The following is a 57655-nucleotide window of genomic DNA, read 5'->3' on the forward strand; positions in this document are numbered from 1 at the left end:
ATTTTTGATTAAATCAAAAATCATAGTTCGCATTTTCTTAGTTAGAAGCTAGAAAATAATAGTTAATTCCCAGCCTCATTCTATTTTTGTTTAATAAAATTATTCCACTATTAAATATATAAAAGAGCTCTATTTATCTTGCACCTTTTTAATTTTGTTCAAAATCGTTTAGATAACAAAAGACCGCAAGGGGATGCGATCTTCTACTCACATTAAGATTAAATCATTGGGTTAATTTAAGCCTTTTATAAACTTACTTACTTGTTCAAGGCCCTTTTTTAGGTTTTCTGCTTCAAAAGCATAGCCAATCCGCACTGAATGTTCAATGCCAAAGCAACTACCAGGAACTAATAAGGTATGGTATTCCTTCATTAACTGGTCACAGAATTCGGCACTCGGAATATCAAAGTCATAATGCAATAAGGTAGTTGTCCCTGCCTTAGGCTTTAACCATGAAATATGTGGTTCCTTCTTGACCCATTCCTCAAGAATTGCTAAGTTCTTCCGAATGATTATCCGATTACGCTTTAAGATGGCATCTTGATGTTCAAGGGCTAAAGTACCAACCATTTCATCAAGTTGGCCACAACTAATTGTTGCGTAGTCTCTGTGAGAAAGGAGATCACGCATCAATTGCTTATCGTGAGTTGCGATCCACCCGAGCCGAATTCCGGCTAGAGAGAAGACTTTCGAAAAGCTACTAGTTGAGATCCCTTTGTCATACAAATCAATAACCGATGGTGAATACTCATCATTTTGGACTAGGTGACGGTAAACTTCGTCACAAAGGATATAAGCATTGACACTTTTAGCAATATTAATAATTGTCATTAGTCCTTCCTTACTCATCAAGGAGCCAGTTGGGTTATCTGGATTATTGATCACGATCAACTTGGTCCTCGATGTAATGAGTGACCGTAATTGATCTGCATCAGGTAAGTAATTATTTTCCCGTTTGAGAGGAAGTAACTTGACCGTTGCTCCAATTGCCTCAGGAATTGATTGCAATTGTTGGTAGGTCGGGGTAACTGCAATTACTTCGTCCCCTGGTTCAATGACAGTATTCAAGACTAGGTTATTAGCCCCGATTGCACCGTGCTCCGTAACAATTTCACTGGATGTTAAATTTTGATAGAGGCGGGTGATTTGCTCCTTTAATGGTATTGATCCTTCAATTGCACCGTAAGTCAGGCGGCGGTTAACCAGCTTATCCGCAAATTTCTTTTCATCTACTCCAGCTGTTTTGCAAAGCGAGTTAATACTAAAGGATGATACACAAGTTTCACCTAAATTGTATTTAGCCTTAGTTTCATATTCGTTCATCCATTGCTCAACACCAAAATCTTTAATCTTCATTATTCTTTTTCCTTTCTAGATTAGAGGTCAACTACTACACCAGCATTGAATCTTTTAGCACGTTGAAGGGCTAAATTAGCAGCTTCAAGATCCTGAAGAGCAATCCCAGTACTATCAAAAATTGTGATCTCATTAGTATTCTGCCGACCAACAGACTTTTGGACGATAACGTCCCCAATTTCCGTAACATCACCTTTTTTAATAATGTTATCTTTAATTGGGTTCTGGGTTTCACCAACTCCACTTGCTTGGTCAAGGTCATCAGCGAAGGCTCGAGCATTTTGATAAAGCTGTGTATCTAATTCTTGCTTACCTTCCATGTCGGCCCCAATTGCATTAATGTGTGTTCCCGATTGAACCCATTGAGCCTTAATTAGTGGTTTGGTTGAAGGTGTGGCTGTCACAATCACCTGAGCATTCTTTGTTGCTTCGATAATGTTGCTTGCAGCAATAAACTTAATTTGCTTAATCCGTTCTTTAATTTTGGCGGCCACTGTTGGTCGGTTCATTTGAATATTATCAGCAAAAAGGATTGTTAATTTTTGCGGAAGTTCTTGGGCAAACTTACCCGCGTTTTCGCTACTCATTGGATCATAGATTAGAACTTGCTTTAGTTTAGGCAAAACGCAAATCTGTGCCATGATTTGGTATGCTGCTTGCCCTCCGGCACCAACTATTAACAGCGTTTCTGAATTCGGGTTAGCTAATTCCTTCGTTGCAACCGCACTAGCAGCACCGGTTCGGAAACCGGTTAAAGCTGGAGCATTAATAAACGCTTCAGGTACACCTGTCTCACTACTATATAGGGTCACTACCCCGTGTAATTCAGGCAAATTTTTCTTTGCGTTATCGCCAAACCACGTTAATTCCTTATTACCAAAAATTTTCTTTGGTTTCAAAAGACCGGAACGAATATCGGTATCAGCCATATCGCTAAAGGCATTGTAAACCATCGGCCAAATTTCACCATCTTTAGTGGTCTTTTCCGCATATGCGTCTTTAACTACTTGAATTACTGCTGGCATGTCCAACAATGTAGCAATATCATGTGAATTAAGTACTGTTACTTTATCCATTTAAATCCCTCCAGAATAAAAAGAAGGCACCCATTACAAGCCTTAAATGAAATTAATCATTATACTTACGGCTCGTAATAAATGCCTTCAATCTACCCAACCAGTGTCAGGTAAACTTGTTATTTAATTTACGCTTTTAAAATAGCACCAAGCGAAAACGCTGTCAAGATATTCTGAAACAGTTGATAATTAATCTTATTGCTTAGTGATTAAAATCCTATTGAACTGCCTTAATATTAATCACTGAATTATCACCATCAGTAGTCTTTAATCGAAGAAGATTTGCTGCAGAAGTATTTTGCTGAAGATCTTCTGAGCCATGCTCAACCCCGTCAAGTTTATTATCTCCATCGACAGTATGAAGGATAAAGCCATCCGCATGTGAAGCAATTACCTTATTATCACCATCGTCTGTCTTTACAGTGTAATGTCCCTTAAAGATTACTCCATGACTCGTAAAATCTCCTTGTCCCAGGGTCGTCTTTCCACCTTCAATTGCTAGTTTATTATAAGTAACGTCCCCATCTGCATCATTAATGTCCATGTTAGTTAAATCAACATTTGAAATATCTAAATCTCCATCAACCATTTCGATCTTTCCTGACAAAATTGTCCCCTTTGGAACAGTAATAATTAAGGTGTCCTCCCCATCATCACGGGTAAAAAACGTTCCATGGCCATAATCCTGATTAACCGTCAATGTCTGCCCAGTAAGCTTGACCTTCGGAATCCGACCATTACTCCCCTGGTAGTTAACCGCAAACTTCTTTCCCGTTTTAATCAAAACATTTGAGCATGGGACATTCAGATCAAGCTCCTTAAATTCTTTATTACCAGCTAAGTGCTTAGTAGTCCGATGTTCAACAGTTGGCATTGTCCCTTTAAAATAAATATTTTTCACGCCATGCCCGGCAAAGCCAACAATCATTAAAATAATACCGACAATTAAAACCCCAAGACTAATTTTGAACATCTTTTTCATGGTGGTTAGTCCTCCTTTGAAGTAGTTTTTGGTAAATATACTTAGACAAGTTCGCAATTGCTTGTGCCAACCAACGAATCACCCAATAACCAATTGGAATACAGATGAGTAAAAGCCCTAATAACGCTATCCCTGCACCACTGTAAAAGATTCCAGTCATTGGTGCTGTAGCGATAACTCCAATTCCTGTGTAAAGTAGGACTCCTGTTGCAAAAACTAAGCCAAGGAGGGTTCCCAGAATTCCCACACTAATACCAAACACGGCAGCTAAAGCAGCAACTAATACCCCTAATGCTCCTAAACTTAAAGCAAATGTAATTGGCGAAGTAATGATAGCAATAATTATTAACCAAAAAACGCGCCAACTAGACTTCGTTGAAGCGACATGGCCCTCTTGTGTTTCTTTATCATTAGCCTTGATTGAGTAGTCAGCAAGGATTTGATTGCTCAACTGCCTTGGAGTCCCCAACTCCTTAACAATTTCCTGGTAGTCATCATAACCAGCATCTTCAATGTACTCGTTATAAAAATCGAGTGCATTTGTCCTTTCAGTTACTGTCAACGATTTTAAGTATTTTTCTAATTCCGTAATGTATTTTTGCCGAGCATCCATTATTTTTCTTCCCCCTTTTGATAAAAGATTTGGTCTAAATTATCTTTATATTCTTCCCATAATCGTAAAATCTCATCTAATCGCTGCTTACCAGCAGTCGTTATTTGGTAATACCGCCTATTTCTCCCTTGAAATGGCTTATCGTAGGTGGTCAAGTCGCCATCCTTTTTTAAGCGTCGGAGAACCGGATACATTGTCGATTCTGAAATATCAATCACGTTCTTTACCTTTTGTGTTAAGGCGTATCCATAGTAATCATCCTGGTTCAAAAGCGCTAATACAAGACCATCAAGGAGTTCACCGGTTATTTGAATTTTCATTTTGAACATCCTCCTTAATTTATATGATATTATATCAGATATAATATAGTATTAAAATATAATAATGCTATCTTTTAAATTTGCTTAAATTTAATTAGCTTTTTCCCAAAGCAATAGCCCAATTTGATAAAATATTATTTACCTAAATTACTAGTAATATAAAGGAGACTCATATGATTAAAGAATTTAAAGACTTTATTTCACGAGGAAATGTTGTTGATATGGCAGTCGGGATTATCGTTGGGGCTGCATTTACATCAATCGTTAAGTCGTTGGTTAATAACCTTATCAACCCGTTAATTGGGATCTTCGTTGGTAAGATCGACCTTTCTAATCTCGTCTGGACAATTGGCGATGCCCAGTTCAAATACGGTAGTTTTCTTAACTCAGTAATTAACTTTTTGATCATCTCCTTTGTCGTCTTCCTGATGGTTAAAGCGATTAACCGCTTCAGAAAGAAAAAGGAGGAAGAGCCTGCAAAATTAAGTGAAGAGGCTCAATACCTCAAAGAAATTACTGAGCTGTTAAAGAAAAATGAAGGTAAATAACTAAATAGATTCCTGCTAATAGATTTATTATTTTTTAACAGGAATCTATTATTTTTATTATCTACTTATCATTGAATTTAAGCTATTTTTCCTGTTAATATAGTCCAAAGGGGGTAGCAGTAAGTGAGGTGATTACAGGCAGAATTATAAGTAATAATCTACCTATTTGCAGAGGAATCTTTTCTACCCACACTGACTTACTAATTAAATATTAGCAATTATTTTCTAAGCCTAGTTATTATAAAATATGAGCGTTTAATTAGTGTCTATTGTTCCCTTCACTAACCGGTATCGGCTAAAATTTTCTTGTTTAACATGTGCTTGCTAGTCTTGTTTCATTCGAATTGATTATAAGGAAAGATGCGTTATGTTTAACATTATTTTCTGGATTTTAGCTATTTGGTTTGTTGTTAACGTTATCTGGATGTGGTTCCAACTCGACAATCAAGTTCTGCAAAAGACTTTTGCCTGGATTAATGTTTGCGCAATCTTCATTGGATTCTGGGTTTACTACGGTGTAACCCATGACGTAAGCATGTTAAACGGCTGGTTCATTGCTTTGAATTGGATCAACATCGTTCTTGCTGCTATTCAATTCTACTTTGGTTACCGGGTCATTAATACTACAACTCACCACACTCACCCGGCAAACTAACCTAAATTGATAACACGAGAATTAGCGTATTCCATACACTAATAAAAAGGGCGCAACGAGAAATTAACTTTTCTCATTGCGTCCTCTTTCTATAAAAAAAGAGGCTGAACAAAATTGTTCAACCTCTTTTGGATATTATTTGAAGTTAGATTACTTAAGGGTAACAGTAGCACCAGCGGCTTCAAGCTTTTCCTTGATGTCGTTAGCTTCGTCTTCCTTAACGTCTTCCTTAATTGCTGAAGGAGCACCGTCAACAAGGTCCTTAGCATCCTTAAGGCCAACACCAGTGATGTCCTTAACAGCCTTGATAACCTTAACCTTAGCAGCACCTGGTTCAGTCAATTCAACAGTGAAGCTGTCCTTAGCAGCACCGTCGCCACCAGCAGCACCTGCAACTGCAACTGGAGCAGCAGCAGAAACGTCGAATTCGTCTTCGATAGCCTTAACAAGATCGTTAAGGTCAGAAATTGATGCTTCCTTTAATGAAGCAATGATAGCATCCTTATCAAAAGCCATGATTATATTCCTCCAATATTTAGGTAATTAAATTTGATTTGATAGTATATGGTAATACAACAATTATGCGGCTTCGTCTTCCTTGTCGGCAACGGCCTTGACTGCACGAGCAATCTTCCGCATTGGGTCTTGCAATGCAGATGCAAGCATTGACAACAGATCTTCACGACTAGGCATAGTAGCGTATTCGTTAATTTCATCGAGAGTCTTAACGCTCTTTTCGATGAAGCCACCCTTAATTTCAAGAGCGTCGTGGTCATCGGCGAACTTCTTCAAGATCTTTGCTGGGGCAATTGGATCTTCGTTAGAAAATGCAACTGCAGTTGGGCCAACAAAAGTGCTCTTAAGATCTTCGTAATCAGTACCTTCAACGGCACGTTCAAGAATCTTGTTCTTGATAACTGACATCTTAACACCAGCGTCACGAAGTTGCTTACGTAAATCAGTAACTTCGGCAACAGTTAAACCACGGTAGTCAACAACGATAGCTGATTCAGCATCGTTAATCAAATCAACAGTTTGCTTAACGATTTCAGCCTTCTTAGCAATAGCTGCTTCACTCATGAATTTTCACCTCCTGCAATGTAGTTTGATCGGATTTATAAAAAAATCCCTATGACCGCAGACATAGAGAAGGAACTTAATTTCTTCCTCGGCAGGCATACAAATTAAGGCTTTCGCCACCTGAGTCTTAGGCAGAGTCATATTTAATCAACTTCGATAGTATAACATCTTCTCGAATCCTTGTAAAGAATTATTCGGGGATTATTTATTTAGGACAGCTAGTCCCTTATTCTATTTGGTGTACAATTGATTTATTAACTTCATTTAAGGAGTACGAATCTATGAAAGAATACGGTCTCTTACTTGTTAATCTCGGTTCACCTGCAAAGCCAACAACTTCTGCCGTTAAGGAATACTTACGTCAATTCCTCGGTGACCATAATGTTGTGGAAGTACCGGCAATGGTTTGGAAACCAATATTAAACGGAATTATCCTCCCAATGCGTTCTTGGCGTTCAGCAACGTTTTATCGAGATTGTTGGCTACCAAATGGTTCACCTTTGATAGTCAATACGACCAACCTTACCAAAAAAGTTCAATCACTGCTTCCTCAATGGTCTGTCAAAATGGCAATGACTTATGGTAAACCAAGTATTGAAAAAACTTTGCTCCAAATGAAGCAGGAGTGCAAAAAGATCATCATTCTTTCATTATTTCCCCACTTCACCCAAAGTACTACTCAGTCAATAATTGACCAAGTAAAAGCAGTTGACCCAACCTTGCCAATTATTGATAGGTTTGCTGATGATCCACGCTATATTAGTATTCTTAGCCGTCATATTCAAACCGCATGGAATAAAGGAAACTACGATATGTTGATTATTTCCTATCACGGAATTCCTGTTTCAATGGTTAAACACGGTGATCCTTACCAAGATGAAACAGAACGAACAACTAGGAAATTACGAAAGCATCTAGCCATCCCTCAAAATAAGATTAAAATGGCATACCAATCAAAATTTGGCCCGATGCCGTGGCTAAAACCTTACCTAAAGAATACGCTCCTACAGCAAGTGCAACTCGGTAATCGAAATATTTTAATTGCTACACCATCATTTGTTACTGACTGCTTAGAAACCATTGAAGAAAATTCAATCCAAAATTATCAAGCATTTCGTGAAAGCGGCGGGAATAATCTTGAGATTGTCCCCGCACTAAATGATAGTTCCCAATTTGCTAACTTTATCGCTGATCTTGCTAAGGAGTACCTAAAATAATGGAGAAAAAAAGCTTAGATGATATTAACGGAAGTGTTAATGTTCCCACAGTTTATGAAACAGCATTCTGGCAAAAATTCCTTGCATATAGCGGTCCCGGAGCACTTGTAGCTGTTGGCTATATGGATCCGGGTAATTGGTTGACCTCTCTCGCTAGTGGTAGCCAATATGGTTATTCACTACTTGGTGTACTTTTCGTCTCTATTATCGTGGCAATGATTATGCAGTCACTTTCAATTAAATTGGGAGTTGTCACAAGAACCGATCTAGCGCAAGCAATTGCTAAACGAGTCCCTAAATCGATCAGAATCGGACTCTGGTTATTAAACGAACTTGCAATGATGGCAACCGATTTAACGGGAGTAGTTGGTACATCGATTGCGCTCTACTTTCTTTTTCATCTACCACTCATTATCGGAATCTTCCTCACTATTGCCGATGTTTTTATTGTCCTTGCCTTTCTTCGCTTTGGAATTCGGCGGGTTGAGTTTATTGTCCTTGCAACAATCTTAATAGTAGGGACAATCTTTGCGGTTGAGGTATGCCGAGCCCACCCAAGCTGGACCGCCATCTTAAATGGTCTTATCCCTCAATCACAAATCGTTATCAATCACTCAGAACTTCTTTTAAGCCTGGGAATTATTGGTGCAACAATCATGCCCCATAATATTTACCTCCACTCCGCATTAGCGCAAAGTAGGCGTTATGATGAACACGATCCAGCTCAGGTCGCTGAAACCATTAAATTTGCTAATTGGGATTCAATTATTCATCTCATCGCTGCATTAATTGTAAATGCCCTTTTGCTTATCCTGGGTGGAACTCTTTTCTTCCACACTACAAACTTAAACAGTTTAGCAGACGTTTTTTACGGACTTAAAGATCCGCAAATTGTCGGTTCATTATCTAGTTCAATCATGAGCTGGCTATTTGGTTTTGCACTTCTCATTACAGGATTGATATCATCCATAACAAGTACACTAGCTGGACAAATTGTTATGGAAGGCTATATCAATATCCGGCTTCCATTATGGAAACGCCGGTTATTAACCCGATTTGTAACATTAATTCCAATCATTATTATCGGAATTTTTATTCGCTTTAACGAGCAACAATTTGAGCAGTTAATTATCTACGCCCAAGTTATTCTAAGCATTGCCCTCCCGTTTACTCTTTTTCCGCTCGTTAAAATTACGAGTAATCAAAAATTAATGGGAAAATATGCTAATCATCGCTGGCAAGCAACCATTGAATATGCCATTGTAATCTTACTAACTGGGCTAAATCTTTCGGCATTATTCTAAGGAGATAATTATGAAGAAAAAATCACAACTGGCAACCGGTATAATTTGCTGGTTATTATTCGGTATTCTCTTAATCAACGTTAGTCATAACTCACCCTGGATTACCCGTCTTGACCAACTTGGTTATCAATTAACACAACCGACTTTTTCGTTGAAAACTCAGGTCATGATTATCCTGACTCATTTTGGGGATCCAATCATTATCCAAGCCCTTACAATCCTGATTGCACTCTACCTTTGGTGGCAAAGCAAGTTCAATCTTAGCCTCTGGTATGTTCTCCTTCAATTTGTCGGCTATTCACTGGTTATCCTTGTTAAGTATAACGTTCTCCGTATTCGACCAAGCAATAAACTCTTTCCGGCTAACGGTTATAGTTTCCCTAGCGGTCATACCTTTGCAACCGTCATCTTTGTGCTTACCATTCTCTCACTAATTCTTCCTTACCTTCATCACCAAAGTTGGAAAATTGCGTGGCAAGTAATTGGCGCACTTTGGATCATCATAATCATGATTACCCGAGTTTACCTCCGTGACCACTTTACCAGTGACGTTATCAGTGGTCTTCTTCTCGCTAGTGGCTGGTGGTTAATTACAGCTGCTTTTCGCCACCAGCTTTCTCAATGGTTAATTAAACCGATAACAAAGATAAGAATATGATTCATAAAAAAAGAATCCAAGAGGAATAACCTCTTGGATTCTTTTTTGGACAGGGCGGTATGTGGGATTCGAACCCACGCGTGCCGGACCCACAAACCGGTGTGTTAACCAAACTTCACCAATACCGCCATAATATAAGTCCAGAAATAATAATAACATATATTTGCTATGGAATACAATAAAAAGAGCCAAACAATTAAGTTTAGCTCTTTCGTATTTATGTTTAGATTTTCGTAATTACATAATAAGGTTAGAAGGAGATAGGAACATATTAGTATTAAAGGATCTCATTTAATTTTTCTTTCATGGATTTAGCAATCCCTTTTGTATAATCATTAAATAACTCTGTATTGTTTAAGAATGGAGTCATGATCGCAGCACGCAATAACGTAACTGCACCAACCTTTTCCCAATCATTCTTGGAAAAGCCCATCTTTTCAATAAATGGAACTGGCGAATCACCATAAGTATCCTTCTTAAAGATTGTGTGTGATGTTAAGAACCGGTTAGCGTAAACATGACTATCGTAGAATGATGATAGATCAAACATCTTTTCATTTAAGGCATTAGTCTTTTCTAAGCTAGTTTCACCTTCAACTTTAAGGACCCAATCAACCATATTAAAGTCTGGATTATCAAGTGGATATGCCTTAATAGTCTTTCCTTTAACATTAAATTCCAGTCCTTCGAGGAACTTGTGGAATCGTTGAGCCGTCTCAATTGAAGAACCAATCAACCGACCATAACCGGTAATATTAAGTGGTAATGTTCGGTGAGCAGCCCAAACTCCTGTAGCTGTAGCTCCGCCCTTAGAACCACCAATAATATAAGAACCAAGCATATCTGGAGCTGTTGCTGTCTTCTTTTCAAAGACATATGGTGCAAAGTAAGAAATTACGTTCCGCATACTCTGGTACTTAATAGCAATTCCACCAGCACAATATGGGACATATCCCATCTTATGGGGATCGATTGTAACTGATTCAGCATCCCTGATAGCTTTGTAACTATTATAAACATGCTTAGAAATTCGAACAGGATAGTGAAAGACATCGTGTTTCTTAAACATGTCTTCCAATTGATCATATTCTACAAAATGATCATTTTCATCTTTAAATAAAGCACGAGCATAACCACCATAAGCAGCATCAACGTGGAGGTAGAAGTAAACTCCCTGTTTTTCCATTTCTTTACGGAACTTAACGATCCGGTCAACTTCATCAACTTGACCTTCTTCAGTAGTACCGACAACAGCAACAACACCAAGGATTGGCGTCTTTTCTGCTGCCAACTTTTTAATAGTATCTTCCAGAATATCAATATTCATTCGGAAGTCGCTCATGACTGGGATTTGAACCATCTGATCTAATCCAATCCCTGAAATATCAAGAGCTTTCAACCATGAATAGTGTTTGGTGTAAGAAACAATAAATTTACCTAACTTCTGAATGTTTTTACCGCTCCGTGATGAATGTGCCTTAACAGCATCAATTTGCTCTGGCGTCAGCGTCTTTAAGATTTTGAGAACTTTTTCAACAGACATATTAAAAAGTTCCCATTCACTTAATCCCTTAACCTTATCAGGAACAACTTCCTTGAACGCTAATGGCATCGACTTAAATTGACGCATATACCAAATACCTTCAAGATTTTCAATCGAACCATCGTGAGTTAAGTGAGCCCAGCCATCTTTGAAACCAAGCAATTGCGAAAGATCTTCACCTACTTCAGCTTCCATTTTAGAATTTGCCATTGAACATTCAATAGTAACGTTGTTAGCATTCCAAAGCATTGCATCTGAATAGGCTAACATAGCTGGTGTTAATGTATCCGAGAGCATTTGCCCCCAGTAGCGACCAGCTGACATCCAAGGAACACTACCAGCACGTAGTCGATGATCAAGTTCATCTAAAACGTTATGTTGACGTTGTAATGATTGTTGATAGTCCTCTTTTTCCTTTTCTTTATCAGAAATAGCAGGGACATCTCCTGGAATATAATTTTTACGCCAGCCAAAGTGATTTGTAATTAATCGATCAAGCTCGTTCCCGTAAATGGAGCTATTCTCTGACTTGTCACCAATAAACAGTGACTTAAAATTCATATCTTCACTCATCAAATTGTCTCCTTCCACAATCATAATTTCTTAAAAGTACTTTTTAATTTCGTTTTTTGTTATAAAAATAATTATTTTATAATAAAGTACCTATTATCTTTTGCCAAGCAATATACAAATAGGCTCTAAAGCCCGGAAAAGTCCGAACTCTGGAGCCTATCTGCGCTTATGAGGAACATGAAAACGAACTTATATGCATGGGTGTTTTCTTGTTCTTTTTAATTATTAATTTTTACTTTACACGAGCAATTTCACTATTTACCTTAATATCTGAACTACCTAAGCCAGGTTCTTGACCGTGCAAATTGAATTCAAGTTGGGTTTCTGGTCTGAATAGCATAACATGAGTAGATCCACCAAAGTGGAAGAGTCCAAGTTGATCACCTTTCTTAACGTGTTGACCGACTTTAACGGTGATTTCGTCACTTGATACTTCAGACATACCAACGGCAACGAAGCACATAAGGCCAATCTTAGGATTATCTGACTTAATGTAAATAACAGCACGGGTAGCAGTTGACGTTAAGAAGCCTTGTGATGCAGTAGCTTGCGTGTCATCTGGTGTGGTACTAGTAAAGCCTTCATAGAAGTTTTCTGCATAGTATGAGCCAGGGAGATTATAAGCTTTAACGATAGTCCCATCAACTGGACTGTTCCAACGGTGGAAACTAAATACACTTAAGAATGCTTGGTAGAGAGTACCACCCTTAAATTTATCAGCCCACGGATCATTTTGAAGTAAGTCTAATAGGGAGTAAGGTTGCCCCTTCATCCAGAACTTAGCTTGCATTGGAAGGTTACGAGCAATCTTCAGCGGTGCTGATTCACAAGAAGCACAGATTGAATCTGGGTCATCAGGATTTTCTACTGGACGAATACCAGGATTGAATTCACGAGTAAAGTAATCATCCCATGATGTAAAGCCAAGGTGTTTATCCAAATCGTTAGAACGGCAATGGAAGGCCTTTTCAAAATCATCACCATAAGCCTTCTTAGCCATCCGTTCACGTGCATCATCACAAAGCCAACCACGTGAACTAGTATTAAGAACATATGTTGATTTTTCACTCTTTAAGAATTTACCCCAGTAATCCAGGATATCACGTAACTTAGCGTTAACCTTATCATTCATGAAAAATGCGTACCCTGCACGCGTTGCCATTGGGTAATTAAACAATGCAGCCATTGGGGTACCAACAAAACTAGTTAAATTATATTCAGGTGCCCGTTGAATAATCCGGTTAATCATTAATAACATTTGGTGGTAATCACTTACTTGTGGAAGATCAGCAGGAGCATCTACGTGATTTGCTGGAATTTCATCAAACATCATTTGTGCAAGGTTCCAAATATAATGATTATTTTCAATTAACTCTTTAAAAGCCTGAACAGGTGGTAAAAGCTTTTGGTTTTCTTCTGCCTTAGCTTCTTCTAACACCTTGTTTAGCCATTCATTATAAGCTTTTTGATCACTTGGTTGCCATTTAGTAACGTTATAGGGAATATCGTTTGTCATAAAAAAATCTCCTCTCGTTTATTTCCTAGTGATTACGATTCCAAGAGCACTCCGGTCATTTCTGAATTTTTAATAAAAATAATTATTAAATAAGCTCTTATTTAAATATAGAAAAAGCACTTCACAAAGTTGATTATTCCCAATTGTAATTAAAATAATTATGTAAAAATATAAATTATTTTATTTCAAGCTTTTTTTATTTACCTATTACTCCTCTGAGCTAATACAATGATTGTGTAGTGCTTCTATAACAAATATTTTCATACTATAAATACTGATATTTAGGTGTTTATGGTACGATGCTTTGACTTAATCCAAATTATTAATTATATTTTCTATATTTACTACAGTCATTTTAGAAAAACGAAAATTACGGGAGGTTGTATTTATATGTCGAAAAAAACTTGTCCACAGTTAGTTTAGGGACATTTATAGGTATGACCATTGCGTTAGCTGCAAGTATTCGTAATATCCCTGATGTTGCAGCTGCTGGATGGCCAATGTTTCTTTATATGGGAATAGCGACATTCCTATTTGCATTACCTATTTGTTTAATTGCCGGTGAATTTGGAAGTACATTTCCGGAAAAAGGTGGACCTGAACTTTGGGTACGTAATACCTTAGGAGATAATTTTGGGTTTGCAACCTCATGGCTTCTATGGACCATCTTATTTCCAAGTATGGTTGTAGTTGCTTCCGCTCTACCTCCACTTATAGCAACAGCTATTAACATTCCTAAGCTCGGAACAGATAACATTTTTACATTGATCGTAATTCTTGTTTCATTTTGGGGAATGACCTTTTTAAATCGTGTTCTGGATATGGCACAAATCACTGGTAAATGGGCTAACTGGATTGGAATTTATATTCCATTTATAATCATGACAATCCTTGGTGTTGCAGTCTTAATTAAAACAGGTATTCATCCCAATTCTATTTTGCATAGTTTCTCTCCAGAAAAGATTATCCCTTTAGGTAGCGGTGCAAAGTCATTAGCCTACTTCTCACCAATTGCACTTATCTTCGTTGGGATTGAACTATCATCCGTTTATATTACCCGTTTGAAGAAAACAAAGGAATATCCAATTGGTGTCCTAGCTACGTTACTATTCATGTTAGTGTTAAACCTTATAAACGGGTTTATGGAATCAGCTATGATCTCATCAGCTAAAATTAATCTTAACAATATTGTTCAACCAATCATAATTTACAATAAGATTTTAGGATTACCATCATGGTTCAATAACCTATTCAGTATTTTAGTTACCATTGGTGTATGTATCCAGCTATCAGCTTGGGTATCAGGACCTGATAAAACTATGCTAGCTTCTGCAAGAGACGGTTATATTTCACCAAAATTAAAATTCTGGAAGAAAGATAAATTTGGTGATTCACCATCCATTATGTATGTACAGGCAATTATTGTTTCTGTCTTTTCATGTGCTTACCTGTTAATTCCTGATATTAACAGCGCATTCCTAGACTTAGTCAATGCAACTAACGTAATTTACTGTACAGTTTATGTATTTATGGCAATTGGATTTATTAAGATGCGGGTTAAGGAACCTAACCTCAAGTCAGACTTCCAAGTCGGAAACCAATTTATGGCTTGGCTAATTGGTCTTGTCTTAATTGTCACTATTGGAGTAATTATGGTAGCCACCTTTATTGTTGGAACCCTATTTAACTTCCTTGTCGTTGCAGGTATTAGTGCGGTTATCATTATTCTGCCATTTATCTTCTTCCACTTTAAGAAACCACGTTGGGCTACCGAAGTGAAAGCTTTGATAAAAGACAACAGTAGAAAGTGATCATTAATATAAAAAGCGTCATTATCAATATAACTAAAAGGCCAGATAGAACAGCAATGTCCTACTTGGCCCTTTTTATACCACAATAAAAAAGCTTCGAGAAAATTCTCGAAGCTTTTCTTTCTAAATTAAATTTAACTTAGAAGCTTTCCAAATCAAGTGTAACACTTGGTCCAAAAGTAGATGCGATTGAAGCATGTTGTACATAAGTACCACGTACAGAAGCTGGACGTGCCTTAATAATAATGTCTTCAATAGTCTTTAAGTTTTCAACTAACTTGTCAGTGTCGAATGAAGACTTACCGAATGGAACAGCAACGTTACCATCACGGTCAGTCCGGTAGGTAACCTTACCAGCCTTAGATTCTTCAACTGCCTTAGCAACATCCATAGTAACAGTACCAGTCTTAGGGTTTGGCATTAAGCCCTTAGGTCCAAGAATACGACCTAAACGACCAACAACTGGCATCATGTCTGGAGTTGCGATTGCAACGTCAAAGTCTAACCAACCGTCTTGGATCTTGTCAGCCAAGTCAGCGTCACCAACAAAGTCAGCACCGGCTTCCTTAGCAGCCTTAGCATTTTCACCCTTAGCGAAAACAATAACAGTTTGATCCTTACCAGTACCGTTTGGTAATACAACGGCACCACGTAATTGTTGATCAGCTTGCTTAGTATCAACGTTTAACTTAAATGCAACTTCAACAGTTGAGTCAAAGTTAGCGAAATCAATATCTTTTACTAATTGGACAGCGTCGTTAACAGCGTATTTCTTCTTGCTGTCAACCTTTTTAAGCGCGTCTTGGTACTTCTTACCACGTTTTTTAGCCATCTTGTGTTTTCCTCCTTGCAAATGTGGTCTAGCGGAGTTCATACCTCCCACGGGGTCCACTACTTTAATAGCGTACCCGGTCTGCTACTTAGCAATTAGTCTTCAACAGTGAAGCCCATGCTCCGTGCAGTACCTTCGATCATGCGCATAGCTGCTTCAACGTCAGCGGCGTTTAGATCTTGCATCTTAGTTTCGGCGATTTCCTTAACTTGAGCCTTGGTTACAGAAGCAACCTTGTTAGTGTTAGGTTCACCGGAACCGTGTTCAACACCAGCGGCCTTCTTCAATAAGACAGCAGCAGGTGGCGTCTTGGTAATGAAGTCGAATGAACGGTCCTCATAAACGGTAATAACAACTGGGATCAACATACCCTTTTGGTCTGCAGTCCGAGCGTTAAATTCCTTAGTGAAGCCCATAATGTTAATACCTGCTTGCCCAAGTGCAGGACCTACTGGTGGAGCTGGTGTAGCAGCACCGGCAGGAATTTGCAACTTGACAACGTTAGCTACTTTCTTTGCCACGAGACAAAACCTCCTTAGTCCGTGTTGTGGTCATGATGAGGCAGTAAATTTACCTCTCCCACAGTATGTCGAATAGCATACTTAGGTAAAATACCACATTTATAATAAATTTTCAAGATTTATTAAGCGAAAAACAATCAACAATTATTCAGAAAATCATTTACCCGAAACTTATTAGTTCCGGCATCCCTTTCTTAAACTGATTATTTATTCCACTGTATCGATCTGATCAAAACCAAGTTCAGCTGAAGTTTCCCGGCCAAACATTTCTACGTTAACCTTCAACTTCATCTTTTCATGGTCAACTTCAGTCACCTTGCCAGTTAAGTCGGCAAATGGTCCGGCAATAACCTTAACACTATCACCAACACTAACGTCAATATCATGTTGAACGGTTTGGACACCCATCCGCTTCATGATCCGGTCAACTTCTTCTGGAAGCAATGGTGTTGGCTTTGAACCACCACCGTGTGAACCTAAGAAACCAGTAACGCCCGGCGTATTCCGTGCAATGTACCATGCTTGATCGGTCATTACCATTTCTACCAAAACGTAGCCTGGGAATGTCTTCTCAACAATTTCCTTAGCTTGACCATCCTTAACTTGACGAACTTCATCTTCAGGAACAACTACCCGAAAAATGTAGTCTTGCATTCCCATTGATTGGGCACGTGATTCCAAGTTACTCTTTACTCGGTTTTCGTAACCTGAGTATGTATGTAGGACGTACCAACGTTTTTCATTTGATTCCACGATGAATCCTCCTTAATAATTTTTAAATTCAAAATAAAAAACCCCGCGGATCCCCACGAAGCTCAATTGCACTTAGTATAACAAATCTTCGGTAAATTGACTACTACTTAGACGAATAACTTCATTAAGAGTTGGATTAACCAATCAAATAATGCAAAGAATAGGACGAAGAAAAGTGTCAAAGAAATAACAATGGTTGTATCACGCCGATTTTCACGGGCAGTTGGCCAAACAACCAGTTTCATTTCATGATTTACACTTTTAATAAAACGAAACAGATGCATAATTTCCTCCAGCTAATTAACGAGTTTCACGATGGAGAGTATACTCCCCACAATGTTTACAAAACTTTTTTAATTCTAATCGTTCTTGACGTTGAGGATTTGCGGTAATCGTATAGTTATGAGCACCGCACTTGGTACATTCCAGTGCAACTTTCTTTTGGGACATACTTTCACCTCCACACATGTTTAAGATTAGCATGTTCCAACCGCCAAAACAAGTCCTGACAACTAACCATAAGCAATAATACTAAGAATACATTAATAGGCTCCAAAGTTCGGACAAGCCGAACTCTAAAGCCTACTCTAAAATTATACTCTTGTCTGGTCACTCACCCGCCAAAAGCTTGACTAATTTTGTTCGTGTTCGTGAAAGGGCACTTTGAACTTGTCGTTTACTGCATTGCAGCTCCCGGCATACATGTTCAATTGATCTACCTGTTACAATCATTGATAAAACATCTCGTTCAAACGGTGAACTAATCCTGATAATCTCTTCAATACTTTTATGACAATAAACGATATCCTCAAGTGATGCACTTTTTTGCATCATCATTTCGTCATCATTTTCTCCAAGAGCATCGAGTTGTTCAATTGGAATTCGTTTATTTGCCTGTCGAGCTCGGTATAAATCAAGAAGACGATTAACCAAACTCTGCTTATAAAAACCGCTGAATTGGTGAATATCTTTTCCACTATAAGAATAGATAACTTTTAGTAAGACAAGCTGTGCCTCTTGACACCAATCTTCAAATTCAAGGTCAGAGATATGATATCTCTGCCATAATCGCTTAACCATTGAAGAATAACAATTGAATAAAGCCATAAATTTATCCTCATTGCCGACTTGTACTTGGATGAGTAATCCGAGATCAGCTGAATGATTTTCCATCATTATTTAACCTTAACTACTTCGTTAAGGATTACCTTTCTTGAATTTGGCTCCTCCACCCATTCCTTAGATTGCATTTGCATTCATGCTGTATAGTGGTTTCCTTTTTCGTCAAGAAGGAAGCCCCTTTACAGGTGATTGCCCGGTCGACAGGGTATCATCCCCATCGTCAGGAAGATTTCAGTTCTTAATACCGGTTCCTTATATTAATTCCTCAAATCTTGGTGACTAATGCCTGAAAATAATCTACCAAATTTTTATCAGTTTGAACAGCCCTTTCTTGTGATTTGATGAACAACCATTCAAATGATAGTTAGAAAAATATTTATTCAGATTAGAATTTATTTTTTTATAAAATCATCTTCGTAATTTAGTAACTAAAAAGAGACAACTGTCGTATATAGATGATCAAAGTTTATTATGGGATATTTTATATTTTGAAAAAATTTTGTTTTCAACTAATTCACTTAACCTAATAAGGTGAACCGCTTGCATTTCTTGTTCACAATTTAACATTACTAGAAAAAGAATACTGGTATATACCAGTATCCCTTTTCTCTTATAGTGGGTGACGAGAATTAAAGCCCTGATAAATCAATAGACTTGCAGCAACACTTGCATTCAAGCTTTGAACATGACCAACCATTGGAATTGTCAACATTTCGTCACAATTTTTCTTTAGTAACGACGAGATTCCCTTCCCTTCGTTACCAATTACTAGTGCAACTGCACCTTTGGCATTCCAACGTCGATAATCAGTCCCCTTCATATCAGTTCCAAATAACCATACTCCCCGATCTTTTAACTCTTTTGCAGTCTGAACAAGGTTGGTAACCCGGGCAACGGGAACGTGTTCAATTGCCCCCGTCGATGTTTTAGCAACTACTGAGGTTAATCCCACAGCCCGCCGACGAGGAATAATAATTCCATGAACTCCCGCTGCATCCGCGGTCCGGATAATTGAGCCAAGGTTATGTGGATCCTCAAGTTCATCTAGGATCAAAAAAAACGGGTCCTCACCATGCTTAGCCGCATTATCAAATAAGTCATCAATTGTGGCATAGTGGTACGCAGCAACTGCCAAAGCGACCCCCTGGTGATTTTGGTGATCACTCATCTGGTCTAGCTTAGTTTTTGGAACATTGGAGACAACTAACCGCTTTTCCTTTGCTAATTTAATAATTTGCGAAATTGCGTCAGATTTTAGTCCTGATTGAATAAAGACCTTATTAATCTCCTGATCGGACTTTAACGCCATTATCGCTGGGTGGCGTCCAATAATAAATTCACTGTTATCATTTTTCATGTTTTATTCTCCCTGCTTCAACTTGTTGAATGCACCATTCTGCCAACTCTTCAATCCGGTCCTGCTTTCCAGCTAATTGAAGATAGCCCATCATTGCCTCAAAGCCGGTAGAAATTCGATAAGTTAGCACAGAAGTATGTTTTGCATGAGTATGGCTATTAGCATTCCGGCCCCGCTTAAAGTAACCCCATTCATCTTCAGTTAAAATATCATCCTGCTTCATCAAGTCAATCAATGCTGCCTGTGCCTTTGCTGAAACATAGTGTGTTGCGAGATGCTGGAGCTTAGTGGGCTTTGCTAGTCCCTTACTCAAAAGGTGTTGGCGAATAAATACTTCATAAACTGCATCTCCCAAATAAGCGAGCGCAATTCCATTTAATTGTCGATAATCTGCTTGTTCCATTAATTTCCTTCCTGTCTACTTTTTTACTCGTTTAAAGCGTGTTCCCTGTGGCGTATCTTCAAGGATAATTCCTTGCTCCTTTAATTCATCACGAATCTGATCACTCCGAGCAAAATCCTTATTTTTCCGCGCTTCGTTTCGTTCCTCAATTAGTGCCTGAATGTGTTCATCATTCAATTCATTATTCGTTGAAGCTAATTTTACACCAAAAATACTAACCAACTCAGCAATCAAATTCTTCATCTCATTAAGTATATCCGCCTTAACTACTTCTTGTTGACTATAAACATTTACGTATTTAACTAGTTCATAAACAACGGTAATCCCGTTTTGGACGTTAATATCACCATCCATCGCTTCAATAAATTTCTGCTTAAAGTCAGCAAGTTTTTGACTGACTGCTGAATCAGTCCCTTTTTCGGCATCCTTTTGCCGGTAAGTCAAGTTATCAAAGGCTGTTTGAATGTGATCCAAATTATTTTTAGCATCAATTAGGTTATCCTTGCTGTACTGAATTGGCCGCCGGTACTGGGTAGTGGCCATAAAGAACCGTAATACCTGTGGATCAACTTCTTTAATAATGTCGTGAACCGTAATAAAGTTGTGCAAAGACTTACTCATCTTTTCGTTATCTTTGCCAATAGTCACAAAGCCATTATGCATCCAGTAACGAACAAATTTTTGTCCCGTTTCCGCTTCACTTTGAGCAATCTCATTTTCATGGTGTGGGAATTCAAGATCCTGGCCACCACCGTGAATATCAATCGTTTTGCCGAGGTACTTCGTCGACATTACTGAACATTCAATGTGCCAACCTGGTCGTCCCTTTCCCCACGGAGAATCCCAGCTGATCTCGCCAGGTTTAGCAGCTTTCCAAAGGGCAAAGTCCATTGGATCCTCTTTCTTATTAACTTCATCGGCACTAACATGTTCACTAGCACCTACTTCCAGATCGTCAATTGATTGGCCTGATAGCTGACCATAATTTTTAAATTTCCGTGCACGATAGTATACGTCACCATCTTTTTCGTAGGCGTACCCCTTTTCAATCAAGCCCTGAACAAATTCAATGATCTCAGGAATATTTTCGGTTGCCCGGGGATGCATGGTTGCTGGCTCAATATTAAGGGCATTCGTATCTTCCATAAATGCCTGAATATACTTTTCAGCTAATTGAGGAACGGTAATTCCCTGCTCGTGGGCAGCTTTGATCATCTTATCATCGACATCGGTGAAATTAGAAACATAGTTTACTTTATATCCCTTAAATTCAAGGTAGCGACGAACTGTATCAAATGCAATTGCTGACCGCGCATTCCCAATATGGATATAGTTGTATACCGTCGGACCACAGACATACATGTTAACAACTCCTGGGGTTTGCGGCTTAAATTCTTCTTGTTTACGAGTCAATGTATTATATATCGTTAGCATGACTGTCTGCTCCTTTCATTCCTATATTCATAATACTAACATATCTAGTTAATTGAACGTATTGTTGGATCTTTTTTGATGAAAAAAGTTTTTTAACTTTATGGTCACAATTTCTTCACATTCTCCTGCTAGTATATAAAGCGTAGTAAAGATACCAAACTTTACTACTAATGAAACCTATTATTTTTCAATTACTCCTCCCAATAGTAACCGAAAAAATAATCTATATGGGGATACCCCAAGTCCTCATAATACTCCTCAAGAGATAGCTTCCCAAGCTATCTCTTCTTTTTACATACTAAGGCTCCAAAGCACGGGAAACCGCACTTTGGAGCCTTTTTTTAAGTGAAATTATTTAATTTAGAATAATCCTGTTATTTTACCATTAGCATCAATCGTCATGTTAGCGGCGGCTGGTGTCTTAGAAAGTCCCGGCATAGTCATCATATTTCCAGAAAGGGCAACGATAAAACCAGCACCTAGCTTTGGTACGAATTCACGAATATGGAATGTAAAGTCCGTTGGTGCTCCTAGCTGACTTTGATCGTCAGTAAAGGAATACTGAGTCTTAGCAATGCAGACAGGTAAATCATTCCACCCATACTTAGCAAACTGCTTTAATTGCTTCTTGGCTTTCTTGCTAAATGAAACATCTTTTGCTCCATAAATTGATTTAGCAATCGTATTTACCTTTTCTTCAATTGAATCACTAGCCTTGTAAAGCGGCTTAAAATCACTCTTTTGTTCAGCTAAGCGAACAACTTCTTTGGCAAGGTCCTGGGTACCTTGACCACCCTTAGCCCAGCTGTCAGCAACCACAACATTAACTCCTAGACGCTTGCAATTATCTTCAATAAACTTAATTTCAGCATCAGTATCGTTAACAAAGTGGTTAATCGCAACAACAACCGGTAAACCGTAACGTTGCATATTCTTAATATGACGGTTTAAATTAACAATTCCCTTTTCGAGTGCAGGCAGTTGTTCTTCTTTAATTTCATCCAAACTAGCCCCACCGTTATATTCAAGGGCACGGACAGTTGCAACAATTACAACGGCATCTGGGTTCTTCCCCAAAACAGGACGCTTAATATCAAGGAACTTTTCAGCTCCAAGGTCAGCACCAAACCCGGCTTCCGTTACTGTATAATCAGCTAACTTGAGTGCAGTTTGGGTAGCCAAAATACTATTGCAGCCATGAGCAATATTAGCGAATGGTCCCCCATGAACAATTGCCGGGGTATGATCAAGGGTTTGCACTAAGTTAGGCTTAATTGCATCTTTCAGGAGGATCGTAATTGCATCTTCAAAACCAAGCTGGCCTACAGTTACAGGCTCACGATCGTAGGTATAGCCAACGACGATCTGACTAATCCGTTTCTTTAGATCCATTAAGTCAGTAGACAGGCACAAGATCGCCATTAATTCTGAAGCTGCTGTAATATCAAAGCCAGTTTGCCGCGGAATTCCTTGCATAATCCCACCAAGGCCAGTAATTACATTTCGTAATGCTCGATCGTTAACATCTTCTACCCGTTTCCAAATAATCCGCCGGGGATCAAGATTTAACTTATTATCCCGCATAACATAATTATCGATTAAGGCTGCTAAGGTATTGTTAGCACTAGTTAAAGCATGGAGATCTCCAGTAAAGTGCAGGTTAATGTCCTCCATCGGGATTACTTGACTGTAACCTCCACCAGTAGCACCACCCTTAATTCCAAAGACAGGTCCCATTGATGGTTCCCGCATGGCGATAATTGTTTGGTGGTGCAATTGGTTCAGGGCATCCCCTAGGCCAACTAAGACGGTTGATTTCCCCTCACCAGCTGGAGTGGGATTGATTGAGGTTACCAGAATTAGCTTATGCTTCTTTCCTGGCTTTTCGGCAACCGGTAATGAAATCTTTGCCTTATACTTCCCGTATTGTTCAATTTGATCGTCATTAAGTCCCATTTTCTCGGCAATCTTACTAATTGGTTTGAGCGTGGCTTGGTCAGCAATTTCTATATCTGTCATTTCAACTCTCTCCTATCTTTAATACGAACAATTTCTAAAAAAACACCGATAAAGTTAAGAAATAACTCTTACGGTGTCTAGAATATAAAACTATGTGACATTTGTAAACAACTATTTAGAATCTTTACCAGATTTTGTTGTCTTTTTTTCTCCCTTAGAGGATTCACTATTCTTTTCATTAATTTCCCGTCGAGAATGAAGTGGTCGAGCAAAGATCATCCGCCCAGCGTCGGTTTGTAAGGCACTAGTAACTTCGACTTCAATTCGTTCGTTCATGAAGTAACGACCATCTTCAACAACGACCATTGTTCCGTCATCCAAGTAAGCAACCCCTTGTTGGCGCTCAGTCCCGGTCTTTACAACGACAACGTTAAGCGTTTCTCCAGGAATTACCCGCGGCCGTAACGACTTTGCAAGGTTATTAATATTCAAGACCTGAACATTTTGGAACTGAATAACCTTATTTAAATTATAGTCATTAGTCACAATTACCCCATTAACCTTCTTGGCTAACGCTATTAGCTTGCTATCAACTTCAGGTATGTCTTCAAAATCGCCATCATACATCTCAATTGGAACAATCTTCTCTTTACGCAACTTATTCAAGATATCCAAACCACGCCGTCCCCGAACTCGTTTAATACTTTCGCCTGAATCGGCAATGTATTGCAATTCGTAAAGGACAAAGTTTGGAACCAATAACGTTCCTTCTAAGAACCCGGTCTTAACCAGATCATAAATCCGCCCATCAATTAAGATATTAGTATCCAGGATTTTATAATGGTGGTAATTTTCATCCTTTTGGTCAATAACCTCAGTATTGGGATTTTTTGGTCGAACTCGGTGCCCAGAGAGTAAAGTCTTCCAATCATCAAGTCGTGTTGTCCCAATCCGATATCCAAAATAACTAAAGGCGATCATTAATAAAATCGGTAAAACGTTATTAACAACTGGGAGCCCAGTTCGCCAAAGTGGAATTGAGACTAAAACTGCAAGGACCAACCCAACAATTGTTAATAGTGTCCCAAAAAATAAGTAGACCGGGCTTAACTTTGTCAGGCTCTTTTCAATTCGCACAACTAACTGTTCGGTTGGTTTAGCAAGTAGTAACGAAAGAATAAAGAAAATAAGAGCTCCCAGAATGATATCAATAAAAACTAAGAGTGCATTATTTAAGTGAACTTTAACTAAGTCCCAAAATAATGGCAGGTAATAAAAACCAATTGCGGCCCCAACAACAACGTATATTAATCGAATAATTCTTTTTCGCATAATCAACCCTCCTTTTCAAATTAGCCTAAAGCAAGACGCAACGCTTGACGCAGAGTTGTTACTCCAATAACTTCAATCCCGGTTGGTGCTTGCCAACCCTTTAAGTTATTTTTAGGAACAAAGATCCGCTTAAAACCAAGCTTCTGTGCTTCAGCGACCCGTTGTTCAATCCGGTTAACCCGCCGGATTTCGCCAGTCAAGCCGACTTCACCGACAAATGCGTCCGTGGCTTGGGTCCCCTTATCTCGATAACTTGATGCAATACTAATTGCAATTGCTAAGTCAATTGCGGGTTCATCTAATTTTACACCACCAGCCGCTTTAAGGTAGGCGTCCTGGTTTTGTAACATCAAACTTGCTCGTTTTTCAAGAACGGCCATTATCAATGATACTCGATTTCTGTTTAAACCTGTAGCAGTTCGTTGAGCATTTCCATAAACAGTTGGTGTGACCAAAGCCTGAATTTCAACTAAAATCGGTCGAGTCCCCTCTAATGAGACCACCACCGCCGATCCAGTAGCATCCTTCAATCGTTCTTCAAGAAAAATTTCTGAAGGATTCTTAACCTCAGATAGGCCATTGGTGTGCATTTCAAAGATTCCTAACTCATTAGTCGAGCCAAAACGATTCTTTACCGATCTCAGTATCCGGTAAGTATGGTGAAGATCACCTTCAAAATACAGAACGGTATCTACCATGTGCTCCAAAATCTTTGGACCGGCAATTGCACCGCCCTTAGTAACATGACCAACCACGAATATCGTAATGTTATTACTCTTGGCAATCTGCATTAACTGTGCTGTTACTTCTCGAATCTGAGAAACACTCCCGATAGCAGAAGTGACATCGGTAGCCTGCATCGTCTGTACAGAATCAATCACGACATATTCTGGCTTTAATTCTCGAATCGTGTCCTTAATGCTGTCCATATTTGTTTCTGGATAGATATAGAAATCATCTGCCGCCACATCAAGTCGTTCTGCCCGCATCTTGATCTGGGTAGCACTTTCTTCTCCAGAAACATATAAAACTCGGTGGTGTTCGCTAGACAGTTGACCGGAAACCTGAAGAAGAAGTGTTGACTTTCCAATTCCGGGATCACCACCAATTAAAATCAACGAACCCGGGACAATTCCTCCACCAAGAACCCGGTTGAGTTCATTTAGTTTTGTCTTTACCCGGGGTGTTTCGTGACTATTAATTTCACTAATTTTTTGTGGCTTGGCAACTAGACCAGTTAAGGTTGTGGTTGGTCGCCGAGTAGCTGCACTTGAACTTGAAGACTGAACTTGCTCTTCAACTAACGTATTCCATTCTCCACAGTTAGGACACCTTCCTAAATACCGCGGTGAACTATAGCCACAATTTTGACAAACATATTGCGTTTTAACTCTGGCCATTCATGCCATCCTTTCTTCTTTAAAGACTACTTACAAACAACGATCCTGAAATAAAAGTGCGCCCTACCAATTACTGTTAAAAATAGTATTGGACCGTTCCACCGGTAAAAATATGGGCAATTTCAGAAAAAATTGTCCGAAATTATTCCGATTTTATTCAAGATTTGCTATATTACTTTTTGGTTGAGCCAAAGCCACCAACCCGCTGAGCACGTGGTTGTTTCTCATCATCGGCAGTAAGGAATGGCATAAAAATTCCTTGGCCAATTCGCTCACCCTTCTTAATATGATAATCCGTTAAGCCGTAGTTAATGAGTTGGAAGAAGATTTCCCCTTCATTACTATCATTATCGTAATAGTCCGCGTCTACGATTCCGACCCCATTTGGGAGAATCAACCGGCGTTTAAATGGACCACTAGAGCGGTTTGCTAATAACAAGAATTCATCGTCTTGCATATAAGCTTTAATCCCAGTTGGTACGAGATACGGTTTAAGACATTGATCAGCATCCTTAAGCTCTTCATCAGTTAACTTTGTTTGCTGGTGGAGTTTCCACAAGGTTTTCAAAAAATTCCCCTTCCAAATAGATGGGAGAACAAAATCTTCTGCAGCTTCAAAGTCATACCCTGCTGCATTAGCAGTTTGCCGGCTTGGTAAATGAAGCCCCTGGTCTTGCTTACTAGAAACAATCTTAAATCCGCGTTTCATTTATATCACCTAATCCTTTTTATAAACTATCTACTTATTATAAAATAGATGTAGGATTTATGGTATGACTTTACCTTGAATTAAGATTGAATGGACGTGATCAAATGGATTACAGAATTGAAGAGGATCGAATTGTCGCTAGTGATGACCAACAGCCCTTTGTTGGCGAAATTAGTTTTCCAAAAGTAGCGGGGGTTCCTAATCGGGTCGTTGTTGAACGAGTTTTCGTTCATCCCGATTATCGTGGTCAAGGTATCGCGGCAGAATTGGTTAACCGATTCGTTAAATACGCCACCGCACACCAACTAACAGTAAAATTAATATGTCCTTATGCTGTCAAGCAATTTAAGGTGCATCCTGAATATCAGCAGTTATTGTTACCAGAAGATCGTTTCTAAAACCTAAGGAGGAAACTCATGAATCAAGATGAGCTAAAACAACAAGTTGGCCGTGAAGCAGTTAAGTATATTCGTCCAGGAATGGTTGTCGGTCTTGGTACCGGCTCTACCGTTCACTGCTTAGTTGAGGCCCTTGGTGAACACATTAAAAATGGTGATTTAACTGATATTGTTTGTGTTACAACCTCAAACAGAACTACTCGCCAAGCTGAAAGCTTAGGAATTAAGGTTGAAGAAATTGATGATGTAGATCACATCGACCTTACTATCGATGGAGCCGATGAAATTAGTGAAGACTTCCAAGGAATTAAAGGTGGCGGTGGCGCCCTTCTCTGGGAAAAGATCGTTTCTAATTACTCTGACCACGTAATGTGGATTGTTGATGAATCAAAGTTAGTTCACCACTTAGGAGCATTTCCACTACCAGTTGAAGTAACCCCCTACGGAAGCCAACACCTCTTTACTAAGTTGGCCCGTCGTGGTTACAATCCAACTTGGCGGATGCTCCCTGATAATAGTGACAAGTTCCGCACTCACCAACGAAACTTCATCATTGACTTACACCTTGAAGACATCAATGATCCATTTGCCCTTCATGAAGAATTAATTGGCATGGTTGGTTTAATTGAAGATGGTTTATTCTTGAACCAAGTTAATGATGTTCTTGTCGGAACTCAAAACGGGCCAAAGTTCCTTCACGCCCGTCCATAATATACAAGACGTTAAAAATAGCAAATGATCTTAATTTAAATTTAAAAATGAGGCTGGAATTTTATTTCCAGTCTCATTTTTTTATAAAGTTCAATCATGCTCTTTAACTTTTGCCCCATAATTAAGAACTGTCTTCCATAACTTTTCTTTAGCAGGAGAAAGGATTTCGTTATCTCGAGTGGCAAGAGAAAGATGAAATGACGGCTGTCGCAAATCGGCTAATGCTAAGTCGGCTAAGCGATCATTGGGAGTGATTGCTAATTCTGTTAGGAACGAAATCCCTAAATTTTCAGCAACCATGTTCTTAATAATGTGAATATCATTTGTCCGATAAATTACTTTAGGACGGATATGAGCAAGACGACAAATTTGGCGGAAAGCTTGTTGGTGAATAAAGTCTGCATCGGGTAATATAAAGGACTGTCCCTTAAGGTCACTAAATTGTACTTCCTTCTTCTGAGCCAAGCGGTGGTGGCGACTTACGATGATGTGAAAAGGATAGCAGGCAAATTCTTTTACTAATAACTCTGGCTGCTGGAGTGAACTTGCAGACCCGAGAAGTGCCATATCAAGTTCTCCCCTTAGTAACATTTGGAGCAAATTTTTTGATCCAGCTTCAGTAACTTCTAACTTATCAATTAGTCCCTCGCGAAGCAGTTGTGGACTAAGCGGTGGAAAGTAATAGTTACCAATAATTGGTGGTAAACCAAAGCGAATCTTGTTTAACTTAGCATGTTCGATCTCTTGGCGGGCAATTGCTAGTTCTCTCAATATTGTCTTAACGTGTTGGGCATACTGCTGACCAATTTTAGTAACTTTTATCTGGTGATGAACATGATCACGGATAAAAAAAGTGGCTCCGTATTCTTCTTCTAAGCGGTTAATTGCCATTGTGATAGTTGGCTGACTAACATGGAAACGATCGGCAACTACCGAAAAGTTTTTATCTTTGACAAGTTCAATAAAGTATTCTAAGTCTCTAATTTTCATTTTCATCCTCAAAAGTAGCTTTTCATTCGGGTATATCAAATTTATTTATAGGATAGCATAAATTTGACTATATACTAATGACCTTCCTATCATTAAGTTATACATAATCAATTAAAAGGAGAACTTTAATAATGTCAGATGCAATGTCAATCCTCAATAACCCTTTCAAGAATAAGGGAACCGCGTTTACAATGGACGAACGAAAGAAATTGGGATTGATTGGTACCCTACCACCACGAGTAAAAACCATTGAAGAACAAGAAGCTGATACTTACGCTCTTTATGAAAGTAAGACATCCCGGATTGAAAAGCGGCACTTCTTAATGGAAGTCTTCAACGCTAACCGGACACTTTTCTTCTACTTAATGGAAAAGCACATTACAGAAATGATGCCAATCGTTTACGATCCAGTGATCGCTGAAGCCATTGAAAAGTATAATGAACGTTACCTTCGTCCCCAAGACGCTGTTTACCTTTCCGTTAAGCATCCTGAAAACATCAAGGAGAGTCTTCAAAACGTTATTTGCGGTCGAGATATCCGCCTAATTGTTGTTACTGATTCTCAAGGAATCTTAGGAATCGGTGACTGGGGTGTCGATGGTGTTGACATTGCCGTTGGGAAGCTAATGGTTTACACTGCCGCTGCCGGAGTTAACCCTTCTCAAGTTCTGCCAATTTCTATCGATGCAGGAACAGATAATGAATTTCTCCTAAAAGATCCAAACTACCTTGGTGAACGACATCACCGGATCACTGGTCAAGAATACTTTGACTTTATCGACAAGTTCGTTGATACGGTTGAAGAACTATTTCCAAAGAGCCTTCTCCACTTTGAAGACTTTGGTCGGGGAACTGCTGCACGGATCCTTGATAAGTACCAAGATAAGATATTGACCTTTAATGATGATATTCAAGGAACCGGTATCATTGCCCTTGCCGGTGTCTTGGGCGCACTAAACATTTCTAAGGAAAAATTAGCTGATCAAAAGTTCTTAACCTTTGGTGCTGGAAGTGCCGGAATGGGAATTGCCAAGATGCTCTTTGACGAACTAGTTCGCCAAGGAATGGATCCTGCTGAAGCAAAGAAACACTTCTACTTAGTTGATAAGCAAGGATTGCTCTTTGACGATACTGAAGGCTTAACACCAAAGCAAAAGCCATTTACCCGGCAACGAAGTGAATTTGCAAATGCCGATGAATTGACTAACTTAGTGGCAGTAGTGAAGACGATTCACCCAACTGTCATGATCGGGACTTCTACCCAACCAGGAACCTTCACTGAAGAGATTGTTAAAGAAATGGCAGCCCACACTGAACGGCCAATCATCTTCCCACTTTCTAACCCAACTAAGCTTGCCGAAGCCCGCGCTGCAGACCTCTTAAAGTGGACTGACGGTCGGGCATTAGTTGCAACCGGGATCCCAGTTGATGACATTGAATATAATGGTGTTACCTACAACATCGGTCAAGCAAACAATGCGTTAATTTACCCAGGAGTTGGTTTTGGGGCAATTGCAACGGAAGCAAAGCATATTAATAATGCAATGCTCGCTGCCGCAGCTCATTCACTTGTTGGTTTAGTTGATCCAGACAAGCCTGGGGCTGCTGTCCTTCCTCCCGTTAAGGATATGGCAAAGTTCTCCAAGACGGTTGCAATTGCAGTCGCTCAATCCGCTATTGATCAGGGCCTTTCTTCAGCTAAAGATGCTAAAGAGGCTGTAGAAAAGATGACCTGGGAAGCAAAGTACTAAGATAAATAACAGTTATTCAAATAGACTCCAAGCTCGTTAAAACGGACTATGGAGTCATTTGTGTTTATAAGGGATTTTCTTTCCGCATGTAAATCACTATAATATTAAGTAATACTATTTAAGGAGTGTGAACTGTCGTGAGTTTTAATATTACTAATTCAGCAATTAACGATTTTCACCAGGACTATCACCAAAGGAAAGAAAGCAGCGTGCTTGAGAATGCCGTTACCAAAAATGGGGTAAACGCTGCTAGCTTTAACTGGCACTCAATTGCTGATAATGCTCCCCACTTTTCAATTGATCTAAAGACCGGGGATGTTGCCGACCAAAAGCAATCAGGTCGTTGCTGGATGTTTGCAGCATTAAACACGATGCGTCATGACATGCAACACCGGTTTAACTTGCCTGACAACTTTGAGCTTTCCCAATCTTACCAATTCTTCTGGGATAAGTTTGAAAAGGCAAACTACTTCTACGAAAACGTAATTAAAACTGCTAGTCTTCCTACTAGTGACCGGAAAATTGCCTGGTTAATGGAAGCACCACAATCTGATGGTGGCCAATGGGACATGCTCTGCGCTTTAATCGAAAAGTACGGGGTAATGCCAAAATCTGCAATGCCGGAATCATTTAACTCTAACCGCTCAAACGGGATTAATTCTCTGCTCAACAATAAATTACGCCACGATGCAGTAATTTTACGAAAGATGATTAATGAAGACCACGCAGATGAAGAAGCCGTCAATGCAAAGCGGAAGGAAATGTTGAATGATGTTTACCGGATGCTTGCATATGCCTTTGGTGAACCAGCTAGCCACTTTGATTTTGAATACCGGACAAAGAAAGATAATGAATTCCACCGTGAAGAAAACATTACTCCACAAGAATTCTTCAAAAAGTATGTTGGTTGGAACCTTGATGATTACATTTCAATTATTCAAGCGCCAACCGCGGATAAGGAGTATTACAAGACTTACACTATCGATATGTTAGGTAACGTTGTTGGTGGTCGTCAAATTAAACACTTAAACCTTCCAATGGCTGAATTCAAGCAACTGGCAATCGATCAATTGAAGGCCGGAGAAAGTGTTTGGTTTGGTTCCGACGTTGTTAAATATTCTGAGACTAAGCTCGGGATCATGGCATTAAACACCTATGATTACGCTCAATTATTTGATACGGATCTCGAAATGACTAAGGCGGATGCCCTTGACTATGGTCAAAGTATGATGGATCACGCAATGGTCCTTACTGGTGTTGACCTGGTAAATGACAAGCCAACCAAGTGGAAAGTAGAAAATTCTTGGGGAACAAAAGTTGGTACCAAGGGTTACTTCGTAATGAGCGATGCTTGGATGAACAAGTATTGCTACCAAATTGTTGTTAACAAGAAATATCTTAGTGACAAGCTAAAGAAGGCTCAGGCTCAAGAACCAATTGTTTTGAAGCCTTGGGATCCAATGGGAACATTAGCTTAAACTAGGCAATAATTAAAATAAATTCCCCTCAGCATGCTGAGGGGAATTTATTTTTGTGTTATGCAACTTATGTCCTACCGAATAGGCTTGCTTCGCTGCGGCTTCCTCGAGCTAACGACCTCCCCCTCTGACGACAAGATGTCATTCGGGGGGAGAAATCGTTAGCCACCGGAAGCTTTTAACGGACTCACACTCTTATTCCGTAATATCCGCTCCGAAGTATTTTTGGGAGAGTTTTTTAACGGTACCATCCTTTTGAAGTTTCTTTAGAGCTTGGTTATAAGAGGATTGAATGGCTTTATCTTTTTTATTGAAGAGAGCAGAGATGTTTGCTGGCTTTACTTCACTAGAAACATCAATCATCTTTAACCCCTTTGTGTTGTACTTCTTGCCATAAGCATACCAAGCTTCACGTGAGTTAACCGTTCCCTCAGCCCGGCCTTGCTTAATCATTGCTAGTGAATTACTAAAGTCACCACTTGGAACAAGCGTACCGTGATACTTTTTAACAACATCAGCATTATTTGTTCCGGTACCAGCAACAATCTTCTTCCCTTTAATCTGTTTAAGATTCTTAATCTTACTATCCTTAGGCACAATCAAAGCGTACCGTGACTTAATGTACGGGGTAGAGAAATTATACTTTTTTGCCCGTTCTGGAGTCTGAGTAATGTTATTCATTACTACATCATATTTTCCAGAACCTAATCCAGCTACTAAAGAATCCCACTTACTAGGAACAAATTTAGCTTTTAACCCCATCTCCTTGGCAACCGCTTTTCCAAGATCAACTTCAAAACCAGTTAACTTATTGTTTTTCCGGTATGAATAAGGAGAGTAAGTTCCCTCCAATCCAATTGTGAGCTCACCCTTTTGCTTTAATTCCGAATTAACCTTTGATGAGGCCGCATGAATACTACCAATCCCAGCACTTGTTCCGAGTGTAATTGCAGCTAATGTTACCAGTACTTTTTTCCACATTTTCATTTTAACTTTCTCCTTTTTACTTTAAGTTTTCCATTGTCATCGAAGCAATAAAATTCTTGATTCGTTCATTTGGATTATCCTGAGAAAAGAATTCTTCCGGGTTACCATCATAAATAATTTCACCATTTTCCACGAAAATGATCTTATCTGCAATCTGTTTAGCAAACGCCATATTGTGAGTTACCAGAACCATTGATTGCTTTTCACGGGCTAGTTGGAGGAGAACCTTCAAGACACTTAGCTCTAATTCTGGATCTAAAGCAGAAGTTGGTTCATCAAGGAGAACATATTGTGGCTTCATTGCCAGTGCCCGCGCGATTGCTACCCGCTGTGCTTGTCCACCTGACAATTCACTTGGATATACATCCCCATAGTCTGCTAGCCCCACCTTAGCCAATAACTCCCTAGCTACTTCAATTGCCTGCTTTTTTCCCATCTTCAAAACCTGAGTGGGCCCTTCGATGATATTTCCCAGAACCGTTTTATGCGGGAAAAGATTGTAATCCTGAAAGACCATCCCCGTTTCCCGACGAACTGCTAACTTTTCTTTATTGCTTATACTCTGACTAAAATCAATCTGGTGGTCATTGAATTCATACTGACCACTTTCCGGCGTTACCAGGAAATTCAGTGACCGAAGAATTGTTGACTTTCCAGAACCGGATGGACCAACGAGAACCGTCACCTTCCCCGCAGGAAAATCTAATGTTATATCTTTCAACACGTGCTTATTGCCATATGTTTTGTTAATCCGAGTTAACTTCATTGCATTTCACCTCTCTAACTTACCCTGAGCTGACTACCCAATCGTTTCTCTAAGTAATGTTGAATGATTGTAAGGGCCGTGGTAAACACTGCATAAATCAATGCCACCAATGTGTACATTAACAATGGCTGGTAATTTGCAGCCGCAATTTGCTGGCTAACTTCAAACATTTCCATAATCGTAATCGAGGCTGCCAACGAAGTATCTTTTACCAAGCTGATGAAGCTATTTGATAAGGGTGGTAATGCCACTTGAAGTGCTTGGGGAATTATAATGCGCCACAATATTTGGAGACGAGTCATCCCAATTGCTGCACCAGCTTCCCATTGCCCCTTAGCAACTGAACTAATTGCTGCCCGAATCGTTTCTGAAGCATACGCCCCTGTGTTTAATGAAAAGGTAACAACTCCAGCAGTAAATGGCTCTAATTTTATCCCGTGAGGAAAGATTCCTTTAATCCGTAAATATGGTAACCCGAAGAACACAATGAATAATTGAACTAAAAGTGGGGTTGACCGGAAAAGCCAGACATAAAATTGAGCAAACCATTTAAGTAGGGTAAACAGCCCGCGTTGGTGTGACAGCCTAATCAATGCAGTTACTAAGGCAATGATTAACCCAAAGAAAAATGAAATTAACGCTAAGGGAATCGTATATTTAAATCCCGCTGCTAAAAGCTGGGGTAATGATGTTCTGATTATTTCCCACATAATTAGATTATCCTTTCTCTTGCTTTAATTTACCTAGAGCTTGTTTCAGATCAGCGATAATATCTTCAGGATCTTCAATTCCGACTGATAAACGAATTAGCTCATCCTTAATCCCGTTTTCTAATCTTATTTCCCGGGGAATTGAACCATGAGTCATTACTGCTGGAACTTCAATCAGGCTTTCAATTCCACCAAGACTTTCTGCCAAGTCAATCAAGTGCAGACTTTCAACAAATTTCTTAGCATCTAATCCTGACTTCAACTCAAAACTAATCATTGCTCCAAAGTTACGCATCTGTTTTGCCGCAATCCTATGACCAGGGAAATCAGTTAATCCAGGGTAATAAATCTTGGCAATTCGTGGATCATCTTGCAAAAATTTAATCACCGCATCAGCATTTTCTTGGTGGACTCTTAACCGTGCCCCTAAAGTCTTAATTCCCCGTTGGAGCAACCAACTATCGTCTGGTCCAAGCGTACTTCCAATTGAATTCTGTAAGAAGGCTAACTCATCAGCAATTTGTTGGTCACTGGTTACCGCCAATCCGGCAACCACATCACTATGTCCACCAAGGTATTTTGTTGCGGAATGAACCACAATATCTGCTCCTAGGGTTAACGGCTGCTGGTTATAAGGTGTTGCAAATGTATTATCAACAATCGTTTTAATCCCATGTTTCTTTGCAATATTACTAATTGCTTCAATATCTGCAACCTGAAGAAGAGGATTAGTTGGTGTCTCAAAGTAAATTGCAACGGTCTCATCTTGGATTGCTTTTTCCACAGCCCCTAAATCTTGCATATTAACAACCGTAAATTTCAAGCTGAACCGTTTTAACACCTTATTGATCAGTCGAAACGTCCCACCGTACACATCACTTCCAACAACAAAGTGATCCCCCTGAGAATATAAGGAAAATACAGCGTGAATTGCGGCAGAGCCAGATGAAAAGGCAAAGCCGGCTAACCCATCCTCTAACTCGGCAATTAACTTCTCTAATGATGCTCGAGTTGGATTTCCTGTTCGTGAATATTCCCATTGGGGGTTAGCACCGAGTCGATATTGGTGAAAGGTTGAGGAACGATAAATTGGTGTTGAAACGGCACCCGTAATTTTGTCTTCACTGTTGCCGCCATGAATTAATTGAGTATTAAAACGCATAATATTTCTCCTTATGAATTAGCTGATTCCGAATAAAATGATATAAAGAAGGCGCAATTCCAAGAAAAACTTGAAATTGCGCCTTATGCACTTACCCCGACTGTATTAGCAGGCCAAATTAATTTTGGATACGCCAAAACGTGGGTCGCATAAGACGCGATCCACAGCAACAAACAACAGCGTTAACAAATTGAATGTTATTCATGACGTGTTCCTCCTAATAAAGTATGAATAAAATATAACTTATTTATAGTAAGGTGTCAACATATAAATTTTAAAAATAACGGAAGAACTACCGAAATTGCTTTATTTTCAGTAATTACTCCCGTTATTTTCCTTTAATGTAATATTAATGCTTTAACTTCTTATCCAAGAATTCAAGGACTGTATCATAAATTCGTTGGCTCCAAAAGTCACGTTCATGATTAGCATTAGTAACTCGATAAGCTTCAACACTTGCATCAACAGATTTCAACTTCTCGTACATTTCTTCCATTTGGTGGTAAGGGACAACCTTATCTGCATCTCCATGGAATAATTCAAATGGTGGGTACTGTTTCCCTACTTCTACCCGGTATAAGGGACTCATTTCACGCATAATTTCAGGCCACTTCTTCTTGTCAGTACCAAAAAGGCAATACTTTAGAATTTCATTTCCCGGAACATTCGTCGTATACTTAAACGTTTCGGCAACATCCATCGGAGCAAAGCACGATACAACCGCTGAAACGGCATCGGATTGATCATCATAGGCAGCGGTCTTGTACTTAGGGTCATCACCTGTAAGGCCAACCAACATTGCGGCATTCGCACCAGAAGATGTTCCCCAAATAGCAACCTGCTCAGGATCAATAGCGTACTTTTTCGCATTTGCCCGTAGAAAACGAATTGCGGTTTTGACATCCTGAAGAAATGCTGGGAAAGGATAACCATCTAATGAATTGCGATGTTGCACTGTGGCAACAATATAGCCATTCTTAACAAATTGTACTAGTTGAGGAACCTCTTCACCAAATGTTGGCAACCGCCAAGAGCTTCCTTGGACAAACACAATTAGCGGCCGTGGTTCAGTCTTGTATTGTTGAGGGTACCGTTGTGTCCATGGGGTTAAAAGTTCAAGTTTTAATGCTTGACCATCAGCCGCACCATATGTGACATTTTCGATTAAACGAATTTGTCCACTCAGGCTCGGGTTATTTTTAATCTCATGAATTGCCATTTTCTTCACCATCCATCGTAATAAAAGTCTTCTTAACGATATTTAATGCTGGATCAAATTCATACATAATCGGTTTACCGTTTGGAACTTCAACCTTATCAATTTGATCGTCAGGAATTTGATCAAGGTACTTAATTAATGCCCGTAAGGAACTCCCATGAGCAACTATCAACTGGTTCTTTCCGTCTAGCAGTCGTGGAGCAATCTGATCTTGCCAGTAAGGTAATAATCGCTTCTGGGTCATCGCAAGGCTTTCACTGTAAGGCATCTTTACACCAAGGCGATCATAGCGTCGCTCATGCTGACGATGCTTCAACTTTGGTGGAAGCTCACTATAGCCACGGCGCCAACGATGAAGTTGTTCTGCACCAACTTCTTCTTTAACCTTAGCTTTATTTAACCCACTAAGTGCTCCGTAGTGACGTTCATTCAACCGCCATGTCTTATGTACTGGGATATAAAGTTGATCTACCCTATCCAGAATAATATTCATTGTCTTAATTGCTCGTGACATATAGGAGGTGTGAGCATCGTCAAATTGGATCCCCATCTTGGCCAACTCTTCACCTACCATCTTTCCTTGTTCAATTCCCTTTTCAGTCAGTGGAACATCAGTCCATCCTGTGAAAATATTATCACGGTTTGCCTGACTCTGACCATGACGAACAATTACTAACTTTGCCATTCTCTCACTTCCCTAACACACTAATCATAGCGCATTTGTATATTTCATAACAAGAATAACTTTCCCAACATTTTAGCTGAAAGTAACTAATCTTTTCTTCATGATCACAATCATAGCGTATAATTAAACTATTACATTCATAATGAAAGGAATAAGCTAGCCTAAAGAAAATATTTTTCTCTACCTAACTAAGAAACCATGAAAGAAAAAACCATCAAGCTAATTGAGCAGGGCCTCCCTTATTACATCATCATTATAATGAGTTGCTTGATAATATTACCGCAAATAATACCCCATGGAGTTACCCTCGGGACAGATTCAATTTTTCATTTTAACCGTTTTTATGAAACAGCCCAGCAAATCCGGCACTGGAATTTTAGTTACTTCCAAAGTAATTATTCTTTTCAACAAAGTGGCCGAATTATTAATGCTACATACTGTCTCCTATTTGCCTACTTTAATGGGATAATCCTCTTGCTTGCTAGAAGTTGGTATCGGTACCAAATTATCACTAATCTTCTTATTTACTTCATCGGTGAAACCGGAATGTATAAACTATGCATTAAGCTCCACAGTAAGCAAAGTATCGCACTAATTATCGCTTTTATTTACATGAATCGGCTGGTTACCTCGCTGGGGATTAGCACAAAACATGAATGCATGGGGTGCCGCACTTTCTCCCTATATGGTCATCTGTGGTATCAGAATGATACAAAATAGAGAACAACCAATCAATGCTCTTCAGTTAATGACTCTCATGACCATCATCATGCAAATCCATCTTCTGAGTTCCGTATTTTTTGCGGTTGCCTTGATTCCATTTTTTTGCTGGACTCATTTATTCCAGCAACCCCCGATTAATGTGGGCGGAATTAATCGAGGCAGTAATTGGAACAATAATCTTAACTGCTAATGTCTGGGGAGCATTGCTCATGATTAATCTCAATAACCATATTGCCTATCCAGCAAACCTTAGCCTATTAGCCAATGCCCTCCGTCCAGCAATCTTTAGTAATAACCGAAGATTGCTTGCATTCCCCATTTGGTTCCTTTTTATTGCTCAATTGGTATTTGTTATTAGAAAGCCACGACGCTCGTTCCTCAATACATTTATCACAAGTTGGGGATCCTTAATCTTGATCCTAAGTTCTGTTATTACTCCCTGGAGGAAACTTCAGTAGTGGCTTCCTTTTCTTTCGCATACATTACAATTTCCCAGCCGTCTAACAATTATCGCTTACCCACTTCTCTTCGCTAGGATCGCTATGACCGTTACAGCAATCGTCAAATCAACTCCCAAATACTCACTTAGTCACATCTCCTCGATTGGCATTCTCATTGCAACCCTTCTCCTTGTATTTATCCCAACTAAAATAACGATATCAATGGAAAGCCAAAACTTCCATTCTGATGCACTCTTAGCTAACCTCAGTGCATTATCAAAAGCCAGCACTAATAAAGAGGCAATTCGTCATTCCACTCAATCTTCACACCCTGAGCAACTACTAAACTTAATTGAAAAACGTAGTCCTGACTACCTGCCTCTCCCTTCAAACTATGCAGGAGATAAGTCCAAACACTCCTATGATTACCAATCCTAGATCATTGAGGACGCCAAGAACTTCCATCATACTGTTCTTAAGGGTGGAAAATTAAAGCTTACTTGGACAGCTGATCATTCCGGAACACAGCGTCTCCCCCTAATCACTTATCACGAATCTGTCCTTACGGTAAATGGTAAAAAAGTTCCCCACTATCAACGCTCATCAATCGGTGCCCTTTACATTCATGAGCAGCAAGGTATTAATACCGCTACTTTGAAATTCAAGCCAGCTAGCTGATTTAACTACCTATTAGTAATCTGGCTAATTAGTTCAACCCTCTATTGGATATATGGTGGCTACTACCTTTATAAGCATAAATACTAAAATAAGCCTCTGAGGACAGTATATTACCGTGCCCAGAGGCTTATTTTTATTTACTATTTAGCTGGGTTAATTATAAATGAAAATTCAATATCTTGATCAGCTGGAATGTGGTATTGCTTTTCAACATCTGCACCCCAACTATCAATTCCCCCAACACCACGAACAGCACCAGCCATTACCAATACTGTTCGCCGTGCTAACGGTAATTCTTCAATATGGGTTGCTGACTCAAGTTCTTCAGCAGTGTATGGTAAACAGCTAAAGTTAAATGGCTGATCTGCTTGGCTGAACTTTAAGGAAAATGGTTTGGTAGAATGATCAGCATTATTTTCAGTTATTTCCCGGGTAATGCTGAGTTGTTCAGTTTCCATATGCATCCCATTTTCTTGAGGAACTAAGTATGGGGTAACCGGAAGACCGTCAACATGGTACTTACCGTGACGAGCTCCAGCCATCCGGTCAGGATATGTTTCGCCAGATAGCCCCTCGTAATCAAAGCCAGTTGCTAGTGTTGGCATGATAAAGCGTAGGCCAAAAACTGGTAAGCCGGGAAGATCTTCATGGCCAAAATAATGGGCACTAACATTAATTTGCCCAGTAGCGTCAACCACATAGGTTACAGTGACCTTGGTTGCAGGAACAGTTAATGTTTCATAGGTAAAAGTAATTTTTACTTTATTTGCCGTCTCATGATTAGTAAACTTATTTGTTTCTGGAGCAACTGGTAAGTGATCAAAGTGGCGATCATCAACTACTAAGTCAGTCTGATCATTAAGACATTTACTAAAAGTATCAGCTGCCACCCATTGAGCAGACTTAATATTAAAGCCACTTCCCCGATCATTATCAGTTGTGGCGCGCCAAAAGGTCGGTGTTGGAACCCGATAAAGCCATTCTTTGCCATTTAACTTTAACGATTCCAGGCCACCCTTTTCATAACTAAAGATATAGTGGAAATTATCCCCACCAAGTCCTAACGTTCCGTCACCGTAGATCACGTGCATTTTATTTGTGTAAGCCATAGTAATACCGTACCTCCTGCATAGCTGGTTTAGGTGTCCGATCGGCAAACATTAGACCATCGCCAGAAAATTCATAGTCTGAATGACGATCATCAAAGTCACCGCCATAACGCATAACCATTTGTCCACTGATTGGATCCTTTACTTGAAGTGCTTGATCAATAAAGTCCCAAATAAAGCCACCGAAATATTGTGGGTACTTATCAAGGAGTTTTATGTAAGATCCCATTCCACCAGCAGAATTGCCCATATCATGCATGTATTCACATTCCATAAATGGCTTATCCGGATTATTCTTCAAATATTCTTCAACCTGCTTTGGTGGTAAGTACATCCAACTTTCTACATCTGATAACTCATCACGATAATCATGGGTTTCTCCTTGTGGAAGGTAGTTTCCCTTATTCAAACTTGGAATTTGGTCGCTGTAATCATGCGTGTGACAAACACCTTCATAGTGAACCAAACGGCTATCATCATGTTCCTTATAGAATTGTTGCATAGCTACAAGGTTATCACCGGCAAATGATTCATTCCCAAGTGACCAGAAAAGAATTGCGGCATGGTTTTTGAAGAATTCATAGTTACTTCGTGCACGGTCAACAACAACTTTTCGCCATTGAGGAACAGAACCAGGAACGTTATATGATGGTTCAACTGCTCCCATCTTTTGCCAGGTAGCGTGTGATTCAAGGTTATTTTCGGCCATCATGTAAATTCCATTTTGATCACAAAGGTAATACCAAGGGATCTGATCTGGATAGTGACATGTCCGGACAGCATTAATATTATTTTCTCTGAAGGTATGGATATCACTCAGCATATCCTTCATTGTGACTGAACGACCACGGTGATCATCCCACTCGTGACGGTTAACCCCATTAATAATGAGGCGCTTCCCATTTAACAGGACAACGTGTTCTGGGCTAATTTCAATCCTCCGGAAACCAAATTGGTAAGGAACCAATTCAAGAAGGTTTCCTTTAGCATCCTTAACTTCGATCAAAAGTTGATAGAGGTATGGATCATGGTTATCCCAAAGGTGGACATCCTTAAATTCGTGCGGTTCAACTGTAACTTTTTTGGTAACTGGCTTTGTTTCATCAAGTAAGGCCTTGCCATCATGATCCTTTACCACAAGATGGACATTACCAGCTTGCTCGCCAGCAAAAGCAAGATCAATTGATAACTCACCATCACGGTAATTATCAGCTACCCGTGGCTTTAAGGTAAAGTCCTCCAGGTGAGTTACCGGTTGGGCAAGTAATTCAACGCTCCTAAAAATACCAGAGAAACGGAACATATCCTGATCTTCAATCCAGGAAGCGGTACTGTGCTTAAATACTTCTACTGCCATCACGTTATCTTTATCCTGGATGTATGGTGTCAAATCAAACTCAGACGGCGTAAAGCTATCCTCTGCATATCCAATAAAGTGACCATTAAGCCACAGGTACATTGACCGTTCAACGCCTTCGAAGCGAACCCGAATTTGCTTCCCCCGAAGTTCGTCATTTAAGTCAAAATGCTTCAGGTAAAGGCCAACGGTGTTATCCTTCCCTTCACTAAACGATCCTTCTTCAGGATCATCCTGGCTCAAAGCATAAGCAGGACGCCGGAAAATTTTTCCTTCCCACGGCATCAGCGTATTAATGTAATTATTTTGTGTATAGTTACTTAATTCAATTTCACTAGGAACTTCAATGTGCCCAAAGTTACTAGCGTCAAAGTCAACTTTATAAAAATCCTTAACCCTTTCTTGAGGCGTTTGGGCAAACTTAAACTGCCACTGTCCATCCAAGCTTTGTTCAAAACTACTTTTATGCTGTTGCCACTCTGCATAATTACGGTAGAAATGATGGTCACTATGTGCCGGTAACTGATTAACCCGGAAGGTCTCTGGGTCATCTAACCATTTTATCTCTGCTTCCATCGACGAAATTCCTCCTCAAAAATTATTACAATTTAAGTATAGCGCTTTCATAACTGTAAGGATAGGATTTTCTAGACAGGGTAAATTAATAATGGCTATTTTCTTTGTCAAAAGCTAAACTCAGTTTAATTTTTAAACGAAAAAAGCACTTAACTAAAAAAGTTAAGTGCTTTTTGTTAGTGCGGCCGAGAGGACTTGAACCTCCACGGTCATAATCGACCATAAGATCCTTAATCTTACGCGTCTGCCAGTTCCGCCACGGCCGCATATCAACCAACGAATATTATTATAGCAAGATACTTATTCGTTGGCAACAACTTTTTTCAATTTTTTTGAATAAAATGGTGACCACACCGACGACACACGTACCGATTAGTATTAAACCGGCGTTGGCGAACAATTTGGACCCCACATCCTGTACATTGGTAACGCCAATAATGGTGCGTTCGCCGCCTGGCCTTACTCGTTACCGGAGCATATCGTGAACCACCTACACGAGTAAGTAACTGACGAAAATCCGCACTTCAGTGATGATAATCACGACCTGTCAAGTGTAAATAATAGTGACAAAGTTCATGAAGAACCACCCGCTTTAAGTTATCCAAATCAAATTCGGTATACATTAAAGGATTAATATCAATATGGTGATCATCGAGGTGGTAACGCCCACCAGTGGTTCGTAAACGGGAATTAAAGAAGATCCGATGCAGAAATGGCCGCTGGAAATACTCCACCGACCATTTTTCAGTTAGCTCTTGTAATTGCTGATTATGCATCTGCTTCATCTTGTGGTGCAATCATTGTTAATTGAATCCGTTGGCGCTTAAGATCAACATCTTCAATCCAAACATCCACAATATCACCAACTGAAACCGCAGCGCGGGGATCCTTAATGAATTGCTTACTCATCTTTGAAACGTGAACTAGGCCATCATGCTTTACGCCAATATCAACAAAGGCACCAAAGTCCACAACGTTTCTAACAGTTCCCTGGAGTTTCATCCCCGTCTTAAGGTCATCAATCTTCATTACATCCTGACGAAGCAACGGTGCTGGCATTGAATCACGCAAATCACGACCTGGCTTTTGAAGTGAAGCAATGATATCCTTCACCGTTTCTTCACCGGCCTTTTCGGTAGTAAAGTCATCAATATTGATCTTCTTTAACTGCTCTTCAGCGGCTGACGAGCCAAGATTATCAACATTAATCTCAGCGGTTTCCATGATCTTCTTCGCAATTGGGTAACTTTCCGGGTGAACATCAGTATTATCAAGCGGGTTATCCCCGTTAACAATCCGCAGGAACCCAACAGATTGTTGGTAGGCTTTTGGCCCCAACCTTGGAACATCCTTCAATTGCTTCCGGTTAGTATACTTACCGTGTTCATCACGGTATTTAACGATATTTTTAGCAGTCGTCTTATTTAGACCGGAAATCTGGGTGAGAAGCTGGTAACTTGCGGTATTAAGGTTAACCCCGACCCGGTTAACGGCTCGCTCCACAACAGCATCCAATTCACCTGATAGCTCTTTTTTCGGCAAGTCGTGTTGGTACTGGCCAACACCAATCGCTTGTGGCTCAATTTTAACTAATTCGGCAAGTGGATCCTGAAGCCGTCGACCAATACTGATCGCACTTCGTTGTTCAACATGAAGATCAGGGAACTCATCCCGTGCCTCCTTACTTGCAGAGTATACAGAGGCACCAGCTTCATTGACAATTACATAATAAACAGGCCGCTTGATCTTCTTCAGGGTGTTCACAACAAACTGTTCAGATTCCCGACTGGCTGTTCCGTTACCGATCGCGATCATTTCAACATGGTACTTTTCAATCAGATCAATTAATTGACCTTCAGCTTTTACCCGGTCTTCTTCAGGTGCTGGCTTGTGGGGATAAATAACAGCCTTAGTAAGGAACTTCCCGTTTTCATCCAACACGGCTAACTTGCACCCCGTCCTGTAAGCCGGATCAAAACCAAGAACAACCTTTCCCTTAATTGGTGCTTGCATCAACAAGTGATAAAGGTTTTCTCCAAATACTTTTATTGCTTGTTGGTCCGCATTTTCCGTTAATTGGCGGCGAATCTCCCGTTCAATTGCTGGACCCAAGAAACGCTTATAGGAGTCAGCATAGGCCTCTTCAATCAACTTAACAGCCGCATTCTCCTTACTTGTCCGGATTAACCGAAAGTGAAGGTAATTGAGCACCGCATCATCATCTACGGTGACCTTAACATTTAGGACACCTTCCTTTTCTCCACGGTTAATTGCCAAGACTTGATAAGAACTTAATTCCTTTACTGGACTCGCAAAATCGTAGTACTGTTCGTAAGTTTTTAATTCGTCCTTTTCCTTACCATTACGCTTAACAGTAGTTACTAGTTGACCATGTTGGTTCATAAAGTTTCTTAACCAACTCCGAACAGTTGACATTTCACTAATTGCTTCAGCCAAAATTTCGTGAGCGTCATTCAAAGCATCGTCAACCGTTTTAACGTCATCATTGATGTACTTTGCCGCCTCAGTTTGTGGGTCATCGTCTGAATATGTTAATAACCAATTAGCAAGGGGAGCTAAACCATGTTCCCGGGCTACCTGCGCTTTTGTTTGCCGTTTTTGCTTATAAGGCAAGTAAAGGTCTTCAACCGTTTGGAGTTCCGTTGCAGCCAAGATTTGCTTCTCTAAGGCCGGAGTTAGCTTACCAGCTTCCTTAATCTTATTAATAACGGTTTGCTGCCGATCAAGTAATGATGTTGCGTGCCGATATTGATCATGGATTTCCTGAAGTTGAACTTCATCCAACGTACCCGTAGCCTCTTTCCGGTACCGAGCAATAAACGGAATCGTGTCTCCTTCATCCATTAACTTCAAAGATGCCTTAATCTGTGATTCACGTAGTTTTGGAAGTTGTTTACTAACTAACTTAATTGCTTTTTCGTCCATACAATCCTCCGTCGATCGTTTTACCGCCACCAAGTATCAGCGGGATTAATTGGCTGGTGACGCTTATGTTGTGTCTTCTTGTACCAGCCTTCAATTATCGTTGCTGCTTGAGGACTAACCTCTTTTCCCTCAAGGTAATCATCAATTTCTTGGTAGGAAACTCCAAGGACCTTCTCATCCGGAAGCATTGGCTTGTCATCTTCCAAATCAGCCGTTGGAACCTTTTCATACAAGTGCGCTGGAGCACCAAGGTATTCCAGCAAGGCTTTTCCTTGTCGTTTATCCAAGCCGGAGAGTGGTGTAATATCAGCACCACCATCCCCAAATTTAGTATAAAATCCAGTGACCGCTTCTGCCGCATGGTCAGTTCCCACAACGGCACCACCGTGTTCACCCGCAATTGCGTATTGGACAATCATCCGTTCACGGGCCTTAATATTCCCTTTATTAAAGTCACTAATGTTAGCACCAGCAGTTGTTAACGAATCAAGCATCGCGTCTGTAGCAGGCTTAATGTTAACCCGCATCATCTTATCAGGATGGATAAACTGGTCAATTGCCATCATCGCATCTGATTCATCCGCCTGTTCACCATAAGGTAAGCGAACTGCAATAAATTGGTAGCCTTGATCTTGCGTTTCTTGCCGAAGCTTCTCGACTGCCAATTGTGATAAGCGTCCCGCTAATGAGGAATCCTGACCACCAGAAATCCCCAGGACCAAAGTCTTCATCCCCGTCTTTTTAAGGAAGTCTGCTAAGAATTCAACCCGTTGCGCAACTTCCGCCTTTGGATCAATCTCTGGTCGCACATGAAGCGTCTCAATGATCGTTTCTTGTAAACTAGTCATTTTTCTGCCCCCTAATTATCAAGTGTTTTTACGTATTCATGGATCCGGTGAATCATATTAAGCTTATTATCATAGCACTTCTGTGACAAATCCACTGGGTAAACTTCCGGATTAAGATCGCGTTTGTATTCATCCCACAATGTATCAAGGTTTTTCTTTCGCCGTTGTCGTGTTTCTTCCAGGCTCGGTTCATCATAAACAAATTGACCGTCTTTCCAAATATCCTTTAACATTGGACGTGCCTTAAAATCATCAACATCCTTTTGTTGGAGTGGGAAGTCTGGATTAAACATATTTAATGACCGTTGCTTACGGGGATCCTCATCGTCGAGGGTGATATAGTCCCCTTCACTCTTATTATCTGCGCAGTCATTAATCCGCCAAACCTGCTTTTTCCCTGGGGTAGACATTTTACTGAGGTTATTTGAAAGCTTAATTGTATCAACCATCTTGCCATTTTCATCTTCAATGGCAACAAGCTTATAAACGGCTCCTAAGGTTGGTTGGTCATAAGCAGTAATTAACTTAGTTCCGATTCCCCAAACATCAATCTTAGCTCCCTGCATTTGAAGGTTTTGGATTGTCTTTTCATCGAGACCGTTAGAAGCATAAATCTTTGCATCCTTAAAGCCAGCATCATCAAGAAGTTTACGGACCCGCTTTGAGAGGTAGGCCATATCACCACTATCAATCCGCACACCAAGGAAATTAATTCGGTCACCAAATTCTTTGGCCACCTTTATTGCAGCTGGAACACCACTCTTCAGGGTATCAAACGTATCTACAAGGAAAACACAATCATGGTGAGTTTCAGCGTACGCCTTAAAGGCATCGTAATCATTCCGGTATGCCTGAACTAAAGCATGGGCATGGGTTCCAGAAATTGGAATTCCAAATAGTTTGCCCGCACGAACATTACTTGTTGCATCAAAACCACCAATATAGGCAGCCCGCGTTCCCCACAAGGCCGCGTCAAATTCTTGAGCCCGGCGTGAGCCAAATTCCATCACTGGCTGATCGCCAACGATCGACTTGATCCGGGAAGCCTTAGTAGCAATCATTATTTGGTAATTAATGATGTTTAATAATGCCGTCTCAATTAATTGGGCCTCGAGCATTGGTGCATCGACCTGGATAATTGGTTCATGGTTAAACACCAATTCTCCTTCTTCAAAACTCTTAATAGATCCCGTAAATTTAAAGTCTTTCAGATAGTCCAAAAAATCATCAGCAAACTGCCCCGTTGACCGAAGATATTCAATATCACTAGCCGTAAAGTGAAGGGCCTTAATATAACGAATAATATGATCCAGACCGGCAAAAACTGCATACCCATTTTGGAAGGGCATCTTACGGAAAAAAGCTTCAAAAACGGCGCGGCGATTTCCCTGTCCCTGTTTCCAATATGTTTGCATCATACTGAGTTCATAAGCATCGGTATGAAGAGCTGTACTATCATCTGGATAATTGAATTTCATTGTCTAGTATCCTCTCAAATTGAATTAATAACCAACATTGTAGCACGAATTTTACTTTTCCAAAACGAACTCAAATCGTGAACCAACATATTGGGTATGAACATATTCAAATGGTGTTCCGTCTTGTAAATATGAAAGTTGTGTCATCCGCAATAATGGGTCGCCACGTTTAACATTTAAGTAAGTTGCAATCCGTTCGTTAGCCTTGGTAGCGGAAATATGTTGAACAGCATGTCCGGGATAAAGGTGGGCCTTGTGCTCAAGCGTTTCCCAAAATGAAGTTGTTACTTCCTCTTTGCTTAATCCCTTAACTAATCTTGCTGGGATTGTTGCCACTTCAAAGCAGATTGGAACATCGTTTCCTGAACGAATTCGTTCCATTCGAATAACCTGATCGCCATCCTTTAAACCTAGCTTTTCGATTTCAACTTGGGAAGGAATCGTTAAGTGGTAAGAAATTGTTGTACTAGATGGTTCCTTACCAATTGACTTCATTAGATCCGTAAAACTTGTTACCCCCGACATTTTTTCTTGGACTTTCCGGTTAGCAACAAAGGTTCCGGACCCAACATGCCGTTCAAGAATTCCTTCATCAACCAATTCTTGGATTGCTTGACGCAACGTCATTCGACTAACACCAAATTGGCTAGCTAGTCCCCGTTCAGCAGGAATTTTATCGCCAACCTTCCACTTACCATCTTCAATATTTTCCCGTAGTTGATTATGGATTTTAATATATATCGGTGAACTCATTTTGGCTTTATCCTCCTTACACCATTTAAAACAATAATTAACTATCTACAATTGTAACATCATTTAATAGGATTAGACCAATTTTAGTAAGATTAACGAATTAAACAAAAAGGCCGAAAAACAACCCTTCTAACAAGCCCCCACCACTTAGGCTAATGGTCATTTTTCGGTTCCCTATTTTATAATTTTTATTTTTCCCCGTTGCGAATCTTTAATGCCCGCTCAAGTGTCCGATCGACAATGATTGATTGTGAATCTGCAACGGGGTACTTAGTTTCTGGATCCATCTCTTCAGCATACGAAAGTTCTGTACAGCCAAGGATAACAATATCACAGTGTTCTTCTTCGATCATCTTACGCACAAGTTCATGATACTTTTTACCATCAGAATGGCCCTTTTCCTTAATGTCATGATAGATTAAGTCCTCGGTCATTTCTTGAATTTCAGGAGTTGCCTTAACCTCTTCATAACCCGCATTTTTGATGTAAGAATCATAAATTCCAGACTTCATGGTACCGTCTGTTCCTAAAAGGCCAACTCGCTTAGCATCCGGCTTCAAGCGCTTAATTTCATTAACCGTTTCTTGAAGCATATTCAGAATTGGAACCTTCGTCGCTGCTTGTAATTCATCGTAAGAATAGTGAGCGGTATTACAAATCAAGACAAAGAATTCCGGATTAAGAAGGCTTTGCTGTTTGATATCTTCAATCAGTGCCTTAGCCGGACTAGGCTTACTATGATCAAGGATCCAGCTTGTCCGGTCAGGAACAGTCGCATGGTTAACCACGAGGTAGTCCAAATAATCCTGATCACGATGTGTTGGTGTCCGCTGATCCAAAATCCGTACGTAACTCTCAGTGGCTAATGTTCCCATTCCGCCAAGAACTGTAAAAAACTTTTTCATGACTCATAACCTCACTTTATGGTTTAACTTTAATACTTTAAGATAACAACGCGACAAAAATTGGTCCTAGTAGGGTAATACCAATATTCCCCATGATGTAAGCCGGGGTTAAGGCAGCGGCAAAATATGCCCCACCTTCAGCACCAGCCTGATCGGCAATTTCTGTCATTACAGCAGCACAGGTACCTGAACCAGTCAATCCACCAATCAAAGCTAAGGGTTCCATATGCAAGACATAACGACCAAACAATAACGTTAAAAGGTGGGGAGCAATTGCAACGACTGCACCAATAAATAGGACACCAATTCCTAATGCTTTAATCGCACTAGTAAATGCTTGGGCAGATTGGAGACCAACCGTCCCCACAAAAAGGGTTAACCCTAAGTTTTGGAAGAAGGCGGTAACCGTCGGTGGAATCGAATCATGATCCCGGTGACGTGAAATCCATGTACTCAATGCCAACCCCATTAGTAAGGCCGCAACACCATTCCCCAATTGTAACGGAATACCATTTAACTTCAATCCAAGGATTCCAAGTAAAGAGGCACCCCCAATTCCAAGGGAGAACAATGAGTAGTTAATTGCTACCGCACTCGTATGCCAACGTCCCATCTTCTTTAAGATTGCGGACGTCCGTGATGTATTCCCAGTCAAAGAAATTACATCCCCGGGCTTTAACTGGTTAAATAATTGTTCATTCCCCGTATCAGGATCTTGAATATTAATGAAAACCCCATGTTGACGCAAATGTGCTAATTGAGTTGGCTTAAAATGTTTCCCTAAAACAAATTTTCGTTCCCGCGGAGCATTAGTTGGGGTTAAGACTTCAGTTGTCCCCTTAATTCCGTGCATCTGATCAAAGTGAATTGCATAACCAATCACGGTTAGCAGATCGCCTGGCTTTAGCTTATATTCCAAGTGATCTGTCATTTCATCCCCATGAAAAGCAACTAACGCAATTATCCGGTAATGGGTCCACTTATTAAAGCCACCAATCGTTTTACCAACTAACGGTGAGTCAGGTTCAATTCGGTATGTCCGCCGCCATGTCGGGTTAGGATTTTTCGCGTGAAAGTGATACTTCCGGGCCATTAATGGTCCCCGTTTGCTTACCTTGATTCCCAAAAGTTTTGGTGCAACATCACGAAGAAAAATGATAACACCTAATGTTCCAAAAACATAGGTTAATGCATAGGCAACTGGCAACTGTGCTTCATACGTTGACCTGACTGCACTACTAACTGGCAGAGAACCAATCGTCCGCAATGAACTAGCAACAGTAGATGATTGGGTTAGTGAACCAGCAATAATTCCTGATGCAACTCCTGGTCCAATATGGAATGCAACAAATAATCCCCACGAAACAAGGAAAGCCGTTACTAACCAAAAAATACTGATAATCAGGATTCGCGAACCAAAGATTTTTAAACTGGTTAGCATCTGTGGTCCAATCCGGTAGCCCACTGAAAACATGAAGGCACCAAAGAAGATCGTTCCCAACATCTCATTTCGTGGAAACGCTCCGATCTGACCAACAATTAAAGTAACAACCAGTGTAGCCACGGTTGCACCAATGCTAAATTTACCCCCAATTTTATAATCCCCAATTGCAAAACCTAGGGCCATACAGATAAACAAGGTAAAAACTTGGTTATGAACCATAAAATGAATAATTGTATCAACCATAAGAATTTCTCTTTTTATACCTCAGACAATCCCTCAATTTTGTTATTACAACCACTCATTTTAACATTATCTAAGAGTGAAGGCTATCAACTCGACCATCTTATTTATCTTTGCGTTAATCAGGATTTTTCTAGCGTTATTAGCCACTCCTTAGTTCCCCGATCTAGTCCTGGATCAATTACTAAAGGAAATGGTTTAAACAAGATTGCAATCTGCTGCCAGTTAATTTGACCATTTTTGTAAATGGTTTGAAGAAGTCGTTGTTGTGTTAATTCTCGAATCTGGTTATTTACTGGCCGGTTCAAAAACGTCATAGCGGTTGCCTTAGTTGCTAGTTCTTCCGCAACCATTTTAGTTAACTCTTCTTTACTAATTGTTCCCGAAACAAAAATTTGTTGCGTTAATGGAACACTAGGAACCTCACGTTGAATAAAATGTTGGAGGTCTTCCCAGCCATCAATTATTTGACGGTAAAATTGCCAAGGAACACGGCTATTTAACTTTTTAAGTAGATCTGGAATGGTACTTTCTAAATCTAAACGTTGTCCCTGACAAGTGTTCAAAATTTCAATTAAAAATCGTTGATTACTCTCTTGAATCTTCTTTGCTAATTTCTTCTTACTTGTTAGATTAAATCGTAAAACGACATAGTCAACAAATTGATTATCATCGATTGCAGACTGGTGAGAATGCTTTTTTACTTTAAACTGGTTTAATTGCTTTAGTCGACTTGACTTTGCAAACTGCCCTTGTTTAGGCATTGTATTTTCTCCTTTACATAATTTCTTGATAAACAAAAAAGCCACCAACCAAACAGTTGGTGACTTATGCAGTTGGGCTAGCTGGATTCGAACCAGCGCATGACGGTACCAAAAACCGTTGCCTTACCGCTTGGCTATAGCCCAATAATAAAAGTGGAGGAGGGTGGATTCGAACCGCCGAACCCGAAGGAACGGTTTTACAGACCGTCGCGTTTAGCCAGACTTCGCTACTCCTCCATCACAACGTGAAAGTTATAAGTAACAATCAACGTTTATTATAATATCGAACTTTAGCTAAAATTGCAAGAACTTTTTGAAGAAAATTTTTAAAAAATAAGAAGCTGAGAAAACAAAATCGTTTTTCCTCAGCTTCAAGCTATTATTAATCTACTCCGTCCATTAATCCATGGATCTTCTTAACGAAGAACATCAGGATAATTCCGAAGACAATGCTTACAAGACCCACAGCAATGAAGTATGGAACTTCAGTTGCGGATGAGTAGTACTTAACAATTTGAGCGTTAACAGCTTGACCAGCTGAATCGGCTAAGAACCACATACTCATCATTTGTGACTTAAATGCTTTAGGTGCAAGCTTAGTAGTCACTGACAAACCAATTGGTGAGATTAACATTTCACCAATTTCAACAATGAACCATGAACCAACAAGCCAGAATGGACTAACCCGTCCTGCTGTCCCAAACATCATCCCTGGTAATGCCATGAGAATATAGGATAATCCGGCAAAGACAAGACCAGCGGAGAACTTACCAGGAGCACTTGGTTGACCCTTCCAATGATCCCAAAGGGCAACGAATACTGGTGTTAAAAGCATAATGAATAATGGGTTCAAAGTCTGGAAGTTAGCAGCAGCAAAGTGCCAACTACCAATATGAAGAACTGTCCGTTGTTCAGCAAACAATGCTAAAACAACTGAACCTGATTCTTCAATTGCCCAGAAGATTGCCGCAGCAATGAAAAGTGGAATATAGGCAAGAACACGTGACTTTTCAGGCTTAGTAACTTTCTTTGAATTCAACATCATAATGAAGTAGTAGATCGGTAATGCAATCGCAATAAAGGTAATGATGTTGATAATGTTGTTAATATTAAGTTGACCCATTGCAGCTAACAAACCAAGAACAACAACTAATACAGCTACTCCAACACAAGTCCAAATAATAATTGGCCGTAAATCATCTTTTTCGATCGGGTCGTTAGGATATAAGCTGTCCTTTGAAAGGTACTTTCGACCATCCAAAGTATATTGAAGTAAACCAAAGAACATCCCGATTGCAGCTAGTGAAAAACCAGCGTGGAAGTTCATTTCGTTACCAAACAAATGAAGGCCAAAACCATTAGCAGCCCACGGAACAGCCCATGGAGCAACAGCAGCACCCAAGTTAATCCCGAAAACAAACATACTGAATCCAGAATCACGCCGTTCATCATCTGAGCTATATAAGCCACCAACCATTTCAGAAACGTTTGGCTTTAATAAACCAGTCCCGGCAACGATTAATGCGATTGAAATATATAAGGCTGTAACACCGGCTGGTAATGATAAGGCAATGTGCCCAAACATAATTAACACACCACCGATAAAGACGGTCTTACGAGAGCCCCAAACACGGTCAGAAAGCCAACCACCAACAACACTTGAGAGGTAAACTAACGAACCATAGATTGACATGATTGAAGCAGCAGTAGCTTGGTCCATGCCCAAACCACCCTTAGTGACAGCGTAGTACATGTAGAATAGCAGGATTGCCCGCATTCCGTAGTAACTAAACCGTTCCCACATTTCAGTGAAGAACAGTGTGGATAGTCCTCTTGGCTGCCCGAAGAAGGCTGTATCCAAGTTTTTCTCTTTACTCATATAATTCCTCCAAATAATATCTTCAGGAGATAAATTAGGTGTAAAAGTTAATTAAATTAAGAAACTTTCACATTAAAATTTCAGAATATAACTATTATAGGCGTCTATTTGGTAGTCGTCAATTCAAAAATAAATTTTTGATGAGAAAAACATGTTTAAACACTCGTCTCCACACAATTAATCAAAGCCCCTCATGTTATTTTTTTAGAAATATAACATGAGTTCGTTAAGAATATTAAGAATAGTGTCTGATGTGGCCTAACTTAATAAAGTTAATCTCATTTTCAATTTAAAGGAACACTAAAGCCACTTTCTTAATAGCTAATACCTAAATAAATCTACTTTTAATTCGCAGCCAAGTTCGTTTAGAGCACTTAACCCCGCAATACTATTACCCACGTCATCTAGTGGTGGATTAAAAATCCCAATTCCGTATTTACCTGTCGCAGCACTCATTAAGCCGCCACCAACACCACTTTTAGTTGGAATTCCAATAATTGCAGAATATGTTCCGGACTCATTATATAGTCCCGTAGTCATCATCAAAGATTTGGTGTATGTTGCCGCTTCACTTGAAATCAACCGTTCATTGTCCCATGGTTTAATTCCATCATTTGCCAGAACCGCCCCTAGGTTAGCCAGCTCTTCTGCCGTCACCATCATTGAACACTATTTAAAGTAAATTTTTAAACTTGTTGGTACGTCCGCTTTTAGTATCTTCTTCGCTTTGAGATAATATGCTAAAGAACGATCCATATTACCTGTCCGTTCTTCCGACTCAAATATTTCCGTACTAAGTGTAATCTGCGGGTCATGACAAATTTCACGAGCAAAACGAATGAGCTGTTCAAACGGCTGCATGTTATTTACTGCCTTTAAAAGCGACGTTACTTCGATTGCCCCCGCGTTAACAAATGGATTCAGTGGGTGATTGTTCCCCTCAATCTCTAAATTTAAAATTGAGTTGAACGGAAAACCAGTTTGGCGGGCACCAACACGCTGGGTAACATAATCCATTCCTAATTGTTTTACCGCATATAAAAAAGTAATGACCTTTGAAATACTCTCGATCGCAAATCGTACCTGTGAGTCACCAACTTGTTCTATATCATTTTCTTTAAGATCATAAATTGCGATTCCTAATTGATTTGGTTCAACTTTACCTAGTGCAGGAGTATAGTCAGCTACTTTTCCTTCTTTAGTTTTAGCTAAATTATTTTTTATTATTTGTTCTAAATTCAAGCGAACCACCTCCTAATTGGCATAATACGTGATTTAAATAAAATAGCAAAAGAAATGCATTTTATCACAATCAAGATAATTAATTACTTAATATAATAAAAATTTAAAATAAAAAAAGCGCTAGCCAGAATAGCTAACGTTTTTATCATGACTCCGGCAGTCAGACTCGAACTGACGACAACCTGATTAACAGTCAGGTGCTCTACCAACTGAGCTATGCCGGAATAAGAAAATATCAAAGATAAATCTTAACAACAATAGTTATTATACAAGATAACATTCTAAGTAGCAAGAAGAGATTTAAATTAATTAAAAAATTCCCGCAATTTGCGATATAATGCTTATAAAAAGTAAGAAATTTTAAGGAGGTAATCCCATGGCAAATACTTTAGTTCTCTACTACTCCGCTACTGGTACAACGAAAAAAGTAGCAGAAGAAATTGCACAAAAGTTGAATGCTGATATTGCGGAAATTCATCCAGTAAAGCCATACTCAAATGAGGATCTTAATTGGCATGATGAATCTACACGGGCGACTGTAGAACAGAAACAAGAACATGACGGTCGTGTTCCAATTAAAGATGATCTACCTTCGCTTGATAATTACGATAACGTTATGATTGGTCACCCAATTTGGTGGGGAATTCCACCACGTCTTATTGCCGCAACCATCGATAAACTTGCATTGAATGGCAAAAATTTGGCAACCTTTGGGACCTCCAGTAGTACAGGCTATGATCGCGCCCAATCTAATATTGAACGAACAATTAAAGAAAATAATTATGAGGTTAAATTAAATCGGGGAGACGTTCTCAATTCTCAATCAGCTATTGATAATTGGCTCGCTTCATTGAACTTCTAACTATCCCCTACTTAAGGTAATGCATGAACCTGATCCATCATTGGGTTCATGCATTTTATTTTCTGTTTTTTGACCAGTAGTCAGTATTCCCAAACGAGTATAATAATATTAATGATTAATTCTAAAAGGGGCTAAATCATGCGGGAAATTCCAATTAAGCAAGCACATGCAATCCTTAAACGTTTTCTAAAAGGAAAAGGTATTCAACAAATTCAATTATTAACAAAGAAAAAAGACCGCTCCTTAAGTGTTAAAACAAATAAAGGTGAATTAATGATAATTGAGCAAGGATACGTCGATAAAATTACCAACTACTCATTAAATAATGGAGAAGCCAAGCACGCATTAATGACCGCGTTTAAACGAGAATTCCCCCGGAGTCACCAATTATACTTAAATCAAAGAGGCTAAAATAAAACGCAGATCGAGTTTAATGAACATGGCTGTAAACCTTTTTTCAAAAAGCATCGGCAACAAAAAGAAATAATTAAGGAATCAATTAATACAGCAGTTGAGAGAGAAATTGCAACAGGAATGACTAAAGTTAAAGTGGCTACCAAAAAGAAGATCGCTAAACAAACTATTTATGAGTTTCGTTTGAATCTTGGTAAGCTTGGTTCAGCACGATTAGCTTTTTCAGCAACGCAAAATCGAGTAATAATTTATTTCATCAGCAGTCATCTCCAAAAATCAACATTCAGTCATGAATTTGAACAAGTAATTGACAAAATTGATTACTAATAAACTCATTATTACTATTCATAATCATTATTCACTAAATCTACTAAATAAAATAACAGCTAATCAAGAATTGATTAACTGTTATAATTCTATCCAAGTAAATTAATATAAAACATTAAATTAAACACACTGGAAATATCACCACAAATCATTGATATATCAGCGTTAGTAGTCTCCTCAAAATTGGTCTAAACACACTGAGCCATATTGGCATTTCAGTGTGTTTGCTAGTGTGTTTGAAACAGTAATTCAGAACATTTCAGAACCATTCACTTTACTTCTTAAGTGTACAAAAAAGCCTACAGATTAAGCTTTGGTGGCTTTTTCTGTAGGCTTCCGAACTTTACTAAATTCTATCTAGTGCTAACTAGAGGAGTCGAACCTCCGACCTTCTCTTTACGAGGGAGATGCTCTACCAGCTGAGCTAAGTTAGCAAATAATCAACGTTTATTATTATATCATGACAATAAACGAGTTGAAACACCTATTCTTAATTTTATCTAGGTGATTTTTTAACAGGTGTTGTCTTAATAATGAAACAAAAAAGCTGTTAGCCCAATAGCTAACAGCTTTTTATCAATGACTCCGGCAGTCAGACTCGAACTGACGACAACCTGATTAACAGTCAGGTGCTCTACCAACTGAGCTATGCCGGAATAATAGCGTGGCAACGTCCTATCCTCGCAGGGAGCGATCCCCCAACTACTTTTGGCGTGTTGAAGCTTAACTTCTGTGTTCG

At 39.5% G+C, this 57655-nt stretch carries 54 protein-coding genes, 7 tRNA genes, 2 pseudogenes and 1 other annotated feature; of the genes and pseudogenes, 15 read left to right on the forward strand and 48 right to left on the reverse strand.

Features of this window, described 5'->3' with window-relative positions:
• Nucleotides 1–231 precede the first annotated feature (231 nt).
• From H9564_RS04825 to H9564_RS04845, 5 genes are all read right to left on the reverse strand, one after another.
• The gene (locus tag H9564_RS04825; RefSeq protein WP_191684389.1) at nucleotides 232–1356 is read right to left on the reverse strand and encodes an aminotransferase; all 1125 of its coding nucleotides are present in this window, start codon (nucleotides 1354–1356) and stop codon (nucleotides 232–234) included.
• A 20-nt stretch (nucleotides 1357–1376) separates the two neighbouring features.
• Nucleotides 1377–2432, reverse strand: a complete 1056-nt coding sequence (locus tag H9564_RS04830) for an ornithine cyclodeaminase family protein (RefSeq protein ID WP_191684390.1) — start codon at nucleotides 2430–2432, stop codon at nucleotides 1377–1379.
• 217 nt (nucleotides 2433–2649) lie between these two features.
• Nucleotides 2650–3414 (reverse strand): DUF4097 family beta strand repeat-containing protein, encoded by a 765-nt coding sequence (locus tag H9564_RS04835; protein ID WP_191684391.1) that lies wholly within the window; start codon nucleotides 3412–3414, stop codon nucleotides 2650–2652.
• A complete protein-coding gene (locus H9564_RS04840; RefSeq protein ID WP_191684392.1) occupies nucleotides 3392–4027 on the reverse strand; it encodes a DUF1700 domain-containing protein in 636 nt (211 codons plus the stop codon). Before H9564_RS04840 ends, H9564_RS04835 begins: the two co-directional genes overlap by 23 nt.
• Entirely contained in the window at nucleotides 4027–4347 is a 321-nt protein-coding gene (locus H9564_RS04845) for a PadR family transcriptional regulator (RefSeq protein ID WP_191684393.1), read from the reverse strand. The genes H9564_RS04840 and H9564_RS04845 overlap by 1 nt, the downstream gene beginning before the upstream one ends.
• 173 nt (nucleotides 4348–4520) lie before the next feature.
• Between H9564_RS04845 and mscL the strand changes: the two genes are divergently transcribed.
• Together mscL and H9564_RS04855 are read left to right on the forward strand one after the other, a co-directional pair.
• On the forward strand, nucleotides 4521–4895 hold the full coding sequence (mscL, locus tag H9564_RS04850) for a large-conductance mechanosensitive channel protein MscL (RefSeq protein ID WP_191684394.1): 375 nt from the start codon (nucleotides 4521–4523) through the stop codon (nucleotides 4893–4895).
• Nucleotides 4896–5262: 367 nt separating this feature from the next.
• Nucleotides 5263–5550, forward strand: a complete 288-nt coding sequence (locus H9564_RS04855; RefSeq protein ID WP_191684395.1) for a hypothetical protein — start codon at nucleotides 5263–5265, stop codon at nucleotides 5548–5550.
• Between the two features lie 150 nt (nucleotides 5551–5700).
• On the opposite strand, the gene rplL is transcribed toward H9564_RS04855, so the two are convergent.
• Together rplL and rplJ are read right to left on the reverse strand one after the other, a co-directional pair.
• Nucleotides 5701–6066: a 50S ribosomal protein L7/L12 gene (rplL, locus tag H9564_RS04860; protein WP_182581055.1), complete on the reverse strand. Its 366-nt coding sequence runs from the start codon at nucleotides 6064–6066 to the stop codon at nucleotides 5701–5703.
• A 63-nt stretch (nucleotides 6067–6129) separates the two neighbouring features.
• Nucleotides 6130–6630 (reverse strand): 50S ribosomal protein L10, encoded by a 501-nt coding sequence (rplJ, locus tag H9564_RS04865; protein WP_182581056.1) that lies wholly within the window; start codon nucleotides 6628–6630, stop codon nucleotides 6130–6132.
• Nucleotides 6631–6661: 31 nt separating this feature from the next.
• Nucleotides 6662–6780 (reverse strand) — a sequence feature (ribosomal protein L10 leader region).
• Between the two features lie 131 nt (nucleotides 6781–6911).
• On the opposite strand from rplJ, the gene hemH reads away from it, so the two are divergent.
• Genes hemH through H9564_RS04880 form a run of 3 tightly spaced genes read left to right on the forward strand, consistent with a single transcriptional unit; the run spans nucleotide 6912 to nucleotide 9809 of the window.
• Nucleotides 6912–7847 carry a ferrochelatase gene (gene hemH / locus H9564_RS04870; RefSeq protein WP_191684396.1) on the forward strand — a complete coding sequence of 312 codons (936 nt, stop codon included), beginning with the start codon at nucleotides 6912–6914 and terminating at the stop codon, nucleotides 7845–7847.
• On the forward strand, nucleotides 7847–9151 hold the full coding sequence (locus H9564_RS04875) for an Nramp family divalent metal transporter (RefSeq protein ID WP_191684397.1): 1305 nt from the start codon (nucleotides 7847–7849) through the stop codon (nucleotides 9149–9151). The genes hemH and H9564_RS04875 overlap by 1 nt, the downstream gene beginning before the upstream one ends.
• 10 nt (nucleotides 9152–9161) lie before the next feature.
• Complete coding sequence (locus H9564_RS04880) at nucleotides 9162–9809, forward strand: phosphatase PAP2 family protein (protein ID WP_191684398.1); 648 nt, start codon at nucleotides 9162–9164, stop codon at nucleotides 9807–9809.
• A gap of 53 nt (nucleotides 9810–9862) precedes the next feature.
• Here the strand turns inward: H9564_RS04880 and H9564_RS04885 are convergent.
• The 3 genes from H9564_RS04885 to H9564_RS04895 all read right to left on the reverse strand — a co-directional run bounded on the left by H9564_RS04885 (nucleotide 9863) and on the right by H9564_RS04895 (nucleotide 13441).
• A tRNA-His gene (locus H9564_RS04885) sits at nucleotides 9863–9937 on the reverse strand.
• Between the two features lie 149 nt (nucleotides 9938–10086).
• Nucleotides 10087–11925, reverse strand: coding sequence for a pyridoxal phosphate-dependent decarboxylase family protein (locus H9564_RS04890; RefSeq protein ID WP_225209555.1), 1839 nt, complete (start codon nucleotides 11923–11925; stop codon nucleotides 10087–10089).
• A gap of 232 nt (nucleotides 11926–12157) precedes the next feature.
• Nucleotides 12158–13441: a phosphatidylserine decarboxylase family protein gene (locus H9564_RS04895; RefSeq protein WP_191684400.1), complete on the reverse strand. Its 1284-nt coding sequence runs from the start codon at nucleotides 13439–13441 to the stop codon at nucleotides 12158–12160.
• A gap of 404 nt (nucleotides 13442–13845) precedes the next feature.
• Between H9564_RS04895 and H9564_RS04900 the strand changes: the two genes are divergently transcribed.
• The gene (locus H9564_RS04900; protein ID WP_404804681.1) at nucleotides 13846–15252 is read left to right on the forward strand and encodes an amino acid permease; all 1407 of its coding nucleotides are present in this window, start codon (nucleotides 13846–13848) and stop codon (nucleotides 15250–15252) included.
• Between the two features lie 139 nt (nucleotides 15253–15391).
• Here the strand turns inward: H9564_RS04900 and rplA are convergent, their stop codons facing one another.
• The 13 genes from rplA to H9564_RS04965 form a co-directional block, all read right to left on the reverse strand.
• Entirely contained in the window at nucleotides 15392–16084 is a 693-nt protein-coding gene (gene rplA, locus H9564_RS04905) for a 50S ribosomal protein L1 (RefSeq protein WP_191684402.1), read from the reverse strand.
• Nucleotides 16085–16179: 95 nt separating this feature from the next.
• Nucleotides 16180–16605: a 50S ribosomal protein L11 gene (gene rplK, locus H9564_RS04910; protein ID WP_003717526.1), complete on the reverse strand. Its 426-nt coding sequence runs from the start codon at nucleotides 16603–16605 to the stop codon at nucleotides 16180–16182.
• Between the two features lie 207 nt (nucleotides 16606–16812).
• Nucleotides 16813–17358: a transcription termination/antitermination protein NusG gene (gene nusG / locus H9564_RS04915; protein ID WP_191684403.1), complete on the reverse strand. Its 546-nt coding sequence runs from the start codon at nucleotides 17356–17358 to the stop codon at nucleotides 16813–16815.
• 107 nt (nucleotides 17359–17465) lie between these two features.
• Nucleotides 17466–17642 (reverse strand): preprotein translocase subunit SecE, encoded by a 177-nt coding sequence (gene secE / locus H9564_RS04920; protein ID WP_003717524.1) that lies wholly within the window; start codon nucleotides 17640–17642, stop codon nucleotides 17466–17468.
• A gap of 16 nt (nucleotides 17643–17658) precedes the next feature.
• Nucleotides 17659–17808 (reverse strand): 50S ribosomal protein L33, encoded by a 150-nt coding sequence (gene rpmG, locus H9564_RS04925; protein ID WP_003717523.1) that lies wholly within the window; start codon nucleotides 17806–17808, stop codon nucleotides 17659–17661.
• 159 nt (nucleotides 17809–17967) lie between these two features.
• Nucleotides 17968–18534: a sigma-70 family RNA polymerase sigma factor gene (locus H9564_RS04930; protein ID WP_318241073.1), complete on the reverse strand. Its 567-nt coding sequence runs from the start codon at nucleotides 18532–18534 to the stop codon at nucleotides 17968–17970.
• Nucleotides 18535–19090: 556 nt separating this feature from the next.
• Complete coding sequence (gene rlmB / locus H9564_RS04935) at nucleotides 19091–19837, reverse strand: 23S rRNA (guanosine(2251)-2'-O)-methyltransferase RlmB (RefSeq protein WP_191684405.1); 747 nt, start codon at nucleotides 19835–19837, stop codon at nucleotides 19091–19093.
• Nucleotides 19827–20240: a Mini-ribonuclease 3 gene (locus H9564_RS04940; RefSeq protein ID WP_191684406.1), complete on the reverse strand. Its 414-nt coding sequence runs from the start codon at nucleotides 20238–20240 to the stop codon at nucleotides 19827–19829. Before H9564_RS04940 ends, rlmB begins: the two co-directional genes overlap by 11 nt.
• 15 nt (nucleotides 20241–20255) lie before the next feature.
• The gene (gene cysS, locus H9564_RS04945) at nucleotides 20256–21674 is read right to left on the reverse strand and encodes a cysteine--tRNA ligase (RefSeq protein ID WP_191684407.1); all 1419 of its coding nucleotides are present in this window, start codon (nucleotides 21672–21674) and stop codon (nucleotides 20256–20258) included.
• A 360-nt stretch (nucleotides 21675–22034) separates the two neighbouring features.
• Nucleotides 22035–23693 (reverse strand): formate--tetrahydrofolate ligase, encoded by a 1659-nt coding sequence (locus H9564_RS04950; protein WP_191684408.1) that lies wholly within the window; start codon nucleotides 23691–23693, stop codon nucleotides 22035–22037.
• Nucleotides 23694–23804: 111 nt separating this feature from the next.
• Nucleotides 23805–24965, reverse strand: coding sequence for a PIN/TRAM domain-containing protein (locus H9564_RS04955; protein ID WP_191684409.1), 1161 nt, complete (start codon nucleotides 24963–24965; stop codon nucleotides 23805–23807).
• A gap of 20 nt (nucleotides 24966–24985) precedes the next feature.
• On the reverse strand, nucleotides 24986–26365 hold the full coding sequence (radA, locus tag H9564_RS04960; RefSeq protein WP_191684410.1) for a DNA repair protein RadA: 1380 nt from the start codon (nucleotides 26363–26365) through the stop codon (nucleotides 24986–24988).
• Between the two features lie 172 nt (nucleotides 26366–26537).
• Nucleotides 26538–27074 (reverse strand): dCTP deaminase/dUTPase family protein, encoded by a 537-nt coding sequence (locus tag H9564_RS04965; RefSeq protein WP_191684411.1) that lies wholly within the window; start codon nucleotides 27072–27074, stop codon nucleotides 26538–26540.
• Nucleotides 27075–27178: 104 nt separating this feature from the next.
• Here H9564_RS04965 and H9564_RS04970 point away from each other — a divergent pair, with 104 nt between their 5' ends.
• Both H9564_RS04970 and rpiA read left to right on the forward strand, forming a co-directional pair.
• Nucleotides 27179–27472: a GNAT family N-acetyltransferase gene (locus tag H9564_RS04970; protein ID WP_191684412.1), complete on the forward strand. Its 294-nt coding sequence runs from the start codon at nucleotides 27179–27181 to the stop codon at nucleotides 27470–27472.
• Nucleotides 27473–27490: 18 nt separating this feature from the next.
• A complete protein-coding gene (rpiA, locus tag H9564_RS04975) occupies nucleotides 27491–28183 on the forward strand; it encodes a ribose-5-phosphate isomerase RpiA (RefSeq protein ID WP_191684413.1) in 693 nt (230 codons plus the stop codon).
• 90 nt (nucleotides 28184–28273) lie between these two features.
• On the opposite strand, the gene H9564_RS04980 is transcribed toward rpiA, so the two are convergent.
• Nucleotides 28274–29173: a LysR family transcriptional regulator gene (locus H9564_RS04980; protein ID WP_191684414.1), complete on the reverse strand. Its 900-nt coding sequence runs from the start codon at nucleotides 29171–29173 to the stop codon at nucleotides 28274–28276.
• 131 nt (nucleotides 29174–29304) lie between these two features.
• Between H9564_RS04980 and H9564_RS04985 the strand changes: the two genes are divergently transcribed.
• Both H9564_RS04985 and H9564_RS04990 read left to right on the forward strand, forming a co-directional pair.
• A complete protein-coding gene (locus H9564_RS04985; protein WP_225209556.1) occupies nucleotides 29305–30924 on the forward strand; it encodes a malolactic enzyme in 1620 nt (539 codons plus the stop codon).
• A gap of 137 nt (nucleotides 30925–31061) precedes the next feature.
• Nucleotides 31062–32402, forward strand: a complete 1341-nt coding sequence (locus tag H9564_RS04990) for a C1 family peptidase (protein WP_191684415.1) — start codon at nucleotides 31062–31064, stop codon at nucleotides 32400–32402.
• 195 nt (nucleotides 32403–32597) lie between these two features.
• Here H9564_RS04990 and H9564_RS04995 read toward each other — a convergent pair whose 3' ends face one another.
• The 6 genes from H9564_RS04995 to H9564_RS05020 form a co-directional block, all read right to left on the reverse strand.
• The gene (locus tag H9564_RS04995) at nucleotides 32598–33389 is read right to left on the reverse strand and encodes a transporter substrate-binding domain-containing protein (RefSeq protein ID WP_191684416.1); all 792 of its coding nucleotides are present in this window, start codon (nucleotides 33387–33389) and stop codon (nucleotides 32598–32600) included.
• 16 nt (nucleotides 33390–33405) lie between these two features.
• Complete coding sequence (locus tag H9564_RS05000; protein WP_191684417.1) at nucleotides 33406–34155, reverse strand: amino acid ABC transporter ATP-binding protein; 750 nt, start codon at nucleotides 34153–34155, stop codon at nucleotides 33406–33408.
• Nucleotides 34156–34169: 14 nt separating this feature from the next.
• Complete coding sequence (locus H9564_RS05005; protein ID WP_191684418.1) at nucleotides 34170–34865, reverse strand: amino acid ABC transporter permease; 696 nt, start codon at nucleotides 34863–34865, stop codon at nucleotides 34170–34172.
• A 7-nt stretch (nucleotides 34866–34872) separates the two neighbouring features.
• Nucleotides 34873–36027: a trans-sulfuration enzyme family protein gene (locus tag H9564_RS05010; protein ID WP_191684419.1), complete on the reverse strand. Its 1155-nt coding sequence runs from the start codon at nucleotides 36025–36027 to the stop codon at nucleotides 34873–34875.
• Between the two features lie 349 nt (nucleotides 36028–36376).
• Nucleotides 36377–37246 (reverse strand): alpha/beta hydrolase, encoded by an 870-nt coding sequence (locus tag H9564_RS05015; protein ID WP_191684420.1) that lies wholly within the window; start codon nucleotides 37244–37246, stop codon nucleotides 36377–36379.
• Nucleotides 37233–37931, reverse strand: coding sequence for a 2,3-bisphosphoglycerate-dependent phosphoglycerate mutase (locus H9564_RS05020; RefSeq protein WP_191684421.1), 699 nt, complete (start codon nucleotides 37929–37931; stop codon nucleotides 37233–37235). Before H9564_RS05020 ends, H9564_RS05015 begins: the two co-directional genes overlap by 14 nt.
• Nucleotides 37932–38863: 932 nt before the next feature.
• Between H9564_RS05020 and H9564_RS09125 the strand changes: the two genes are divergently transcribed.
• Both H9564_RS09125 and H9564_RS09130 read left to right on the forward strand, forming a co-directional pair.
• Nucleotides 38864–39112, forward strand: a complete 249-nt coding sequence (locus H9564_RS09125) for a hypothetical protein (protein WP_225209557.1) — start codon at nucleotides 38864–38866, stop codon at nucleotides 39110–39112.
• Nucleotides 39113–39196: 84 nt separating this feature from the next.
• Nucleotides 39197–39532 (forward strand): hypothetical protein, encoded by a 336-nt coding sequence (locus H9564_RS09130; RefSeq protein ID WP_225209558.1) that lies wholly within the window; start codon nucleotides 39197–39199, stop codon nucleotides 39530–39532.
• Nucleotides 39533–39912: 380 nt separating this feature from the next.
• Here H9564_RS09130 and H9564_RS05030 read toward each other — a convergent pair whose 3' ends face one another.
• From H9564_RS05030 to H9564_RS05105, 16 genes and pseudogenes are all read right to left on the reverse strand, one after another.
• Entirely contained in the window at nucleotides 39913–40881 is a 969-nt protein-coding gene (locus H9564_RS05030; protein ID WP_191684422.1) for a beta-galactosidase small subunit, read from the reverse strand.
• The gene (locus H9564_RS05035) at nucleotides 40865–42814 is read right to left on the reverse strand and encodes a glycoside hydrolase family 2 TIM barrel-domain containing protein (protein WP_191684423.1); all 1950 of its coding nucleotides are present in this window, start codon (nucleotides 42812–42814) and stop codon (nucleotides 40865–40867) included. Before H9564_RS05035 ends, H9564_RS05030 begins: the two co-directional genes overlap by 17 nt.
• 180 nt (nucleotides 42815–42994) lie before the next feature.
• Nucleotides 42995–43080: transfer RNA gene (locus H9564_RS05040), tRNA-Leu, on the reverse strand.
• A gap of 57 nt (nucleotides 43081–43137) precedes the next feature.
• Nucleotides 43138–43590, reverse strand: a pseudogene (locus H9564_RS05045) (SprT family protein).
• Nucleotides 43583–45760, reverse strand: a complete 2178-nt coding sequence (locus H9564_RS05050; protein WP_191684424.1) for a Tex family protein — start codon at nucleotides 45758–45760, stop codon at nucleotides 43583–43585. Before H9564_RS05050 ends, H9564_RS05045 begins: the two are co-directional and overlap by 8 nt.
• 20 nt (nucleotides 45761–45780) lie before the next feature.
• On the reverse strand, nucleotides 45781–46608 hold the full coding sequence (nadE, locus tag H9564_RS05055) for an ammonia-dependent NAD(+) synthetase (RefSeq protein ID WP_191684425.1): 828 nt from the start codon (nucleotides 46606–46608) through the stop codon (nucleotides 45781–45783).
• A gap of 11 nt (nucleotides 46609–46619) precedes the next feature.
• The gene (locus H9564_RS05060; RefSeq protein WP_191684426.1) at nucleotides 46620–48086 is read right to left on the reverse strand and encodes a nicotinate phosphoribosyltransferase; all 1467 of its coding nucleotides are present in this window, start codon (nucleotides 48084–48086) and stop codon (nucleotides 46620–46622) included.
• 51 nt (nucleotides 48087–48137) lie between these two features.
• Entirely contained in the window at nucleotides 48138–48839 is a 702-nt protein-coding gene (locus H9564_RS05065) for a GntR family transcriptional regulator (RefSeq protein ID WP_191684427.1), read from the reverse strand.
• Between the two features lie 188 nt (nucleotides 48840–49027).
• Nucleotides 49028–49744 carry an aspartate/glutamate racemase family protein gene (locus H9564_RS05070; protein WP_191684428.1) on the reverse strand — a complete coding sequence of 239 codons (717 nt, stop codon included), beginning with the start codon at nucleotides 49742–49744 and terminating at the stop codon, nucleotides 49028–49030.
• A 37-nt stretch (nucleotides 49745–49781) separates the two neighbouring features.
• Complete coding sequence (locus tag H9564_RS05075; RefSeq protein ID WP_191684429.1) at nucleotides 49782–51431, reverse strand: aspartate-alanine antiporter-like transporter; 1650 nt, start codon at nucleotides 51429–51431, stop codon at nucleotides 49782–49784.
• Nucleotides 51432–51550: 119 nt separating this feature from the next.
• Nucleotides 51551–52192: a hypothetical protein gene (locus H9564_RS05080; protein WP_191684430.1), complete on the reverse strand. Its 642-nt coding sequence runs from the start codon at nucleotides 52190–52192 to the stop codon at nucleotides 51551–51553.
• 72 nt (nucleotides 52193–52264) lie between these two features.
• Nucleotides 52265–52336: transfer RNA gene (locus H9564_RS05085), tRNA-Gln, on the reverse strand.
• 10 nt (nucleotides 52337–52346) lie between these two features.
• Nucleotides 52347–52429 (reverse strand) — tRNA-Tyr (locus H9564_RS05090).
• Between the two features lie 145 nt (nucleotides 52430–52574).
• Nucleotides 52575–54071, reverse strand: a complete 1497-nt coding sequence (locus tag H9564_RS05095) for a peptide MFS transporter (protein WP_191684431.1) — start codon at nucleotides 54069–54071, stop codon at nucleotides 52575–52577.
• Between the two features lie 321 nt (nucleotides 54072–54392).
• Nucleotides 54393–55313: pseudogene (gene glsA / locus H9564_RS05100) on the reverse strand (glutaminase A).
• A gap of 151 nt (nucleotides 55314–55464) precedes the next feature.
• A tRNA-Asn gene (locus H9564_RS05105) sits at nucleotides 55465–55537 on the reverse strand.
• 152 nt (nucleotides 55538–55689) lie between these two features.
• Here H9564_RS05105 and H9564_RS05110 point away from each other — a divergent pair.
• From H9564_RS05110 to H9564_RS05120, 3 genes are all read left to right on the forward strand, one after another.
• Nucleotides 55690–56175 carry a flavodoxin gene (locus tag H9564_RS05110; protein WP_191684432.1) on the forward strand — a complete coding sequence of 162 codons (486 nt, stop codon included), beginning with the start codon at nucleotides 55690–55692 and terminating at the stop codon, nucleotides 56173–56175.
• Between the two features lie 138 nt (nucleotides 56176–56313).
• Nucleotides 56314–56586 (forward strand): hypothetical protein, encoded by a 273-nt coding sequence (locus H9564_RS05115; RefSeq protein WP_191684433.1) that lies wholly within the window; start codon nucleotides 56314–56316, stop codon nucleotides 56584–56586.
• A gap of 123 nt (nucleotides 56587–56709) precedes the next feature.
• A complete protein-coding gene (locus tag H9564_RS05120; protein ID WP_318241074.1) occupies nucleotides 56710–56916 on the forward strand; it encodes a hypothetical protein in 207 nt (68 codons plus the stop codon).
• Between the two features lie 361 nt (nucleotides 56917–57277).
• Here the strand turns inward: H9564_RS05120 and H9564_RS05125 are convergent.
• Together H9564_RS05125 and H9564_RS05130 are read right to left on the reverse strand one after the other, a co-directional pair.
• Nucleotides 57278–57350: transfer RNA gene (locus tag H9564_RS05125), tRNA-Thr, on the reverse strand.
• A gap of 149 nt (nucleotides 57351–57499) precedes the next feature.
• Nucleotides 57500–57572: transfer RNA gene (locus H9564_RS05130), tRNA-Asn, on the reverse strand.
• Between the last annotated feature and the right edge of the window lie 83 nt (nucleotides 57573–57655).

Source organism: Limosilactobacillus avistercoris (genome assembly GCF_014836425.1).
GTDB lineage: Bacteria > Bacillota > Bacilli > Lactobacillales > Lactobacillaceae > Limosilactobacillus > Limosilactobacillus agrestimuris.

Bases quoted from the DNA above. Each gene is read 5' to 3' on its own strand.
- H9564_RS04830 (WP_191684390.1), bottom strand. From the start codon at position 2,432: ATGGATAAAGTAACAGTACTTAATTCACATGATATTGCTACATTGTTG.
- rplL (WP_182581055.1), bottom strand. From the start codon at position 6,066: ATGGCTTTTGATAAGGATGCTATCATTGCTTCATTAAAGGAAGCATCA.
- rplJ (WP_182581056.1), bottom strand. From the start codon at position 6,630: ATGAGTGAAGCAGCTATTGCTAAGAAGGCTGAAATCGTTAAGCAAACT.
- H9564_RS04940 (WP_191684406.1), bottom strand. From the start codon at position 20,240: ATGGAACAAGCAGATTATCGACAATTAAATGGAATTGCGCTCGCTTAT.
- H9564_RS05110 (WP_191684432.1), top strand. From the start codon at position 55,690: ATGGCAAATACTTTAGTTCTCTACTACTCCGCTACTGGTACAACGAAA.
- mscL (WP_191684394.1), top strand. From the start codon at position 4,521: ATGATTAAAGAATTTAAAGACTTTATTTCACGAGGAAATGTTGTTGAT.
- H9564_RS04880 (WP_191684398.1), top strand. From the start codon at position 9,162: ATGAAGAAAAAATCACAACTGGCAACCGGTATAATTTGCTGGTTATTA.
- H9564_RS04950 (WP_191684408.1), bottom strand. From the start codon at position 23,693: ATGACAGATATAGAAATTGCTGACCAAGCCACGCTCAAACCAATTAGT.
- H9564_RS05075 (WP_191684429.1), bottom strand. From the start codon at position 51,431: ATGGTTGATACAATTATTCATTTTATGGTTCATAACCAAGTTTTTACC.
- H9564_RS04965 (WP_191684411.1), bottom strand. From the start codon at position 27,074: ATGAAACGCGGATTTAAGATTGTTTCTAGTAAGCAAGACCAGGGGCTT.
- H9564_RS05095 (WP_191684431.1), bottom strand. From the start codon at position 54,071: ATGAGTAAAGAGAAAAACTTGGATACAGCCTTCTTCGGGCAGCCAAGA.
- H9564_RS04995 (WP_191684416.1), bottom strand. From the start codon at position 33,389: ATGAAAATGTGGAAAAAAGTACTGGTAACATTAGCTGCAATTACACTC.
- H9564_RS04985 (WP_225209556.1), top strand. From the start codon at position 29,305: ATGTCAGATGCAATGTCAATCCTCAATAACCCTTTCAAGAATAAGGGA.
- H9564_RS05070 (WP_191684428.1), bottom strand. From the start codon at position 49,744: ATGAAAAAGTTTTTTACAGTTCTTGGCGGAATGGGAACATTAGCCACT.
- H9564_RS04835 (WP_191684391.1), bottom strand. From the start codon at position 3,414: ATGAAAAAGATGTTCAAAATTAGTCTTGGGGTTTTAATTGTCGGTATT.
- H9564_RS04895 (WP_191684400.1), bottom strand. From the start codon at position 13,441: ATGACAAACGATATTCCCTATAACGTTACTAAATGGCAACCAAGTGAT.
- rplA (WP_191684402.1), bottom strand. From the start codon at position 16,084: ATGGCTAAAAAACGTGGTAAGAAGTACCAAGACGCGCTTAAAAAGGTT.
- H9564_RS05030 (WP_191684422.1), bottom strand. From the start codon at position 40,881: ATGGCTTACACAAATAAAATGCACGTGATCTACGGTGACGGAACGTTA.
- H9564_RS05010 (WP_191684419.1), bottom strand. From the start codon at position 36,027: ATGCGTTTTAATACTCAATTAATTCATGGCGGCAACAGTGAAGACAAA.
- H9564_RS04845 (WP_191684393.1), bottom strand. From the start codon at position 4,347: ATGAAAATTCAAATAACCGGTGAACTCCTTGATGGTCTTGTATTAGCG.
- H9564_RS05115 (WP_191684433.1), top strand. From the start codon at position 56,314: ATGCGGGAAATTCCAATTAAGCAAGCACATGCAATCCTTAAACGTTTT.
- H9564_RS04840 (WP_191684392.1), bottom strand. From the start codon at position 4,027: ATGGATGCTCGGCAAAAATACATTACGGAATTAGAAAAATACTTAAAA.
- H9564_RS05000 (WP_191684417.1), bottom strand. From the start codon at position 34,155: ATGAAGTTAACTCGGATTAACAAAACATATGGCAATAAGCACGTGTTG.
- cysS (WP_191684407.1), bottom strand. From the start codon at position 21,674: ATGCTAACGATATATAATACATTGACTCGTAAACAAGAAGAATTTAAG.
- H9564_RS04855 (WP_191684395.1), top strand. From the start codon at position 5,263: ATGTTTAACATTATTTTCTGGATTTTAGCTATTTGGTTTGTTGTTAAC.
- rlmB (WP_191684405.1), bottom strand. From the start codon at position 19,837: ATGAAAAATGATAACAGTGAATTTATTATTGGACGCCACCCAGCGATA.
- hemH (WP_191684396.1), top strand. From the start codon at position 6,912: ATGAAAGAATACGGTCTCTTACTTGTTAATCTCGGTTCACCTGCAAAG.
- H9564_RS09125 (WP_225209557.1), top strand. From the start codon at position 38,864: ATGATTAATCTCAATAACCATATTGCCTATCCAGCAAACCTTAGCCTA.
- H9564_RS09130 (WP_225209558.1), top strand. From the start codon at position 39,197: ATGACCGTTACAGCAATCGTCAAATCAACTCCCAAATACTCACTTAGT.
- radA (WP_191684410.1), bottom strand. From the start codon at position 26,365: ATGGCCAGAGTTAAAACGCAATATGTTTGTCAAAATTGTGGCTATAGT.
- H9564_RS04890 (WP_225209555.1), bottom strand. From the start codon at position 11,925: ATGAGTGAAGATATGAATTTTAAGTCACTGTTTATTGGTGACAAGTCA.
- H9564_RS05015 (WP_191684420.1), bottom strand. From the start codon at position 37,246: ATGGCAATTCATGAGATTAAAAATAACCCGAGCCTGAGTGGACAAATT.
- H9564_RS05080 (WP_191684430.1), bottom strand. From the start codon at position 52,192: ATGCCTAAACAAGGGCAGTTTGCAAAGTCAAGTCGACTAAAGCAATTA.
- H9564_RS04970 (WP_191684412.1), top strand. From the start codon at position 27,179: ATGGATTACAGAATTGAAGAGGATCGAATTGTCGCTAGTGATGACCAA.
- H9564_RS04980 (WP_191684414.1), bottom strand. From the start codon at position 29,173: ATGAAAATTAGAGACTTAGAATACTTTATTGAACTTGTCAAAGATAAA.
- H9564_RS04825 (WP_191684389.1), bottom strand. From the start codon at position 1,356: ATGAAGATTAAAGATTTTGGTGTTGAGCAATGGATGAACGAATATGAA.
- H9564_RS04955 (WP_191684409.1), bottom strand. From the start codon at position 24,965: ATGCGAAAAAGAATTATTCGATTAATATACGTTGTTGTTGGGGCCGCA.
- H9564_RS04930 (WP_318241073.1), bottom strand. From the start codon at position 18,534: ATGATGGAAAATCATTCAGCTGATCTCGGATTACTCATCCAAGTACAA.
- secE (WP_003717524.1), bottom strand. From the start codon at position 17,642: ATGCATCTGTTTCGTTTTATTAAAAGTGTAAATCATGAAATGAAACTG.
- H9564_RS05065 (WP_191684427.1), bottom strand. From the start codon at position 48,839: ATGAGTTCACCGATATATATTAAAATCCATAATCAACTACGGGAAAAT.
- H9564_RS05020 (WP_191684421.1), bottom strand. From the start codon at position 37,931: ATGGCAAAGTTAGTAATTGTTCGTCATGGTCAGAGTCAGGCAAACCGT.
- H9564_RS05120 (WP_318241074.1), top strand. From the start codon at position 56,710: ATGACTAAAGTTAAAGTGGCTACCAAAAAGAAGATCGCTAAACAAACT.
- H9564_RS05050 (WP_191684424.1), bottom strand. From the start codon at position 45,760: ATGGACGAAAAAGCAATTAAGTTAGTTAGTAAACAACTTCCAAAACTA.
- H9564_RS05060 (WP_191684426.1), bottom strand. From the start codon at position 48,086: ATGAAATTCAATTATCCAGATGATAGTACAGCTCTTCATACCGATGCT.
- H9564_RS04875 (WP_191684397.1), top strand. From the start codon at position 7,847: ATGGAGAAAAAAAGCTTAGATGATATTAACGGAAGTGTTAATGTTCCC.
- rpmG (WP_003717523.1), bottom strand. From the start codon at position 17,808: ATGTCCCAAAAGAAAGTTGCACTGGAATGTACCAAGTGCGGTGCTCAT.
- rpiA (WP_191684413.1), top strand. From the start codon at position 27,491: ATGAATCAAGATGAGCTAAAACAACAAGTTGGCCGTGAAGCAGTTAAG.
- H9564_RS05035 (WP_191684423.1), bottom strand. From the start codon at position 42,814: ATGGAAGCAGAGATAAAATGGTTAGATGACCCAGAGACCTTCCGGGTT.
- nadE (WP_191684425.1), bottom strand. From the start codon at position 46,608: ATGACTAGTTTACAAGAAACGATCATTGAGACGCTTCATGTGCGACCA.
- H9564_RS05005 (WP_191684418.1), bottom strand. From the start codon at position 34,865: ATGTGGGAAATAATCAGAACATCATTACCCCAGCTTTTAGCAGCGGGA.